Below are 49,634 nucleotides of genomic sequence, written 5' to 3' on the forward strand. Positions count from 1 at the left end.
CGATCACGGGCCACCCGCACAACGTCATCGCGGAACTCACGGGGGTAGGGCTTGGGCACAGCAACATCCTTCCAGCCCGCCACCAGGGCAAGCCAACTCAGATGTCACCTATCGGTGCAGCAGACCCATGCGCCGGCCCCTTGGTCGGTGCACCACGATGATCGCCGGTTCGCGTAAGGTCCTTGCATGCAGCCGAGGGCGTTCGAGCAGCACATTGCGGTGTTTGGGGAGAGTGGTAGCGGAAAGACCGTTCTGCTCTCGTCGTTCTACGGTGGCACGCAGGAGCCGAAGTATCTGAAGAGGAGCCTCTTCCACGTCCTGGCGGAAGACATCGGCCAAGGTAACCGGCTGCACAAGAACTACCTCGGCATGAAGGACGAGGGAACGCTGCCGCTCACCACACGCTTTGCAGCCACGTCGTACGCCTTCAAGGTGCAGATGAAGGACGGGTCAGATCCCGCGGCGGCGAAGTCCCGGCCGTTCGACGTGCTGCGGGTGGTCTGGCACGACTATCCGGGGGAGTGGTTCGAGCAGTCCGTGCAGAGCCCGGAGGAGGCCCAGCGTCGCGCCGACACCTTCCGGTCCTTGCTGAGCTCGGATGTCGCCCTGCTGCTGGTGGACGGCCAGCGGCTGCTCGACAACGCGGGCGAGGAGGATCGGTACCTCAAGTCTCTGTTTGGCAATCTTCGTAACGGCGTGTTGTCGCTACGGGACGAGTTGCTGGAGGACGGCAAGCCGCTCGCCCAGTTCCCTCGGATTTGGGTGATGGCGCTGTCGAAGGCGGACCTCTTGCCGGACATGGACGTGTACAGGTTCCGTGATCTGCTCGTCGCCAAGGCATGCGAGGACCTCGAGCAGTTGCGCGAGGCGATCGCCGGGTTGGTGGAGGGCCGCGAGGCGCTGTCGGTGGGCGAGGACTTCGTGCTGCTCTCGTCGGCGAAGTTCGAGCCAGGCAGGATCTCGGTTGCCGAGCGCGTCGGGTTGGATCTGGTCCTGCCGCTGGCCGCCGTCCTGCCGTTCGAGCGTCATCACCGGTGGCACGAGTTGACACAGCTCCCAACACGCTTGTTCGAGGGCCTGCTCGGTCGTGCCGACGATCTGGCACTCGCGCTGCTGGCCAAGACCAAACTGCCCGGCCCGCTGGGTCTGCTGATGAATCTCGTCGGTCCGGACCTCATCAGCAACGCGGCGAAACTGGCCGGGGACAAGCTCCGGGCGGTCAATGCCGAGGCGCTGTCCAAGAAAGAGTTTCTCTCGGCCACACTGACCGGCTTCCGCATAGACCTGGAGAAGGGAGAGGAGAACCAGATCCTGCTCCGGAGCGTGCGATGAGCCTCATCTGGGCCACTCGCGGCCGAGCGTGGGGCTTCCGTTTCCTGCTCACCGGCGGGTTCCCGGACCCTCTTCCGGAGTACGAAGGCGCTTTCGCGGGTGCCGGCGACGCGCCGGAGATCTGCCACCCTGTCGGGGACAGGGTGGCGTTACGCATCCGGGATCCGCTGGGCCGTAAGGACCAGTCGGGCCGACTGATCCCGCACGAGTTCGTCATCTGCGGCCCGCAGGCCGCAGAGATCCGTTCGGTAGCGGACGGTCTTGCGCTGGTGTGGCCGCAGGTGGCCGGGGAGTTCGAGCGAGTCTGGGAGATGCCTCGGCCGCCTGTCTGAAGCCGATCGTCCCAGGCTGCCGAGGTGGCATGGCCCGGAGCAGTACCCGGTCTGAGCGGTGTGCCGACGTGGGGCGAGGTGTAGTGGCGGCAGGCGGGACGGCTATGAGCTGATCGCCCGAGCCCTGAAGGCGCCAAGACAATGATTGACGGGGCGCCTGTGCGGCTGCAACTTATCCACGGACGTCAGCGGCCCCGTCTGGCGCGAGCACGGGATGCGTCAGCGCCTCGCTTCTTCCAAGGCATTGGGCCGGCGGTTAGCGTGGAACTCGATGCCCGCCAGCGCTGACGGACTGATCGCCCTGCCTGCGGGCTGACGCCAGCGCCCCGGGCGTCGGACATAGGGCGCGACAGCGCGCCGAGTGTCAGTTCGAGACACCATACGAGAGCACCACCGGCGATTCCGGCGAGGGCACCGGCTAGGAACAAGTCCCGCTGGGCCGCTGCATGCCGGTCGACAAGGTCACCACTGAGCCGGTACGCGTTGCGCGCGTCGGCGAAGGAGTCAAGCGCGGCACCCCACCGAAGGACACCGGAGTCGGGTAGTTCCGGGCTGGCGAAGGTTGGCAGCAGGTCCGATGGCGGGTTGACCAACTGGACCTCGCCCTCGGAGCCTTTGGGTAACTGCGACAGTTGGAGGCCATTCACGGAGAAGACGCGGGGCCAGGGGACGACTGCGGGCAGCGCGTAGATTACTTTCGAGGCAGCGGTGTTGCTGGTGTGCGCCGCTGTTTCGCCGGTCAGGATCTCCTGTCGGAAGGGCGCGGCTCCGTCGAGGAACACGGGGCTGTAGACGCATTCCGAGAGGCTCCCCAGGATGCTGGCGTAGATGCCGTCAAGCAGCGTCCGTTGCCACAGCACCTTCCGGCCGTTCTTGTCCTGAAGGTCAACGGCCTCCGCGATGCTTCCGCACAGAAAGACGAGTAGGCGTGAAGGAGCGGTGGACTCCGCGTGCGGATCTCGCTCCTGGTCTATCACGATCGTCATCCTCGTGTGCCGTACACCGACCGACCCGTCAAACTCGACGTGGACGGAGATCGGCTCTTGTGCGTTGGCCGTCACCGCGGCGATGGCGATTGTCCCGGGATGCTGGATCCGTGGTGTGGGAACAGACTCGTTCGCGGCCATCCGCCATGCGGCCGTGCCAGTTCCGCTCGCCACCAGGAGAGCTGCAATCGCGAGTGCATACCTGCGCGAGGCCTTCCGGAAGGTCGACACAGAACTCAAGGTAACTCTGCCGCACCCGCCGCCTGCGGTGCCGACCGATAGCCGGCAGCGGCGCTGTCGGCTCCGCCTGAATAGTTCAGCCGGCATTGACAGGCGCCGGGATCAGGTGCCCCGCCAGATAGTCACGAGAGTCGGACTCGCCGGAGTCGAAAACAATGCGTCTCGTTCCGCAAAGTGGGCGACCCCCGCCCGACCGTCTGGCGGCCGTACGAGCTGTCAGGTTCTGCTTAACATCGAGGGCCGTCGGCAGCCTGCTTACCAAGAGTCAAGTCGATGGTCTGCTCGGCTTAGCTTAGCGGAGGCATGCGGGGTGTCTGATCCCCGGCGCGATGACTGCACGCGTCCCTGGCACCTATTCACTCAGGACCGCTGCCGGGCCGGCTGCCCTGACGCCATGCCCCGCGCGTCATTTCCTCCGCAAGCGCTGCCGTCTGCTCGGCTGGCGGCGGGTAGGTCTCGCAGTCCTCAGGTCTCACAGACGGTGACGGGGCGGCGAACCGGTCCGCGATGTCCACCCGGGCAGGGTCGGTGGTGACGCCTGAACACGCTCCGGGAAGGCTTTGCCCTGCCGCATCGGGTAATCGGGTTCTCCGGCCTGAGGGCCGTGCCATAAACTCCGCCGATGCTTGAGATGTCGGGGGACTTCGAGATCCACATTACGGCTCACGCTTCTCAGGCCGAGAAGCTGCGCGCGTTCGCCAACGACCATGGCGTGAAGTTCGTCCATATTGTGCTCGACCGTGGCGCGTACGTCTCTCAACCGATGCTGACCCTGAGCGGGCGAGGCACGCTGACCGAGCAGCAGGACGCGGTGCGGCATTGGCGACGCGGACTGGGCCGAGGCGGGGATACACCCGTACCGTGCAAAGATCGAGGCGGCGCCCTGGTGTACCGGCGTACCGCAGTCGGACGAGCAGGCAGCGGCCGAGCCGGGCGGCCGGTACTTCGAGCATCACATCAAACTGCTGCTACCCAGCACGGCGGTGGCGGATCTGGTGGCTCTCACCGATTTGGTCGCGCCGCACGGGGCGCGGCTGTCCCGCAACGCCCGCCGGGAGTTTGCTGACGGTGCGCAGGAGCGGTTCGTCAACCAGCGCTGTCACGGTGTCGGGCTCGGCACGGCCAGGCAGCGGCTTGACGAGCTCGTCGAGACCCTCCGCGCCGCGGGCCACGAGCCCACAACCGTGGAGCAGGAGTACGTCGTCCTCGACAGCAATCTCGACCACGACCACGGCTGGCTGGACTCGCCCACACCGAGCGCGAGCGGTTGGGCACGGGCGCGCGAGAACAGAATGAGGTCCGCGCCGGCCGAATCCCGGGCGGGCTACCCGCCGACCTACCAGCCCCTACCCGCCGGCCCGACGGTGCGCGGGAGGCACCGGGCGGCCACGTCCAGATCGACGTCGTCTTCGGCGAACGACTTCCTCTTCCACCAGAGGTGCTGATCCTGCCGGACGTCGACAAGCCGTTACTGGCCGCGCCTGCCCCGCTGGCGCTGGCGTGGAAGCTGCTGTGGCTGGCCACCGACCGGTACCCGCAAGGCAAGGACCTCTACGACGCGGTCCTGCTCGCGGAACACACCGCCGTTGACCAATCCCTCGTCCGCCAGCTCATGCGACCGGAACTCGGCGCTGAAGCCGATACTTTCAGGGCCGAGACCGCACTGTCCTGGGATGTCGACTGGTCCAACTTCACCGACGAGTACTCCGGAATCACAGGCACCGCCGAGCAGTGGGCCAGACGGCTCGCACTGGCCCTCGACCACGCCTGGACCTGACCAAGCATGAACAGGTCGGCAGGACTGGCACTCGCTTCACCCGGCTGTCGTAATAGTTGGAAGCGCGCGACAAGCGGCAGATCCGGATGGTCGCGAGGGCTCTCGGCCCGAGAAGATCGAGGTCATGGGGCATAGCTACCGCGCTGGCGGCGGTCCCTATGCTGACCCCCCGCCCGGTGGGTCACAGGCCGGTTCGCCCGTCGATGCACTCGCGCAGGAGGTCGGCGTGGCCGGCGTGCCGCGCATACTCCTCGATCACGTGGACAAGCACGTCGCGCGTGGCGTGGCTGCCACCGTCGGCCGGCACCTCGCGGCCCAGGTCGGCCTCCTCGAGGGCGTCGAGCCATTCGTCGGTCTTGGCGATCTCGGCCTTCCAGGTTGCGAAGGCGTCCTTCACCACCGCTGGGTCGGGGACCGCGCTCCCGAAGTCCCAATCCGGGTCGTCCTCGTGCTTGTAAAGGCGCGGTGCGTCGGTCCGCCCTTGCAGCACACGCTGGAACCAGTGGTTCTCCATCTGAGTTAAATGGCGGACCAGGCCGAGCAGGCTCAGGGTGCTGGGCGGTACCGAGCGTCGGCCGAGCTGCTCGGCGTCCAGTCCGTCGCACTTCATCTCTATGGTCAGACGGTAGTTGCCGAGGTACTCCCGGTAGGTGGCCTTTTCGCCGACGGGCTGACCGAAGGTCCTGGGGTCGTCCTCGGGGGCGGTCCACAGTTTGCTCACGGCGCCACCCAATCGCGGGCGGACCGCACCAGTCAACTGGTTGCGGTGCCCCAACTACGACGGCCGCCAGGAGGAATTCGAACTCCGCTCACTCATCGACACAACCGCGCGGTCGGCGGCAGAAGAGCGTACGCATGAAGGTGCCGGCTGTGCCGGTCTGTGATGGCGGCTTCGATACGAGAGGCGCCTGGCGACCGACCGGGGTCAGATCCAGTCGGGTAGCGTCTCACCGTGTATCAGGCGATCTTGCTGGACCTGTGCGGCACGCTCGTACACGATGATGAGAGCGCGGTCAATGATGTCTGCGTGCAGGTAGCAGATTTGATCGCAGTCGATCCGTCTGCTATCGCGGCAGAGTGGTCCCGACGGCTGGAGGCCAGCGCCGAAATGGCGTACGGGGCCGGTTTTCGTACGCTCGCAGACCTGACGCTCGACAGCCTCACCGAGGCTGTGGCGAACTTCGGGGCATCCGTGGAGCTTGAGCCGATCTGCCGCAAGCAGCTGCACTCCTGGCGTCATCCACCGCTGTACGACGACAGCCGGCCGTTCCTCGATGCTGTGAAGGTGCCGGTGTGCCTGGTCTCCGACGTCGACCAGGACGACCTGACGGCGGTGCTGCGGTGGCACGGCATCGCCGTCGCCGCAACGGTGACCAGCGAAGAAGCCCGCGCATACAAGCCCCGCCCCGAACCGTTCCAGCTCGCGCTGGCCCGCCTCGGCCTGGGCCCCGGCGACGTGATCCACATCGGTAACTCCGCATCGTCCGATGTCGCCGGAGCCGCCGCTCTGGGTATCGACACGGCATTCCTCGACCGTACTGGAGACGGCCTGCCGCCGGGGGTCACGGCAACCTACACCGCGGCGACGCTGACGGCGCTGCTGCCCCAGGTGATGCCATGCTGAAAATCCTGGTCAGCGGCTGCCTGGGCGGCGCACCGATCCGGTTCAACGAGACCGGCGTGCCGGTCGCCTCTCCGATCTGGCAGCGCTGGGCTTCTGAAGGGCGCCTCGTGTCGCTGTGTCCAGAACTGGCCGTCGGATTCCCGGTGCCGCGCCCACCAGCCGAGATCGTCGGCGGCAGCGCGGCCGACGTCCTCGACGGCCACGCCCAAGTACACGAAGCATCGGGCCGTGACGTCACCGAACTGTTCCAGGCGGCGGCGCAGCGGGCGGTCGACAAGGCACTGCAGGCCGGCGTCGGGCTCGCCATCCTGGTCGAGGGCAGCCCTACCTGCGGTAGCACCTACGTTCACGACGGAACCTTCACCGGCGTCACCGTCGCTGGGCGTGGCGTCGCGGCCGAGGCGTTGCGCCGCCGGGGCATCCCTGTGTTTCCTCACCACGACCTGGACAGGGCAGCGGCTGCTCTGGCGGAGCAGGAACGGCAGCACGGCAACGGCTGACGCCCGCTCGTCGCAGCGTGCGGTATCACCTAACGCACTCACATCGGCATGTGCGGACGCCGCCCTACCGCCTTCGCAGGGCGCCGACGCCTTCGGATCGCCGAAGAGGTCATCACAGAGGATGCGCTGGTCGCGCGCCGCTACTGGGACTGGCGTTTCAGGCGACGGGACCAGCTACTGGTTCGGCGCGGCGGGAGTGTGCGCCCGGACATCCATGTAGGGCAGACCGTCGTGCCGGCTCAACGTCAGATAGACTCAGGTGGCGTAGCCCCGAGGGATCAAGGGCCGCGCGGTGGCTACCGTAGCGAGAATGTCGATCACGACCCGTACGGTGCGTCGGCTCATGGCCCTGGCCGCGCTACTGTTCCTGGGCATCGCACTGCTCATTCGCGCCTTCGACGACGGGGCGCTGCGTCAGTACTCCGGCACCGCTCTGTACGCATCGATGGTCTGGGCCGCGGTGCTGTTCATGTGGCCACGGATGGCACCGGCGCCCGCCGGGACCGTTGCCACGGTCTTCTGCTGGGTTGTGGAACTCGCACAGCTGACCGGGTTGCCAGCTGAACTGTCGTCGCGGAGCCTGGCCGCGAGGCTGGCGCTGGGCGTGCAATTCGACCCCGTCGACCTGGCCTGGTACCCGGCGGGCGTGGCTCCCCTGATGGTGCTGCACCACCTGGTACGCGCCCGGCACCGCGCTACCGCCGCGCCACATCGTCCCCCATCGGCCCTCCGACATGAAGCAAGCGCTGGTAACTGACATGGAAACAGCAGGAGCTGGCCACTTCGGATCTCGCTGACAGTTGGCTCGCGCGGACGCGCTGACCGATCATCCATCACGTGCCGTCCGAATCAACAGCGTCGGCATCGGTTCCAACCTCAACGAAACCCGCCACACAGATGCATCGCGGCAGACCGGACCCGCACAGCTTCTTGTTTTCCGGGAGTCGCTACAGCAGGTCCAGCGCCGTCTCGATCCGCGTAGCCAACACCAGATCCATGGTGCCCTCCACGCGGACATTGACCACTGCGCTACCCGGTGACAGCGCCAGCCGGACTACCAGCGTAGGCGTGCCTGCCAGCGGATACTCGAACCAGCCGTCGACTACCTCGTCGCTGGTGTCATCCAGCGCGCCGACCAATGCCGCCTCGTCCAGATCGTCGTACGCGTAGCCAACGTAGGCGCTGATCTGCCGAAACAACCGCACGACATGATCCTCGGTCACCCATCCCTCGACCCGCGCCACGTCGTCGCGGACCGCCCTGTCCTGCGGCAGCGAGGCGGGCGGCACCAACTGCTCCGATTGCGGATCGTACAGATCGAGGCCGTACGAGCCGGCCAGAACAGGGAGTGCACTCATGGCTTCCCAGCCGTAGGGCAGGGCCAGAGCGACGAATCGATCGACGAGTCCGCCCTCGCCCCATGGCTGCCGCCAACCTAAGTCGTGGTGCCACGGCGCAATCATGTCGTCGAGGTCCGGCCACCGGCGTAACAGCTCAGCGCGAAAAGCTAGAACGCGCTCATCCGGCACCAGACCATCGGCCTTCTCATCCGCGAGCCGATCTGCCAGCCGGCGAGGGTCCTCAGCCGCCCCGGACCGCCAGAAGTACAGGTCGTAGCTCACACGAGCAGAGTAAACAACTTCTTGGTCGGCGCGCTCTCCTCAACAGATGAACACATCACCGGCTCAACAGCGACAACTGCCAACGCTGACACCTTCGCTGCCGCTGACCACTTCGCCAACCTGCACCCAATCTGCTCCCAGTTGGATCGACGCCGCCGCGGCCGCGTGGACCGGACGGGTCAACACCTCGCTGCCCGCACGGACCCGGTGGACGTCGACGCGTTGCTCATCCGGGCCCGACGGCTGTGTTGCCTGGGCCTTGCCTACCGGGCAGGACCTCGACGCCACCACGGTGGTGCGTGCGCTGGGCACCTGGTTCGGCCAACCGGCCTGAGCGCTGTTTTAACAGTCGTCTCAGATTCGCTCGGTATGAAGTCGGCATCAGATAAGCGATGTGACCCGTCTGTAGGAGGCTAGTGATGGCAGTCAACGCAGCGCCGTCCGGGGAAGCGCCGGCCGGTCGGTTGGCAGGCCGGTGGGTGCCGTGGTTGGTGATTGGCCTATGGGTGGCGCTGGCGGCGGTGATGGTGCCGTTGAGCGGAAAGCTGAGCTCGGTCACTACCGACAGAGCTGTGGACACCCTGCCGGCCGGTGCCGAGTCGACCAAGGTGGCGGTGCTGGAGGACAGTCTCCCCGGCGGTGAGGGCAACACGTTCGTGTTCGTGTACCACCGCGCCGGCGGCATGACCGACGCCGACCGCGCGACGGCCGAGCGCCACTACAACACCCTTGCCAAGCGGTACCCGCCGAAGGTGGCGGCCCCGGCCGGCGAGGACGACGAGGGCCCACCGACAAGACTCTCCACCAACGGCAAGGCGATGATGTTCACCCTCGACGTGAGCACGACCTACGGCGCACCGGAGGCCATCGTCGGGCCGTTGCGTGACGCCGTGAAGGACCGCCCCGCCGGCCTGGAACTCGACGTGACCGGCCCGGCCGCGGTCGACGGCGACATGGACGCCGTCTTCGACGGCATCGACCTGCAAGTCTTCCTCACCACCGTCGTCGTCGTAACGCTCCTACTCATCCTCACCTACCGCAGCCCGGTGTTGTGGTTCATCCCGCTGGTGGTCGTAAGCGCGGCCGCACTGACCGCGATGGCCACCGTCTACCTGCTCGTCAAAGGCTTCGGGATCGTGGTCAACGACCAGAACTCGGCGCTGCTAACGATCCTGGTATTCGGCGTCGGCACGGACTACGCGCTGTTGCTCATCGCTCGATACCGGGAGGCACTGCACCACCACGAGAATATCCGGGTTGCGATGGTCCACGCGTTGCGCGGCGCGGCGCCGGCGATCGCCGCGTCTGCGGCCACCGTGGTCGCCGGCCTGCTCTGCCTGCTCGTCGCGGACCTGAACAGCACCAGCGGGTTGGGCCCGATCGGTGCGGCCGGCATTCTGTGCGCGCTGGTGGCCATGCTGACGCTGTTCCCGGCGGTGCTCGTGGTGCTCGGCAGGCGGATCTTCTGGCCGGCCATCCCGCGGTTCAGCACGACCGTGGAGCAGAAGCCGGGGCTGTGGGGACGGCTTGGCACCGCCATCAGCCGCCGCCGCTGGGTGGCGACGCTCGGCTCGCTCGGAGTCCTCGGCGTGCTCGCCCTCGGGCTGGCGGGCAATACCGGCGCCCTGCGGGAGCAGGACCAGTTCCTGTCCGCGCCGGAGTCGGTCACCGGCTTCACCGTTCTCCGCCAGCACTTCCCGGAGCTCGGCGGCCAGCCGATGACGATCTTCACGCGGCCGGCGTACCAGGAGCGGGTGCTCGACATCGCCAAGGGCACCCGAGGTGTGGCCACCGCCATCCCGGGTCAGACCAAGGGTGGCTGGGCCGACATCTCCGTGTTCCCGACGGACGCGCCAGACACCGTCGCAGAGTACGACACGATCAAGCGGGTGCGCACCGCCGTGCACGCGGTGAGCGGGGCGGAGGCGATCGTCGGCGGGCCGAGCGCGGAGAACCTCGACACCGAGGTGACCACCAGCCGCGACGAGAAGCTGGTGATCCCGCTGGTGCTCGCCGTCGTCCTGATCGTGCTCGGGCTGCTGCTGCGCGCGGTCGTGGCCCCGTTGGTCCTGATGGCCACCGTGGTCGTCTCATTCGCCGCAGCCTTCGGCGGCAGCGTGTTCGTCTTCGACACGATCCTCGGGTTCAAGGGCATCGACTATTCGGTGCCGCTGCTGGCATTCCTGTTCCTGGTGGCGCTCGGCGTCGACTACAACATCTTCCTGGCCAGCCGTGCCCGGGAGGAGGCCGTGCGTCTCGGCACCAGAGACGGCATGCTCAAAGCCCTCTCCGCCACCGGCGGCGTCATCACCTCGGCAGGCCTGGTCCTGGCGGCCACGTTCGCTGTCCTCGCCTCACTTCCGCTGGTGATGCTGATCGAGGTCGGGTTCCTGGTCGCCTTCGGCGTGCTGCTCGACGCCCTGCTGGTGCGATCGGTCCTGGTGCCCGCCCTCACCCTGCTGATCGGCCGGCGGATGTGGTGGCCGAGCCGGCTGTCCCGACCGGTGGAGCCGCCGGACGGGCGACAGCCGCTCGCCGACGACGAGGAGCCCGCGCTGCATCGGTGAGCGCGGCGGCACGGGCGAGATCCGGGACGGAGCCTCAGGCCCGTCCCGGATCTTTTTCATGACCCGGCGGTGGGCCGCGTGATTCGACCGGGCAGGGCCGCGGCCGGAAGGTCAACCCGAAGCAGCGCGCCACCGCGTGCGGAGCGGGCGACGGTGGCCCGGCCGCCGTGGGCGTCGACGACCCGCTGAACGATCGACAACCCCAGACCGGATCCTGGCAACGCCCGGGCGCTGTCGGCACGGTAGAACCGATCGAAAACCCGCGGTACGTCGGCGGCGTCGATGCCCGGCCCGGCGTCGTCGACCTCGAGGACCGCCGACGCGCCCTCGGCACGGAGCCGGACCTGGACCGGCTGGTCCGCGGGGGACCACTTGCCGGCGTTGTCGATGAGGTTGAGCACCGCCCGTTGGAGCGCAGCGGGACGCCCGCTCACCCACACGGAGGTGACGTCGAGCGCGACCTCGATGTCGGGCACGCGGGAACGCACCCGGGTCGCGGCGGCCACCACCACGTCGGCGAGGTCGAGCAGGTCGGTGCTCTCGTCGGTGACGTCACCGCGCGCCAAGTCGGTCAGTTCGGCGGCGAGGGTGCTCAACTCGGCTACCTGGGCGCCGAGGTCGTTGAGCAGCCGGGTCCGGCTCTCCGCCGGCAGTGCGCTGTCCAGGGTGCCGCGCCGATCGAGCCGGATCAGCAGTTCGACGTTGAGGCGCAGGCTGGTGAGCGGGGTCTTGAGCTCGTGGGCGGCGTCTTCGGCGAGCAGCCGCTGGGCCCGCCGGGAGTCCCGGAGCGCGGCGAGCATGTCGTTGATCGACTGGATCAGCCGCCGGATCTCCCCGCCGCCTTCATCCGGGATGTCGGCGTCGAGATCCTGGGTGTGCGCGACGCGTACCGCGGCGGCGGTCAGCCGGTCGATCGGTGCCAGGCCGGCCCGCGCCACGGTCCGCCCGACAAGGGCGCCGCCGACCACGCAGAGCAGCCCGATCAGCAGCATGCCGAACCCGAACCGGTTGATCGGGCTGTCGTTGGCGACGCGGGCCACCTGGACCGCGCCGTCGCCCGCCCGCAGCGTGTAGATGAGGTAGCCGTCCTCGTCGATGTCGTTCGACTCCATCAGGTCGGCCGACGCGCCCTGCGCCACGCGCCCGGCGTGCTCGCTGACCGAGGGCAGCGCGGGTTGGCCAGCCGGCGTCCGGGTCGAGCCGTCGGGCAGGATGACCCGCACCAGTCGACCGGATCCGGGATACGGCGGTAGCTGGACCTGCGCCAGACCTGCGCGCTCCGCGTCCGTCGCCAGGACGCGGGAGTCGGCGCGCAGCTGATCCTCGGCGGTGTCCCGCAGCTCCCAGTCCAGCAGCTCGCTGGCCACCTGAAAGGCCATGAACACGCTGACCGCGATCGCCGTCGCCGCGATCACCGTCACCCTGGTCCGCAGTGACCTCCGGCGCCACCATCGGGTCAGCCGACGCGGTTCCCGGCCTGCGGGCCTGCTCACAGAGGACTCTCCCGCAACGTGTATCCCAGGCCGCGCAGCGTGTAAATCAATCGCGGCTCACCCTCGGCCTCCATCTTGCGGCGCAGGTAGCTCACATACACCTGGAGGTTGTTGGCGGTGGCGCTCATGTCGAAGCCCCAGATCGCCTCGAACAGCGCGTCGCGGGTCAACACCCGGGTCGCGTTACGCACGAGGACCTCCAGGAGGGAGAACTCGGTCCGGGTCAGGCGCAGCGGCCGCCCGCCCCGCCACGCCTCGAACCTGTCGGGATCGAGCCGGACGTCGGCGAACGACAGGACCTTCGACTCCCCGTCGCCCGGCGTGCGCCGGCGCAGCAAGGCCCGCACCCGGGCGAGCAACTCCTCGGTGGCGAACGGCTTGGGCAGGTAGTCGTCGGCGCCCGCGTCCAGCCCTGCGACCCGGTCCGAGACCTGGTCACGAGCGGTCAGCATCAGCACCGGCAGATCCCGACCCGCCGCCCGCAACCGCCGGCAGGTCTCCAACCCGCCGAGGCGGGGCATCATCACGTCGAGGATCAGCAGATCCAGCGTGTCACCGCCGGCCCCACCGACCCCGTCGAGCACGGCGAGACCGTTGGCGACGGTGCTGGTGTCGTAACCCTCGACCTGGAGAACCCGCTCCAGCGACTCACGGATGGCCGCGTCATCATCCGCGATCATGATCCGCACGCCGACCGCCCCCTTCCAGTCGATGCTTTTGCCGCTCATGGTCCCCGATCAACCTGAGGCCAGGATTAAAAGGTCGGGCGCACGGTGGACCGCAGCATCCCATCGCCATGATCAGGTGCACTGTTCTCGGCATGAGCGAGCGTGCATCCCGGGGTGATGACCTGAAACTTCGAAGGTCGATGCCTTCGGGTGTGCCGAAGAGGTCGCCACAGAGGATGCGCTGGTCACGGCATCGCGAGTGGGATCGACGTCTCAGCCAACGGGACCAGCTACTGGTCCAGCACGGCGGAGGCGGGCGACGGGACATCGATGTACAGCAGACCGGCCACTATGAGCCAGTACTCCGTCTCGACCTCGAACCGGCGTTTGCGTCCTCGTCGTCCCATCAACACGCCTCACATGATCAGCTGTGTTGCGACAAGTACTGGAACCCACCCGGAACCACGTGGTCAGTTTTCAGGCGGCGCCGACAGCCGCTGCTCCCAACCTGCTTTCCCCAATCGGGCTGGCACCGGGCCGCCCACCGATCGTGAGCTGCCAGCCCGGTGCCTTGGTTGGCACCAGCGCTGACTCCCGTAGTCGCATCGGTCGACCGGGGAGCCACGCCCGCGGTCACCGCGCCTTGTCAGCGGCAGATCTTCGCATCAGGTTGCGTGTACTAGAAGCCGCGGAAGATTCCTTCGCCGTTCGCATTATCGGCAAACTCTTCCCAGTCCATGTTCGAAATCGTGAGGTTGTTCTGAACCGACCACATCTCGGACGGCAGGACTCGGAACGTGGCACCGTACTGCGGCCCCTTGCCCTGGTCTTCTAGATCTTCCACGTAGTCGTAGAGGTTGACTACCAGGATCGGCCGATCAGGGTGGGTCAGCGCCTTCGTGTCGACGAGGAAGGCAACGGCATGATTGAAATCCGCGGGCACCACCTCCAGGAGCTGCGACGGCGTGATTCCCTCGAAGGCACGATCATCTACGAATGCAACGAAAGCGGTGAACCCGTCTTCTGTCTGGGGTTCAGCGATCGCCGCCTGAATCGCTGTCCATTCCTGCGGATGGGCAAAATCGGTACGGATGACAAGGGATACGTCGGAACTCTGGTGCCACATGCGCTCATCCACGCACGGGAGGATAGGCCACCGGCAGCATCGAACGCACTCTCATCGACATGAGCGCGCACCGCCTCGGGTCGTGGAGGCGCGTCCGGCTGAGAGGGCTCGTGCACAAAGACGAATCCCGAAGGCCTGACTCGGGATCCGTCAAGATGGGCTGATCTTCAGCTGAGCGCGATGGTGCCGATAAGGCGTATCCCACGTCGGGCATCGGTCCGTGGCGGTCCACCGACCGAACCCCTTGCCCGGGTAGGCGAGTCGCGACGAGCAGGCGCACGCTGTTTTTTGGTGACGGCACGTCCCCGATGGCGGGGGAGTGGGGCGCGGTGGGACCCAGCACTGCCATGTCTGCCGGCCTCCCCCGTTTACCCCCCGAAAACCCCCGTCCGCCGTTGACAATCAGTGACAAGAAGCGACCAGTGTTTGATCGTGTCTGTGCAGCTCAACGCCCATTTCTGGCAATCAATGACAAGCTCGATTTGATTACGGATGGTAACAAGGGGTCGTCGGTTCGAATCCGGCCGTCCCGACGCATCTGACCAGGGGATATGCCGACGGAGGCATATCCCCTGTGGTCGTTTCAGGGCTGTGTTGTCGCGTTGCTGTCGCACCCACGCACGGATCTTGCAACGGAGCTCAGGCGGCCCGGGCGTCGGCTGCGTCGAGGGCCGCGCAGGTGGCGCTCACGCCGTCGGCGGCGGCCTCGCGGGTGAGATGGCCGTAGATGTCGACGGTGGTGGCCACGTTCCTGTGGCGCAGCGTCTTGGACACCACGGCCATCGGCACCCCTTGGTTGATCATTATCGTGGCGGCGATGTGTCGCAGGTCGTGCACCCGAATTGCCGGAAGCCCGGCGTCGGCGGTGAGGCGGCGCAGGTGGTCGAGCACGTACTGCGGCCGCACGGGTTGCCCATCGGGCCTGGCGAACACGAGGTCGAGGTTGTCGTGGTGGCGGGCGGTCACCTGTTGCCGGCATTGGCGGCGGCGTTGCCGCTGCAACGCCTCGACGGCCCGGGCGGACAGGGCGACCCAGGCCCGGCTGCCGTGGGTCTTGGGCGCGTTCAACATGCTGCGGCTGTTGTCGACGCTGACCAACGTCCAGCGCACGAACAGTGCCCGCGCCTTGAGGTCCACATCGGCCCAGTGCAGACCCAGAGTCTCACCTTTGCGCATCCCGGTGCAGATCATCAACTCGAACAGGTCCGCTAGGGGATCCTCAACGGCGTGGCAGTGCCGCAGGAACGCGCTTGTCTGGCTGGTGCTCCAGCAGGTGAGCTCGGGTTCCGGCGGTCGGGGGATCGTGGCGAAGCGGGCGGCGTTGTGGGGCAGCCGGTGGTTGCGGCGGGCGTCGTTGAGCGCGCTCGACAGGGTCGTGACGCAGCGGCGCAGGGTGACCGGGCCGCGGCCGGCGGCGAGTTCACGCTGGATGAACTGGGTGACGTGGTCGTGAGTGAGCCGTTCCAAGGGCACGGCGCCGAGCGCGGGGATGAGGTCGTTGTGGATGTAGGCGGTGTAGCGGTTCACGGTGTTTGTCTTGAGGGCCGGTGACTTGGCCTCAAGCCAGCAGGTGAGGTAGCTGGCCACCGTTTCGCTGTCGTCGAGGCTGACGCCGGCGCGCTCGCACTCGAGCACATGGGCGCGGGCCGCCGAGGCTGCCGCCTTGGTGGCGAAACCGGTACGGCGCATGGTGCTGCGCTTGTTCAGGCTCGGCAGGTCGACGGCGAACGCCCAGCCGCCGTGCCGGGCATTGGACAGCTTGGGGCAGCGGGGGCCGAGTAGTCGGCCGGTGCTGTCACGACAAGCGCAGCAGCGGTAGACGCGGCCCCGGTTCGGGTTCTGTCTCATGATGTCCTCCTCGGTAGAGGTGAGCTTTTGCCACCTCTACCGTCGCCCCGTTCGGCTGCGACAGCATCGCGACAACCCCGTATGTCCTCCCTGCGTGTGACGCTCCTACTTGTCGTCTCGTCAAGGGTGAAACACCTCGCGTTCCTCCCGGCCTGGAGGCCGGTGGCGTTCGAGTTCGGAGAAGGCTGCCGTGGTAGAGAAGATTTTGCCTTCGCCGGTGGGGTGGTAGCTGCCGGCCAGGGTGCGCAGGCCGATACCGCTTTCGTGGAGGTCTTCGGCGGTGGTGAGGACGTCTTTGAGGGAACGGCCGAGGCGGTCGAGTTTCCAGACGCACAGCGTGTCGCCGAGTCGGAGGTAGGCCAGGGCGGCGGCAGCCCAGGGCGTTCAGTGGAGCGGGTGGATAGGCGACTCGGTGGACTCATTCATGAATGTGCCGAGACCGCGTGACGTTGACCCGGTTTCGACACCATCGGCTCAGGCCGCTGCCCCCCAGGTGAGGGCGATCCACAGGTCGGTAATCGTCGAATCATCGAGGTAGAGCGTGAGCGGCCCGAGCGCCGGCGGTAGGGGCTCGACGAGCAGCCCGCTGCGCAGGTCGCCGACGCTCGGATCGGCGCGCAGCAGGGTCTCGTGCCGAGACCCCGGTGGGTTGTCGGCTGCCGCGTCGTACACCGTCACGTCTGCGTCGCCGGCCGAGGCGAAGAGTTCCAGCGCGTGCAACACCCGGTCGGTGGTGAGCCGGGACCAGTAGGGGTAGTGCTCCTCTCGCAGCGTGAGCGTCAGCGGTGCGGTCGGTGGTAGGCCGGTAGGGGCCGTCGCGACGAAGCGGGCCCACTCGGTCGGGAACTCGTGCCGTACGGACAGCAGCCTGGTCGAGCCGACCGCCGCCGCCGCGGCGATCCGCCCCTGCAACGCCGCCACGGCGGCCGATCGCAGCGCGGCCCCGCCCTCTCGCGCGGTGTAGTGCAGGTGCAGCACCACGTCGGAGATCGTGTCGTGGTCGAACTGCGGGACGTCACTCGGCAGCTCCAGCCGCCACTGGCTGACCGCTCCGGAGCCCTCGAACGGCAGGTACCGATCGTCGCCGCCACCACTGTCGAACAGTCCGCTGTCGCTCGCCGAGCTGGTCACGATGGACTGCACGCCGAAGTAGTCGCTGAACCGGCTGTCGTCGGCGGTCGCCCGGTCGTAGCCGGCATCGGAACCGGAGTCGACCGCCGGACTGGTCCGCACCGAGCTGGACAGCAGGGTGAGGGTGCAGTTCACTGAGGCGTATGGTCCGGCGACGCACGGAATGGTGACCGCCGCGCCGCGCAGCCGCCGGAAGTAGTGCCCCGGCGCGTCCAGGTCGAAGGCGGCCTCGCCGACGTCGATCGTGCACTGGCCGGTGGTGCGCAGCTCGATCAGCGCCCGCGGGTCGAGCTGGCGCAGCGAGACGTGCTTGGTCAGCTCGTACTCGCGGCGGTTCAGGTCCGCGTACGCCAGCTCCATGCGAGTCACGTCCAGGTACAGCTTCTCCCCGGCGAGTAGTTCCTCCTTGCCGCCGCGGTAGTCGTAGCGCAGGAAGGTGCGGTTGGGGTCGCCGAGTTCGTGCTGCAAAGCCCGCTCGGCTTTGCGCGCGGTGTCGTACGCCAGCTGGAAGCAGCGCTGGTAGAGGCCCCGGGTCTCGCGCTTGAGCCACAGGTAGAACGCCTCGTTGGTGATCTTTCCGGTACGGGAATCGGTAAGGAACCGCTCGATGTCGGCGGCATTGCGGATCGCCTGCTGGTGGTTGGTGTAGTCGCGGTGCGCCATGTCTTCCCGGATCTGCGCGGCCCGCAGCTGCTTGAGGGTCGCGTTCAGCTCTCCGGCGGCAATGGTGCTCTGCAGTGTCCAGTCCTGCTCCCGCCGGTCGTACCCGGCGATTCGGGCCGACTGCCCGGCCAGGTAGCCCTCTTTGCCGCTGGCCGACCGATCCATCGACGCCTTGAGGTTGGACAGCCGGGTCAGCGCGGTGCCGCCGAAGGAGATGGCCATGCCGACCCCGAACGGAGTGATGTGGGTCTTGAAGTCCGGGATGAGGCTGGTGAAGGTCGCCGCCCGATCGAACCACTCGGCGCTGTTCTGCTTGGCCTGCGCCGACTGCAGGTGGAGCATCTCGGCGGCCTCGTCGGGGGTCAGCTGGTGGCCGGCCGCGACCAACGGCGACAGCGGACTGATGGTGACCGAGGCGTCGGCGACCTCGTTCGCAGGTTCCTGGGAGCTGAACCGGGCCCTGTCCATGGCGTCGGTGTCGAGGGCGTCCAGCTCCGGCTCGGTCAGCGCCGACCCGTTGACGCCGAGCAGCCGCTGGTAGTGCCGGTACCGCTGGTACGCGTTCGACAGCGACGCCTCCAGCGCCTCCCGGGACTTGACCGCCTCCTGCCATGCCTCGTACTTCACCGTCTCGGCAAGCTCGAGCAGCTGCCGTTCCTGCCGGGCGCGGAGCACCCCGAGCGTCTCGGCGTCCTTCTTCTCGATCGCCGACAGCAACTGTGCGCCAAGGCCGCGGACCTCCTGGCAGAGCTGACCGGCCTTGGCCACCAGCGACCGGAACCGCACCAGCGGCAACGGCTGATTCAGGCCGCTCAGCACGGCGGCGACGTTCAGCCCGGCGGCTGTCGCCCGGGCGAGCATGCCCGGGTCGATGGGCGGGTCGAACAGCGGCAGCTGCCGGAACACCCCCTCGATGGTCAAGGAGTTGCGGATCTTGAAAAGCCGGTCGGCGACGGTGTCCCAGTAACCGAGCAGCGTGTCGTTGCGCGGCACGCAGAAGTACAGCGTGGAACCGATGCCGGTAACGGTGGACAGCGGTGCCTCGTCCGACACGGGGGTGGGCGCGGGCGCCAGGTCGAACGGCAGGTCCGCCTCGATCTCCCGGACCGCATTTGAGAACACGTCGAGGTCGCCGCGTAGGCTGCGGTAGGTCTGCGTCACCCGTAAACCCTTCGGCGGGACCTTCTCCGGGCGTGGCCCGAGCAGGTTTGCGGCCAGGACGTACAGCTGGGTGGCCTCGTTGATCGCCTCACCGGTGTCCTGCCGGAACAGCGAGTCGCCCCAGGCGACGAGGTTGTCCAGGTACGCCATGACCGTCTTGAGCATGTACGCGGTCGGCCGGTACCGGGCCACCACGTGCGGCGAGAACGGCTGGTCCGCCCAGGACGAGATCGCCGAAACGGTGTCGGCGAGCAGTTGCTGATCCGCGCCGGTGGACAGGTTCGTCAGGATCTCGGTGATCGACTCGACGTCGGTGGTCCGGAACGGCTGGACCTTCCAGAACCGCTCCGGTGCCGGGTCGTCGCTGTCGTCGGTGGGGTCGAAGATGTAGTGGAACCAGCGCTGCGCCTCCTCGTACCGGCCGTTGCGGCTCAGGTGCATCGCCGCCGTCAGCGGCAGGTGGAAGAACAGCTCCCAGTTGTAGACGGCGTACCCGCCGGAGATCGTGAAGTCCAGCTCGGCGACCGGGTACGGCTCGGCGACCAGTTCCGTCGGCTCGTACCTGTGATCGGTCATCAGCGTCCGGCGCAGCGGCGGCTGCGCGGTGTCGGCATCCTGCAACTCGTCGATCGAGCCGGTCACCAACCGGTGTGTCAGCTCGGTGACGTACGGGTGGAAGTGGGTGCGGAACGTGTACGACAGGGTACGTTCGCGGATCCGCTCGGTCGGGAAGTTGAGCGGTTCGTACGCGGTGGAGGCCAGGTCCGCGCCGTTGTGGAAGGCGGTCATCGCCGTGCTCCCGTCCGGGTGCCGGCGGCAGGCCCAGTGACTGGACCTTCGACCGATGCGCCCTGGTAGCGGATCGTGGTGGCGGGCGCGGTCACCCAGTCGGCGCGTGGCACGAGCCCGAACCGCGCCGCCGGGCTGAGCTCGACCGCCGTCGCGCCGGCCGTGGCGGTCTGGCCGAGCAGGTCGAGCCTGGTCCAGTACTGGTCGAGGTCGAAGTGCAGCTGCCCGGTGATCGCGGGGATCACCCAGCCGTCGCTGGTGAGCAGCGATGTCTCGGTCAGCGCCGGCTCGACGTAGAACGTGTTCTTTTCGTCGGCGTAGAAGAACGGCGCGCCGATGACACTCAGGTCTGGGTCGAGGTCGCCGCCGGACGGGTTGTCGATCGTCCGCACCGTCCAGCGAGCGCCGTCGCCCAGCACGGTCACCGTGACGGTGTGTTCGACCGGCGTCGCAGCCACCGGGTCGACCTGGTCGGCGTACTCGATCTGCATCGGACCGTCGACGGGTTTGCCGGCAAAGATCACCAGGCTGCCGAACAGCGTGCCCTCCGTGCGGAACGGCCACGGCGGGGGCAGTCGGTACGTCCCGAGAACCGGCGGGCTGTTCTTGTTCTCCAGCCGGAACGCCGTCTCGAGGGTGTCGATGTGCACCAGCAGGGCGTCGCCGTCGACACTGACGTGCAGGAGTTGCTGGTCGGTCGACCAGTCCGCGTCGACGGTGACGCTGATCGGGGTGTCCAGCCCCCCAGAGCTGGGATCGGTCCAGGTGCCCTGATGATATTCGGTCCAGTGCAGGTGCACGTCGATTCTTCGCGGGCTGCGAACGGCGCCGACAGGCACATCGGCGAGCTCGGTGATCGTGCTGCTGTCGTTGGCGGTGGTGTCGGCCTGCTCCAGGAAGGTCACCCAGAACAGGTGCAGCCGGTCCTGCCAGACGGCCGCGGTCAAGTGGTCGCCGTCGATCTGCGCGGTCACCGGCAGCCACGGCGTCCACACCCCGTAGCGGTACGTCCGGCAGAAGTACGAATACGGGGCGGCGAAGGTGCGAGCGACGACGTGCAGCGTGTTCCCGGCCGGGCCACCGTCGACCTCGTCGACCCGCTCGAGGTGGATCGAGCGGATGTCCAGCCGGGCCAGCGGCTCGAGACCGCGCAGGTAGGCGAACAGGGCCTCCTCGACCAGTTCCTCGGTGACGTCGCCGGCCAGCAGGGTGCTCTCCAGCGCCTGGAAGAGATGACTCTTGTCGTCGCGGAACTCCGGTTCGAGCCAGTTCTCCGGCCAGAGAAAGATTTTCCGGTTCGCCTCCCACAACCGGTAGCGCTTCATCCACTGCCACTGCTCGGCGTCGATCAGCGACGCGGGCACACGGGGCTCCAGGTTGAGCAGGCAGCGCTGCACGAACAGCTGCACGGCGGAGATCGCCAGCCGCAGCCGGGACGTCTGCACGACCGGTTCGGTGGCCGGATCGATCAGGAAGAACTCGTACAGCTGGTCTGGCGTGGTGAAGCCTTCGCGCTGCACGATCCAGGCGACCAGGGCGTCGCGGCGGCGTTGCCGCAGCGTGTCGAAGATCGGCTGGGCGACCCGCCGCCAGCCGGCCGCGTCGTAGCCGGCTCGCACCGCGTCCCGCAACCGCCGCGCGATCACCGCGTCGGGCTCCGGGGTGGCCGAATCGGCGAGCGCGCCGGGGGAGATGCCGATCCGGGTCGCGGTGGCGAGCACCGACCACACCCGGCCGAGGCCGATCTCGCTGATCAGCAGGGGAACGGTCGCGCTGATCACCCGCTCGCCGCGATCGCCGGTGACGGTGGCGTCGGCGTCGATGCCCAGCCGGCCGAACGCCTCGGCGACGATCACCTCGTCCCGGCGGGTGAGGACGGCGACCCGGGTACGCAGGTCGGCGAGCAGCGCATCTCGGGCGGCGGACCGGCCGTGGTCGGCTGCCGCCGGGTCGAGTGCGTACGTCTGCCGGGCATGTGCGAACAGATCGGTGAGCTCCCCGGGCACCGCGCTCAGCTCGGCCTGCAGCACGGCCAGGTCGAGCAGCCGCCGCAGCCAGCCGAACACCACCGTCGCCTGCGCCGGGTCGTCCTCTTCGGCGGTCAACGGCAGCGCGGCGAGGGTGAAGCCGCCGAAGTCCGCCGGATGGGTGAGCAGCTGGCGCAGCTCCGCCTCGGCCGACTCGGTCGCCACCACCAGGCGCAGCGACTTGTCGAGCAGCACGTGCGCGCGGCGTACCCGCTCCACCGCCTCGACGGGGTGGCTGACCAGCCGGTCGAGCGGACCTTCGGTCAGGTTCACCCCGAGGACCAGCACCTCGACGGCGCCGCCGGAGGTCGAGGTGGCGTCCATCCGCAGGTGGTAGGTGGTGCCGGGCACGAGGTCGACGGCGGCGCCGGGGGTGTCACCGTCGGCGGCCGCCGACGCCAGCAGCACGGCGTCGGTGAGGTGGTCGAAGCGCAGTTCGACCTCGGTGCCGGCCCGTTCGCAGGAGACCGCGAAGCGGTACGACCCGGCGACGGGCACCTCCAGGTACGCCTCGACCGTCGCGGTGCCGAGGATGCCGGTGCCGGCGGTCGGGTCGGCGGTGGTCGTGACGCCCCGCTCACCCGCGCTCCGGTACGACGCCAGCATCGCCTCGCCGGGCCTGGTGCGGTCGGCCAGCAGCGCCGGCTCGGTGATCAGCGCCGTCAGCAGCACATCGCCGCCGGGTACGTCGGCGACCGCGTCAGCGAACTCCGCGGTGACCGCGGCGAGCACCGCGCCGTCGATGAGCCGATCCCGCAGGAACGGCAGGAATTTCCCGAGCAGCAGTGCGCGCCGGTCGGCGGCTGGGCGCGGCCCCCACAGCTTCTCCAGGTCACCGGCGGCCAGGAAGCCGGTGGGGGCGACCAGGTTGGTGTCGAAGAACTGCTGCCCGGTGGCGACCACCGAGTCGAGCAGCGCGGTATAGAGGGCGGTCGCGTCCGGCGATCCGGTGAAGGCCGCGACCAGTTGGTCCCGCCCGCGCGGCGTCAGCACACCGGTCCGGAGCAGGTGCTGCTCGCTGCGGATCGGGTCGAAGCTGAGCGTGATCGACGGTTCGGCGGCGACCGCGACCGGGTCGAGTGCCTCGTCCGGCGCGATGCCGGTGAGCACGGCGTCGTAGGTGATCGTCTGAGTCCACATCGTGAACACCGTGTCGGCCGCAGGGAGCACCAGTGCCATCTTCTGCTGCAGTTCGTCGTCGCCGAGCGCCGTCGGATCGGCGGGATCGGGGTGCTCGACGCCGACCCGGGCGATCTCGGCGTCCAGCGCCCGGATCAGGTTCAGCGGCGGTCCGGCGACCAAGGCATACGGCCCTTCCGGATCGAACCGGTGCCGCAGCAGGTAGTCCAGCTCGGTCACGTCGATGCCGGCGGCGCGGACGGCGCCAACCGTCGCGGCGAAGTCGATGGTGACCGCGGCGTGGTCGTCCGCGGCCTCGGTGATCGGACCTGGCAGCGGCGCGGCGAACGGGTCGATGCCGGCCAGTTGCCGCAGCGTGATCAGCTCGGGGACGGTTACCTTGAGCCGCCGGGCCAGCACGGCATACCGGTGCAGCAGCGACACCGTCGCCAGGTTCAGCGGGGCGGCGTCCAGACTGGTCCCGGCGTCGGCGAGGATCGCGGTGACGTCGGTGTCGGTGAGCCCGAGCGCGCCCTGCACGGTGCCGGTGTGCGCGGCCAGGCTCACATTGCCGGTGGCCGGATCCTCGGGCTGCGCCGGGTCCCAGCCGAACGGCCGCCAATTGCCGCTGTCCAGGGCTTCGAGGTAGCGGCCGAGTTGCTGGTCGAACACGACGGTGTCCAGCGGCGGGGTGCCCGGGATGAGGAACAGTTCGGCATACCGCTCCGGGGTGAGGTCGGACCACAGCTCCACCAACTCGGTCCGGTCGCCCGGCAACGCCTCGGACAGCGCGGCGAGCCGGGCCGTACCGAGCAGCGCGGTGGCCAGCGCCGGGCCCAGGGTGGCGCCGGCGCGCGGACCCGGTTCGATCGGCAGGAACGCGGTCAGCACCCGGTCGGTCTCGGCGAGCGTCCAGCCGGTCCGCCGCTGTACCCGCACCAGGTGGTCCAGCAGCAGGAACGCCAACGGGTCGGCGGCGCGGCCGTCGGCGTACTGCAGAACGGTGGTCTCGAAGCCGCTGCTGGCGACCGGGTCGGCGAGGACCAGCATCCGGCCGAGGTCGGCCGGGGCGAGGACGGCGGCGAGGGCGTCGGGACCGCCGGCCGGATCGAGGGCGGCCTCGACGGCGGCGCGTTCATCGTCCGTCATCGGTGCGTGGCCGGGCATGTTCTGGTACCGGAGCAGGTCGGTGAGGGTCAGCCCGAGCTTCGGCAAGGCCGCGACGGCGGCCAGTTGCGGGTTCACGAAACGGCTGGTCACCAGCAGCAGCAGATCGGCGTACGAGACGCCGAGCCGGCGGGCGAGCGGCACCGCGTTCGGCAGCTCAGCCAGCACCTGGGTGTCCCGGCTGCGCGGGTAGCCGTACAGCTCGGGCCAGCGGGCCTCCTGGTCGGCGGCCGTCAGCAGCCCGTACTCGGCGGGGGACAGGCCGAGGCGTTCGATCGCGACGGCGGCGCGGCCGTAGCTGCGGCCGTACGCGTGGCCGCCCGGGTACAACTCGTCGCTGCGACGGAAGGTGTCCAGCACCTGCCACAGCGGGACGCCGAAGTGGTCGAGCAGCCGCCGGACGGTCTCCAGCCAGAGGTCGAACGGCAGCGTCGTCGGGTGCACGGCGCCACGCAGCACGTTGTACGCCTCGGGCACGAGGAACTGCGGCTCGGCGATCAGGTCGGCGGACTGCGCGTCGCCGGTGTCCCGAGCCGCGGCCGGGTCGAGATGTCCGTGGGCGACGTAGTACTCCAGGATCTCGTTCACCAGGTCGACGTACGGCAGGACGGTGTTGGTGTTCTCGCAGGTCAGCGGAAGCTCGGCGAGGTCCGGGCGACGCTGGTCGAGGATCTCGAAGGCAGCGGTGGCGTCGGCCGGCAGGGCGTCGGCGGGCGGGTCGAGGAAGTGCAGTAGGTCGACCAGGTAGGCAGCCGGGCCGAGGACGGAGCGGCAGTGGTCGCACTCGCAGAAGTCCTGGTTGCCGAACAGTTGCTCCAGCGTCGGGAAGGTCTTGACCAGCGCATCCCGGTGCTGTTGCCGGGCCTCGCCGGGGCCGGAGAGCACGTGGACGGCCGGGGTCGCGTCGAGCTGGCGGGCTGCGGTGACAGTCGTCAGGGCGGCGCTGCTGACCTGCTGCGCCTTCGCGTAGACCTGGATGGCCTCGGCCGGGGAGGCGAACCGGTCGCCGTGCCGGGCCAGGAAGGTCCGCAGCGGCATCGCGGTGACGTCATACGCGGAGGTCAGGCCGGCGTCGAGCAGCGCCGCCATCGACTCGTCGGTGGGTGAGATCTGGTAGACGCGGTGCAGGGCACGGACGGTCGTCGTGACCGCGGCGTGCTGGACGGCGGGGATGCCGTCAAGGAGTTCCTCGCCATGGTCGGTGAGCATCGCGGTGACGGAGACACGGCCGAGTTGGAGGCCGAGCGCGGCGGCGCGGTCGAGGACGGTGGCGGTGTGCTCGCGGATTGCGTCGTCCGCGCCGGGCAGTGGCAGGCTGCCGGTGGCGACCTCGTGCGCCGCGACGTTGGTGGGGAAGCTGATCCGGACCTTGCGCGCCAGGTCGGTGGCGTAGGCGTCGAGCCTCGTCGTGGTGTCGTCGCCAAGGAAGGCCGGCGGGATCAGGTCGTCGACGGCGACCTCGGCGACCTCGGCGGCGGCGCGGACGAGTTTCGCCCAGGCGCGTGGCCGGTGCAGTCTGCGGGTGACCAGCGCCGGACCGAGGTCGTTGCCTTTCAGCGCGGGAACGAGGTGCCTGGTCAGCGTCGCGTTGTTCAGGGTGAGCCGGCCGAGCTTGCCGACCAGCTTGAGGGCGTCAACGGGGAGATTCGCCCGATCCGCCGCAGCCCAGAGGTCGTCGGTGCTGCCGCCGGTGTGCGCGACCGTGGCCTCGATGTCGTCGAAGGCGGCCGCCTGGTTGTCGGAGAGCCCCGCCGCGGCGAGCATGTCGCGCTGCGTGGAGAGTGCGCCGGGTGCGATGGCGGCGAGCCGGTGGTCCCGGGCGAACCCGGTGAAGGTGGCGACGGCGTCCTGCCGGTCGGTGTCGTCGAGGTCGACGATCCCGGCGACGGACGCCTTCTTGAGCGCACGGTCGACGGCGGCCGGGCTCACCCCGGCCAGTCCGGCCGGGTCGCCCGGCAGACCAGCGCGGACCAGGGCGTATGCGGCTGGGGTGGCAAGTCCGGTGGCGGCGGTGACCTGCTCGGCGGTGGCGGCGAGGGCGATCAGGCGGGCATCCCAGCTGGTGTTCTCCTGGAGCAGCGTGAGGTCCGGCTGGTCGGCGGTCTGCTTGGCGATGCCCAGCCGCTTGCCGCCCAGGTGCCGCTCGGTGTCGGTGAGCAGTTGAGCGTGCTCGGTGGCCGGGGGCTGGACCGAGGTGGGAGCGACGACGTTGACGACGTCGCCGGGCTGCACGCCGAACAGCGTGTCGGTGACCGTCACCTCGGTGCGGTCGGCCTGGAGTATGCGCAGTTCAAGGTTGAGCGGGGTGGAGTCCGCCCCCTCGTCGGCCGGGTCGTCGTCGGAGGTCAGCGAGATCTCGAACCGGCCAGTTTGATCCGTCCGTGTCTGACCGTAGGGCGCTGTGACACCCCCGAACCCCTTCCGGTACGCCCGCACCACCCGGTCCACGGCCGGCTCGCCGTACTCGAGGTACAAGACCCCATGAAGCAGGTGCTCCATCTCTGGCTCCCCTTGGATGTGCTGCACTGGCGGCTGCGGGCAATGACTCGCTGTGCATTCGAAAGTGCTCAGTCCTCGATCAGATTGAAAGGATCGTCAATCAGGCAGTCACCGAGTTCGACCAACTCCTTGACGTCCTTGAACTCACCCCATCGAACCAAGGGTGTATCGACGATGCTCACCAGACTCCGCAGCTGCGAGCCGGGAGTCAGCAGTTCTTGTTTCATTGCGGCCAACGCCTCCCGGACCCGCTGGGCATACTCGGTCGAATTCGGCGCGGCATCGCCGATGGTGTCCGTGAGGCGCCGATGGACCGCGCGGTGATAGGCGTCGATGTGCGGGCCCCGATGAACCTCTCCTGGAAGTGTCACAATATTTTCGGAAGCATTTATGCTGAGGTTTGCCTGCTTGAAAATCTCCTTGAACTTCGGCGTCCACGAACTCTTACGGGTGGCGGTCGCAATATGGTGATCCTCCGTCTTGTGCCGCCTGCTCCGAGATGCCTCCGACTCATTGGCCTGGGCGATCTGGCGCGGCGTCAGCCCCGACATCAGTTCAGCCATGAATTCGATCTCCGCCGGGCTCGCCTTTGACGGTGGATCGTTGTCGATGCCAGCGAGCCAAGGGTCCTGCTGCATCATCTCGACGGCCGGCGCAACGAGCATTCCGCCGATTGCCGCGGCCGTCAGCGCGCCACCGATGATTGCTTCGGGTGCCAATGCGCCGACGACTGGTGCCGGTGGCTCGGGCCGCACGGGCGCGGCTGGAAGCCTTGGAGGTTCCGGCGGAGTGAATACTCTCGGCGGAGCAGGCGCAGGCGTGGCAGGTGCCGCATTCGGGCTGGGAATGGGACCCATCGGCCTGGTGATCACAGCTCCGGTCATGGCGGCCGATGCGCTCCCAGCCGACCCCGGGGCGGCTGCGCCAGCGGTGGCCACCGGTGATGCGGCTGTACCGGCGGGTTCGGAACTCGAATCTCCGGTGAGCCAGAGCAGCATCAGCATCAACGACGAGGTGCCGGTGAGGTCGGCGCTGGTCACTGGATTTCCGAGCACGTAGCAGTAGAGGTTCGCGCCGTCGATCAGGCCGGAAGGGTCGCACGCGGTCCAGCGGGCGAGCCAGGGGGCGTAGTAGCGGGCGGTGTGGTATTCCAGGCCGGTGGCTTCGTCGCGTTCCATTCCGGTGAAGCGATAACGCTTGGTGGCGGCCCGGATCGAGCGGTCGACGGCCTGATAGGACGTCGAGCCGTACGGGTAATACTCCTCGTAGCCGATGATCGCACCGGCCAGATCGAGCTCGAGGCACGCCGAGTCGAGCTGATTGCCGAGCTGGAACCGCACGAGCAGATCGGTCGTGCCGTCGTCACCGATGGTTCGCCGTTCGGCGAGGGCGATCCGCCGCGTCCCGTCCAGCACCGACAGCGACGTCCGCTCCAGCGTCACCGCCGACCCGGACCCGTCGTACTCCCGGTAGACCTCGAAGCCGCCAACGTAGATCCGCTCGCACTTGCGGGTGGGCTCCTGACCGGGCGCCGCCGAGCGCAGCGTCATCCAGCGCACCCGCTGCCCGGCGCCGTCGTAGCCGTACCAGGTCGTCTCCGGCAGGCCGGAGTTCACCACCTGCTGCGCCGTCGCCTGCAACCGGTCGGCGTGTTCCCATTGCATCAGCGGGAGGTGCGGCATGGACGTCATCGAGCCATGCGCGTCGTATTCGTACAGCTCGGCCGTGCCGGACCCGACGATCGTCGACGCCAGCCGGTTCCCTGAGCCGTACGCGTAGGTCCGGGTCCACCCTGGATGCGCTCCGCCGGACCCGATGTGCCGGACGCTGAGCACGTTGCCGGCCTCGTCATAGACGTACGCCTCGGTGTAGCGCCCCATCGCCAGGCCGTCACCGGGCTGGTCTTGGCCGACCGTGCCGCTGTCGTACGGGTCCGGTGGCACCGGGCCGCCGGCCTGTCCGAGATGCTCCCGCCCGGCAGCCGAGATGAGTTGATACGTCGCGTCGTAGCTGTAGTCGGCGCTCGGCTCGACGACCGTGTTCCGGAAGAACAGCGTCTGCTGCGCCGCATCGGCGACCCGCACCACGTTGCCGACCGCGTCGTAGGAGTACACCAGATCCTGCAGGATATCGCCGCCGCGGGCGGTCACCAGCGACACCAGTCGTTGGGAGAGCGGATCGTAGGAGCAGGACGTCACTGCGCCGTTGCCGTACGAGATCTGCTCCCGCTGGCCCTTGGCGGTGTAGGTGATGCCGGTGACGTACGGCTGCCAGTCCGGTCCGCCGCCGCCCGCGAGTGTCACGTCCACACCGGCGAGCAGCCCGCCGTCGTCGAGGACCGGCCGCACGAGCGACCCGTCCGGCGCCTTCGTCAGTACCGGCCGGTCCAGCGCGTCATGGGCCGTCGTCGTCGCGAACGACTCACCCTCCAGCGGCACCTCGCCGGACCAGTCCGGTACCGCCAACGGGTCAATGACCAGCCGCCGCACCACCGTCACCGGGTTACCGGCGAAGTCGTACAACTCGGTGGTGACGGTCCCGGCGCCGTCGAACACCCGGTGCGGCCGCCCGCGCAGATACGCGGCCTCGGCCGCCGCCCGGTCCAGCGACTCGCCGTACCCGGTCTGCCCGATGAGAGCTTCGGCCCCGCCGTCGTCGCTGCTCAGGTAGGTCGCGACGGGCCGGAGCAGCGCATCGTACGTCATCCGGTACCGGAAACCGCGGCTGTTCCACGCGTAGCGCGGGTGCCCGCCGGCATCGCCGAGCATCCACCTCTCACCCTGGTCCTGGCTCGCCGAGTGCAGCACCTGACCAGCCAGATCGTGGTCGTACGTCATCGCGGTCCGGCCGAGCGCGTCGATCACCTCACGCTGGTCGCCCTGGACGTCAAGGCGCACGAACGTCGCCTGCAGCACGTCGTCCGCCGCGCCCTGCACCCGGTTGTGCGCCACTGCGAGCACCGTCCGGCCCATCGGGTCCAGATACGCCTGCGCGGGAGTGGCGGCATGAGCAGCGGCCGCCGCGTCCGAGACGTGCGAGGCGTACCAGGTCGGCAGCACGTCCGGCTCCGGCAGCCGGGCCAGGTGATCACCCACGTCCGGATCGGTGCGCGGGTCGGCGATCAGCGCGGTGTCCGCCCCGTCCCACGAATCCAGCCGCCACGGGTCGATGACGACCTTCGCCCAGCTGCGGTCCGGCAGCACCGTCGCCACCGCCCGTCCGACCGGGTCGTGGCAGAAGATCGGGCTCACCCCGGCCCGTACCGCCGGCTCGAAGAGGTGCGTCGTGGAGAAGAACGGCTCGTACAGCCGGACCGGCAGGCCCTTGTTGTTCACGACCGTCCAGCCGGACGCCAACCAGCGGCCGCCGGCCGCCGGCGTCTTCGCCTGCAGAGCGCGGCCGAACCCGTCGGAGTACGCCAGCGACTGACTGACCCGCGTCGTCGCGCCGGGGTCGAGGTCGGCGTCGTACGACTCGCGGACTAGCGTCGCGGCCATCGGTGCCTGCGGCTGCTCGTCGCCGCTGGTCCGGGCATAGGCGAACAGGTCATACACGATGCGGCTGCCCGCCCCGCCAAGCAGCGCCGGCGCCGCACCCCGTGGATCAGTCAGGTACGCCGCGACCGTGGAGTCGTCCAGGTCCGCCTCGGCGCCGTCGAGAGTGCAGCGCCGCGGGTCGCCCGGCCGGCCGCGACGCGCGGCGACCGCGACCTGGCCGAGCGCGTCGAAGGCCACTTCGGACACCGCGCCGTTCGGGTCGGTGAGCTGCCGCGGTGCCAGCACCCGGTAGTCGTTGACCGCCGCGACGTCATTGCCGAGTGGGTCGATGACCTCGACGGACAACAACCGGTACGGGTCGTACCGGACCGTCGTGGTGTTCCCGAACGGGTCGGTGAAGCCGGCCGGCAGGTAGAAGTCGGCGACGGCGCCGGGGGAGTAGACAGCGACGCCGGCCGGCGCCCACCACTCGGATCCGTCGGACAGGTAGCCGCACTCGCCACCGAGCACCGCCGCCATGTCGGCCGGTAGGCCGGCCGGCGCGGTCCCGTCTCCGCGGAACACCGAGTCGACCAGCTCCTCGGTGAGGACCAGTTGCTCGGTGCGATACGGCACCGCCAGCGGCCCCGCGGAGCCCAGCGGCAACGGCCCGGACAGGTCGTCGGCCAGGTAGATCACCCGGGACCGGCGGATCGTCCGCCGCCCCGTCCCGGCCGATCCGGTGCCGGCCGGCGCGTCGGCCAGCAGGCGCAACTCGTCCGGTCGCAGCAGCACCGGGGAGATGACCACCACCCCGGTCAGTTCCTCGGCGTGCGACTCGACCGGGACCGGCCCGCGATAGGTGGCGCCGACGTCCGACGCCTCCGCGAACCGGTTCGTCGTCAGCACGACCGCTGGTGCGCGCTGCGCGGCGGTGATCGCGTCGGCCGCCCAGGACGGCAGCCGCGGGTCGAGGCCGGCGCCCGGATACCGCCGTGGATAGACGATCGACACGCCGCGCAGCACTCCGCCGAACCCGTCGACGTCGAGGACGACCTCGTGCCCGACCCGCGGATCGCACCGCCCGGTCACCGAACCGTCCGCAGCCTCGACGTCGTACGTGGTCCGCTCGTAGGACGCCGTGACCGTCTCGGCCGGACGGCGCAGGCACACCGCGTGCCGCTGCTCACTCCCGGGCGCCGACATCGGCTGCAGCAGCTCGATCGTGTACGACGAGGTCGTCACCGTGTACGGCCGGTCCTGCTCGGGCGAGCCGTCGAGGGCGTACACCTCCTGCCGCAGTGGAGCGCCGCGCAGCGCCCGGTACGCCTCCCGAAGCTCCTCGGTCGCCGAGTGCCACGGCAGCCGCGAGCCGTCGGCGAGCAGCACCGTTTCCGGCATCACCGACGGCAACGGCGCTGCGGCGACCTCCTCGGCGTCACCGGGACCAGCGCCGCCGCCGTCCGGGCCGGGTTCTCGCCAGAACTCCGCGGCGTACCCGGCCTCCAAACCCGGCCCGACGTCCAGGAACGCCCCGGTGTGCGACCAGGTCCGGGTCAGCACCGGCGGCACGTGCGAGGCCGCGTCGATGTTCGGCGCCGCCAGGTCGAGCGGGGACAGCGCGGAGATTTCCTCGGTGTCCCACTGCTCGGTCATCCCGAAGCCGCGGAACTCCCGCTCCACGCCGTCGTAGAATCCGTGGTGGTAGGCGAAGCGCCGGGTGAACCGGTTCCCGCTGATCCGGTCGAGCGTCTCCACCCGCTCGACCACCTGCACCGGGAACGGCAGCCGGGTCAGCCACGGCCGCCCGGCCGCCCGATCGGCGAGGTAGAAGCGGGTCGACGGGGCGTATCGGATCACGGTCTCCGCGCCGAGGTTGTTGACCATCCGCGCCAGCAGATGCGGTTTGACGCCGCCCATCAGGTCGACGAAGCGCATCGAACGAGCCGATGAACCGGGGTCGCCGCTGGACCACACGAGGCAGGCGGTGCCGGAGCCGAGCAGGTCGACGGTGTCGACGCTCTCCATTGCGTCGGCGGGCGGCAGTCCGGGCAACGTCACGGCAGGGTCGAATCCGTTGCCGGACCGGTTGAAGTGCACCCGGACTCCGTCCGGGGCCAGGTAGATCACGTCGGTGAGACCGGATCCGTCGACGTCGGCCAACCGCAGGTTCGCCGGGCGGAATAGCTCCTCGGTGTCGAACCACGGCGCGCCGTCCATGCTGACCTTCGCGCCGAACCGCCCGTACCCCAGGTTGGGGTGGTAACTCACCTCGCCGTTGCCGATCCGGACCAGATCCGCCAGCCCATCGCCCGACATGTCCGCCAGATGCACCGAGTAGCTGGCGTCGGAGAACAGCAGCCGCGGCCCGTCGTCGCCGTCGGCACCGGTCGACAGGGTGATGCCGGCGCCGAAACCGTCGGCCCCATCGACGGGTACCAGGTCAACGAGTCACCCTCGGCTGCCAGCAGGTCGGCGTGGCCGTCCCCGTCGAGGTCGACCAGCCGTACGTCGGGGTCGTCGACGTCAACCGCCGGCAGGGAGGCGAACGGCTGCCATGGTTCCCAGCCTCCATCAGCCGTACGGGCCAGTCGCCCGGCGGTGGGGCCGGAGAAGGTGACTGCCTCCAGCCGCCCGTCCCCGTCGAGGTCCAGCAGCCGGGTGCGGGCCGAGCCACCGAGCGCCGGCGACGGCATCCCCGGCACGGTCCGCACGCCGCCCAGTTCGGCGTCGCCTAGGTTCGGCTTGTAATACCAGGCGTCCGCTGCGGTCATCAGGATCCCGGCGATGCCCTCGCCGTCGAGATCCACCCAGCTCGCGTCGGCCGTGCCGAGTCCGGCGGGCAGGTTGGCCAGGCTGTCCGCGTCGATCTCCTGGACCTCGCCGATCAGCCCGGCCGGGGTGTAGGAGAACTCCACCGGCGGCATCGCCCGGACCAGGTACCCGCCGTCGCCGGTGCGTCGGTAGCCGCGTTGCGTCACGGCAGTGAGCACCTCGCCGACGGCGCCCTGGGGCACATGGGTGAAATCGGTCGAGCGGACCAGGCAGTCCGAGCCGACGCCCAGCTCGCCGGGAAAGTGGTGGAACGTCAGCACCCGCCGGCACAGGCGGTAGGTGCGGACCTCGAAGCCGGCCCGGTACACCGAAAACGGGTCGGACCGGACCGGGAGCGGGCCGGTCGCGGCCGGGGTGGGCGCCGCCGGGTCGTGCTCGCCGTAGTCCAGCACGACCTCGAACAGCCAGCCGTCCTCGGCCGGCACCGGTTCGACCAGCGTGGACACCCGGTTCCCGTACCGGATCCGCTTCAGGTAGCGGTTGGCGGTGCGTAGCTCCTCGGTACGGTGCCGCTCATGGGCCTGGCCGAGGTCCACGCCCACCCCGCTGTCGGCTAGGTACTCGTAGCTGATCGCGTTGCCGCGCAGGTCCTCGCTGCGACACAACAGCCAGCTGAAGACGCGGCGCAGGTCGGCCGGGTCGGTGATCCGCGCCGCAGGGTCCTCGCCGTACCGGTGGGTGACTCCGTCGCGGGCGGTCGACCGCCAGTGCACGTCACCGTCGGCGAGCCGGGTCCACCGCTCGATCCGGGCGAACAGTCCTTCTGTACGTGGGCGGAACCGCTCGATCCGGTACCCGGCGGCATGCGGCGGGTCGACGTCGATGACCGGCTCCCATCGGCCCGAGCCGGTCGGTGTGAGCGCGGGCACCAGGTCCTCGGCGCCGGAGAGCAGGAATGTGTCGGTGTCGTCGTACCGCGGGAGCCCCTTGTCGGTCCGCCTGGTGAGCGCCGGCACCGACAGTGACCAGCCCAACCCGAACGGGCCGTTGCCCCGACCCGAGTCGTATCCGAGGGACAGTGACGGCCCGAACCCGGATCGACCCTGGCTGCTCGCGATCGGAACGGACAGCGAACCGGTGCCGGTGGCCGGGTCGGCGCTGAACGTCTCGCCGATGCCGCGGATCGCGCCGCCGGCGACCGGCAGGCTAACCGTCGGCGCCTCGAGTCGCGGTGCGGCCGGGGCGAAGGCGGCGCCGATCGTGACGCCCTGTTCGGTTCCTTCGGTTCCGGTCGCGGCGCCCGGCCGGCCGCCTGGGCCCTGGTGCCGATCCGCGATCGGCTGGCCGGCGCGGATCGACTGCCGACCGCGGCCGCCAACGCTGTCTGGGCTGGTCATTCATCCACCCCTCACACGGCGTATAGCAGTGATGATGGACCTGCCAAGGGGTGGCCGGCCACGCATTTCGACGTCGGGAAAGCGACATCTCACGCTGAGGTGACCCCCTGAGACCAGACACGCTGGACACCCCGCTGCACCTGCTGGTGGAATCCGCCGTCGGACTGGAGTCGGCGCAACCGATTGCCGCCACGTATTCGGTGATGGCCCTGCTCGGCCTCGGCGAGTCCGACCTCCGCTCCGATGTGGGCGTCGCCGACGACGGCCTGTTCTGGGCGCGCGGCCGGATCGTGGTCGCGGCCCGCGCGGCCGCCCTGCAGCCGCCGGCCATGTCGGTGTACACCGACGTGACCGACCGGGACGCTCTGGCGACCTCGTGTGCCACCGGCCGCCGGCTCGGCTTACTGGGTCGGGCCGCCATCCACCCCCCGCCAGTTCCCGGTGATCGTGGACGCGTTCCGCGCGGCCGACCGGGAGGCGGGCCGGGCCCGCAGCTGCTTGCCGCGGTCGCCGTCGCGCAGGCCCGCAGCTCCGGCAAGTGGTGCTGCCGGACGTGCGGTTCACCGATCGGGCGATGGTCGCCGCCGCCCGCCGGGTCGTCGACCTCACCGCCCGTTACGCCGCCTGAGCTCCGACACAATCGCCTCACCCGATCGTCGCCGGGAAGATCGTCGACGAGGTCGTTGGGGCGGTGCCGTTCCGCACCGCCCCGCCGTGATATCTCACACGCATCTCACGGACGGTCCGGAAGGGCCCGGCAGTGCCTGGCGTGCCTCGGACCGCCGCTGGCCATTGACCTGTGTTTCCGGCACGAGGCAGTGTCGTTCGATACCCGCCGGTAGACCTGCTAGTTCCTGGGGGTCAAGGGGTCGTCGGTTCGAATCCGGCCGTCCCGACCGATTGACCTGGGGAGATGAAGATCTTCTCAGGTAACGGCGGTAACATCCGGTAACGGATGATCTTTGTGGGCGGTAACCGCGTGGATGGTTGGCCATTGACGCGCCCGCTGCACAACGCTCTGACCTGCCGCTTCATCTGCGTACTGGATGGAGCGGCAGTTTTGCTCTTGATTCCGCGTCAAGCGCCAAGGGGCCAGGCATGGCCTGCTGACACCGGAGGGTTCGGTGGCCGTATAGGACACGACCCTGCCGTAGTGCGCGTGGTCGAGGTGATGTCCAGCTGTTGGTCTGGGATGACGCCTCGCCGCGACGGGCCGACGAGTCCAGTGTGGCGTGCCGCCGCAGGCAACTTCCCCAGCTGTCCGATCAAGGTGCCGGACGGCAGCTCGGTCAGCCGGCGCCGCGCGTCTGGCCGGGTGCAGGTTGCTGATCGAAGGCGGGCAGGTGCCGCTCCCGTGCCGCGGTGAGGTGGGCGCGCATCGCGGCGGTGGCGGCGGCGGGCTCGCCGGCGACGATGGCCGCGGCGACGCGCTGGTGCTCGGCATGGGTCTGTGCGGCGGTGGCTGCCGGGAAGTAGAGCCGGTGCAGGTGCAGGTGTGAGTGCAGCCGGGTGATCGATTCGCTTCACCGATGTGAGGGCGGTCGCCGTTCTGGCTGCCTCCGGGGTTCTGGCGGGGCAGTTGCCATCAGCTCATGGCTCCTGGGCCAAAGCCGTCCTGCTCGACGCCAGCGTCCGCCGGCGACGGCGGGAACGCTGTCGCCGATGGACGCCTGCGCTGTCCGGTAGGCGACCGGGGTGGCGGCGGCTGCCACCCCGGTCCCGATCGGGTCACGCGCTGGTGCGCGGCTCCCGCCGGTCGCCGGCCGGCAGGCCGGGGGCCAGGTAGATCTTCGGCAGGATCACGCCGTTGACCGAGACCCGCAGCGTCGGCTTGGTGCCGCGCTTGAAGATCACCGTGCGGGTGTACGTACCGTCGGCGTTGACCGGCGGCGGCTGCTGGTCGCGGACGTGCGCGAAGACGCCCTCCCCGCTGATCGCCCAGATGACCGTGTCGTCGAAGCCGGGGCCGAGCAGCTCCTTGAAGTCGTCCTGCGGGGCGATCGTCACCTTGACCGCGGTCAGCGACGGCTGGGCGACCTTCAGGGTCTCCCGCCGGATCGTGGTGGCCTTGCCGCTCACGCTGATCGCCGCCAGCGTGGACCGGTCCAGCCGGTGGCTGAACGGGTTGCCGTCGTCGTCCACGCCGTTGACAAAGAGCGTCCAGTTGTAGACGCCCTCGACGTGCACCTTGGCGAAGGTGTTGGTGTAGATGCCGTCGCCGTCGACGTCGTGCAGCAGGTCGGTGCCGTCGACGAAGAGGCCGCCCGGGTCGGGGTTGCAGCGCGGCAGCCCGTCCCAGTCGTACTTCTCCAGGATTGCGTCGATCAGCGCGCCCCGGCCGCGCGGGCGGTCCTTGCCGTCGCCCTTGCGCCGCTGCTGGCGGGCGACGTCGTCCGGGTTGAGGCCGGCCAGCAGCGAGCCGATCCCCTCGGCGGGCGCGTCCAGCACCGCCCGGACGGTGGCCCCGCGCACCGGCGCGAAGTCCTTGCGGATCTCCACCGCCAGCTGCATCTCGTCGCCGGTGAGGTAGTCCTTGCGGTCCAGCGCCAGCGCCGACTTCACGTGCAGGTCCTCGAAGGCGAAGACGTCCTCCAGGGCGATCGGCTTGACCGCCGCGCCGTGGAAGCGCCGCACCCGCCAGGTCGCGGTGCCGCCGTTGAAGGCGCTCGCGTCGGGTACGCCCAGATAGAAGTGCCCCTCGAAGTCCGCCGGGACGATCTTCTCGACCACGAACGTGGTGCCGTCCCAGCGGGCGATCTCCACGGTGTCGATCACGTCGGCCGGGGTGGGCGGGTCGAGGGTCTTGAGGATGGCCACGCCGAACTTCTGCGCGTTGCTGGTGTCGAAGAAGACCTCGGTGAGCGGGGCCGGCGGCACCGGGTCGCCGACCACCCGGGTGAACCGGGTGAGCAGCTTGTTGGCCTCCTGCGACAGGGAGAACATGGTGGCGAACTGGTCGATCAGCGTACCGACGGTGAAGGCGGCCGCGAAGTGCCCGGCGGCGGCCAGGTTGTTCAGCACGGTGAAGTTCGGCGCCGAACCCAGCCCGATGGTGAACAGGTTCAGGTCGGTGGTCGGGCCGGTGATCTGGTCGATGGCCGGGTCCAGTTTGGCCGCCGCCCAGGTCTTCGGGTTGCCCGGGTCCGCGCCCGGCCCGATCTTGATGGTGCCGGCGTTCTCGTCGCCGTCGGTGAGCAGCACCACCGTGTAGCGCACGTTGGGCGGGAAGCCCGCCGCCTCCAGCTTCTGCAGGCCGAAGAAGAGGCCGTCCCCGATCGGGGTGCAGCCGCCGGGGTTGCCGAAGACCGGGCCGCTGAGGTCGGCGGCGGCGACCGCGGCGGGGGTGCCCAGCGGCACCACGTCGGTGATGAACGGCGGCCCTGCCGGCCCGGAGCTGCGGAACGAGCAGTCGTTGTCCTCGAACACGGTGATGCCGATCCGGTCGTCGGCGTTGACCCCGTCGCGGAACTCGCCGAAGAAGTTGACGAAGATCCGGGCGGCCGTCTTCGCGTTGTCCCACCGGTGCTCGGCGCCCATGCTGCCGGAGCGGTCGAGGATCAATTGGACCCGCTGCGGGCGGGGGGTGATCGACGCGGCGCCGGTGCCGTGGCCGGTGAGGAAGGCCGGGCCGCCGACGCCCGGGTAGACCACGTCCACGGTGAACGTCACCGGGGTCGGCGCGTACACGCCGGGCAGCGGCACCGGGTTGAGGAACGCGTCGGTGAGCTGGTACGTCTGGCTGGTGCCGACCGGCGACGGCAGCCCCTGGATGGCGATCGTGCCCTGGTGGCCGAACTGGTACGTCGGCACCGGGGCCGGCAGCACCAGACCGTTGGCCGGGTTGGTGTTGCGCACCACCGTCGGGGTCAGCGCCGGGCCGGCCGCGCCCTGTGCGGTCACCGTCAGCAGTTGCTTCTCCAGCAGCGTCGCCGGCAGCCCGTTGTACGCGGCCACCGGGTCGCAGACCAGCCGGATCACGTTCGAGTTGAACGCGTTGTCGACCGCGTAGCCCCAGGTGACGGCGGCGGTCGCGGAGACCCGTACCTCGTAGTGCTCGTCCAGGACGCCGGCCTCCGACGGGTCCTGGATGTTGCAGGTGAGCTGCGTGACGCCGCCGCCGCTGCTGCGGGTGGCGCTGACGTCGCGCCCGGCGATGCTCGCGCTGTCCACGGTGCCGGCGGTGGCCAGCGCGTCCAGGTCGACCGACCCGCCGGGCGCGGTGATTCGGACCAGGGTGACGGTCAGCCCGGCCGGCGCCGGGTACGGGTAGGACACCGTGAACGAGCGCGGGACGTTGTTGAAGTCGAGTTGGGAGTTGGCCACGAACGCCCTGGAGTTCGAGACGGTGTAGCTCGACGCGGCAGGGGTGTTCGGTGAGATGGCGGGCATGCTGCCTCTTTTCCGGTGCGTCAGATGGCGGTGACGATTCGCTTGGCGTACAGGTCGAAGTTGCCGGCGCCGGGCCGGTCGCTGCGCCACAGCACCCAGATCCCCTGGCCGGGTACGAGGACCGGGTGCGGGTTCTGGTCGTTGGACGGGCTGGAGATCACCTGCTGCGCCGAGCCCCACACCCCGGTGGCGGGGTCCCGGCGGCGCAGGAACACCTCGTTGCCGGCCCCGGTGACCGGCCGGGTGGCCAGCAGGAAGCAGGTGCCGTTGGCGTCCCGGGCGGCGGCCGGCTGGGTGTCCGCGTCGCTGCCCGGCACGGTCACGATCGCCCCGGTCTGCCAGCTGCCGCTCTGCGCGCTGACCACCTTCACCTGGGTGTCCTTGTAGAAGACCATCGCCTCGGTCGCGCTGACCCCGACCACGAACGGGTCGGTGCCGGCCAGCGGGGCCGGGATGACGTGGTCCACCGCCGAGGCGGCCGGCGCGGTGGGGGTGAGCCGGCCCAGCGTCATCGTGTTGCCGGCGGTGGTCACGTACCCGAACCAGACGACGCCCCCGGCGGCGGTGGCGTGCAGGCCCCCGGCGACACCGGCGGCGGCCGGGGCCGGCAGCGCCACCGGGGTGGCGTCCAGGAAGGTGCTGTCGGTGTGCCGGTAGCGGCGGAAGAACCAGGTGTTGGTGGCCGCCTGCCGGACGAAGAAGGTGACGATGTCGGCGGCCAGCACGCCGAACGGGGTCTCGTCGGCGGTGCCGGCGGTCGCCGACAGCGCCTGCTCGGGAGCGGCGGCCAACCCGGCGAGGGTGGCCCGCTTGAACACCACGTCGGTGCTGGCGCTGCTGAGCAACCCGTTCTGGTACGCCACCAGGAACTCGCCGTTGGGCAGCGGCACCGCGGTCGGCTCGACGTGGGTGGTGCCGCTGGTCACGGCGGCGGCCGGGGCGAAGCCCCCGTCCGGGGCGGCCAGGTCGATCCGGGTGGCGAAGATCTGGTTGACGCTGCCGACCCGCGGCGAGATCCAGAACGCGGCCAGCCCGTTCTGCGAGTCCAGCACGAAGGCCCGGCGGATGGTGTCCGAACCCGGACCGGGCGACACCGACAGGTCGGCGGTGGTGGGCAGCTGCCCGGCCAGCAGCGCGTTGATCGCCTCCCGCAGGCTGATCGGCGGGCGGCCCTGCCCGGCCCGGTAGTCGTACGGGTCGACGCCGAGCAAGTCGGTGACCAGGTTCGCCGGGGGCAGCAGCAGCCGCCGCTGCCGGCGGTCGATGATCTGCCCGTCGGCCACCACGTCCTGTCCGGTGAAGCGTTGCAGCACCGCCAGGGTGGCGTACGAGTGCCCCGGCAGGTGCGGGCCGGGCGCCGTCTCCGGGTACGCCCGGACCACCCACTCGCGGCGGGTCCGCGCGCAGGTCTCCACCCCGAGCCCGGTGTGGATCAGCCCCGGGTCCTCGTCGGGGGTGAGCAGCCGCTCCCAGACGTCCAACTCCACCAGCACCCGGTGGTCGGTGGCCGGGGTGTCCAGCTTCGCCACCACCGGCACCCCGAGCCGGGCGGCCAGCGCCGCCGCGCCCGGCTGGCTCTCGTGCAGCGGCTGCTGGTCGAACTTCACGTCCGAGCGCAGGAACACGTCCAGGCCGTCCACGATGAACCGGCCGACCTGCCGCAGCGCGGCCTCGGCGTTGGGCAGGCTGCCGCCGGGGCCCTGCACGCCGGCCCGGATGGTGAAGCTGTTCGCGGGCCCGGTGCCGATCCGGAACCCGTCGTTGCCCTCCGGCACGCCGTCGCCGACGTACCACTTGAGGAAGGCGCGCAACTCGAACTTGCGGATGTCGTCCTGGGTGTTCCAGTCGGCGTCCACGATGGGGACACCCTGCTGGAGCCGGACGTTGACGTGTGCGAGCAGCGGATCGAAGGTGCTCGCCGTGATGACGGCCATCTGGTCGCCTCCTTCGCGGATCGTCAGAACACCAGCCAGATGGTCCGCTCGAGCGTGCTCGCGGGGTCCTTGGCGATGGCGGGATGGGTGCGGTAGTTCAGCAGCACCTGGGTGCCGTCGAGGCGGGCCACCAGCCCGAACTCGCGTAGCGTGCTGGTGGCGTGGTTGCCGTCCGGCCAGGCCGGCACGCCCGGCCCGAGCAGCGCCTTGAGCTGGAGGGTGCCGGTGGGCGTGGCCGAGATGGTGCCGGTGGCGGGGTCGATGTAGTCCAGTTGCAGTTGCGCCCGGGGCACCAGGTGCGGGTGCGGGTCGACCAGCGCGGCCTGGGTGGGGGAGGGCTGCGGCGGGCCGCTCGCGTCCCAGGCGGGCAGCCCGGCGCCGACGGCGAGGCCGAGCACCGACTCCGCGGTGGTGGGGGTGCCCCGGACGAATCCGGCCAGCAGCCGCCGGAAGTCCGTCACGATCGTGTTGCGCACCCAGCCGCGGTCCCACCGCGGTTCGCCGTCGGCGTCGTGCAGGACGTCCCGGAACTGGCCGTACAGGCCCGCCGCCGGGCGTTCAATGCGGTCGTCGGAAGTCATCTCAGGTCCCCTGTCACTGCAGCGGTGGGTGGTGGGTGCGCCAGCGCAGGCTGGTCAGGTCGGTCGGGTCCGCGGTGATCCCGCGGGCCTCCGGATCGGCCGGCGGGGGAGTGGACAGCTGGGCGCTGCCGAGCACGCCCCAGCCGGGCAGCAGCATCGAGACCGGCCCCTCCCCGACGCTCAGGTGGTCGATGTCGGGATGCTTGTCCAGGTACGTGTCGAGCAGGTCCGCCCCGGCCGGGTAGACGTACTCGACCTCGGCGCGGGGGGCCAGCCAGACCACGGCCCGCAGGTTGATCGGCAGGAAGCGGCGCAGCACCGCGCGCAGCCGTTCGGCCATGCTCTCGTCGAGCAGCCCGGAGACGGCCTGGGTGAGGTAGAGCCCGACGGTGCCCCGGGTGTAGATCTCGTCCTCGCGCAGCGGCTGCGCCGTGCTCGCCCCGTCCGGCCGGTGCGGGGTGTACGCGACCAGGTCGTCCCAGGCACGCCGGCGGCGCAGCCGGTCGACGTCGCCGAGCACCACGGTCGTCGAGCCCGCGTACCGGTGCAGGGTGCCGGTGTGCTGTCCGGCCGCGCCGCCCACCGTGTCGTGCCCGACGGAACGGTCGGTGCGGTGCAGCAGCCAGCGGGCCCCGCCGACGTCGACCGGGGCCGGCCAGGTGTCCGCGGGTGCCCCGGCGGTGATCCGGGCCGCGCTGCCGCCCACCGGCACCGACCACAGGTCCGCGCCGCCACCCCGGTCGGAGCGGAAGAACACCAACGGCGGCAGGCCCGGGCGTACGGTCAGCCCCGGCTCGCGGTCCCCGGCGGTGTCCGGCGCGGGCGGTGCGGTCAACGCCGCCTCGGCGCCCCACGCCCCGCTGGACGGGCGGCTGCGCTGCCGCAGCGACCAGCCGGCCGCCCCGACCGCGCCCTGCCGGGACCACACCGCCCAGACCCGGCCGTCCGGGTCCCGCCCGAGGGTCGGTTCCCGGCTGGTCAGCGGGCCGGCGGTGAGCGCCTCGTCGGCGCCCCACGCGGTGCCGTCGAAGCGCGCGGTACGCACCTGCCAGGCGGTGCCGTCGTGCCGGGCGTACGCCAGGCGCACCGTGCCGGCCGCGTCGTCCGGGCAGGCGGCCAGGTCGGCGAGGCGCCCGGCCGGTACGACGGGCAGCGGCTGCGGGTCGCGCCAGTCGATCCGGTCGCCCCAGTCACCGGTGGCCCGGCAGTTGTCCGGGCCGAAGCCGAGCGCGGCGGCGGCCGTGGAGTTGGCCAGGTCCACCTCGAGCCGGGCGTCCCCGCCGGTGAGCACCGAGGTCAGTCGCAGCGCGCCGCCGGGCGCCGCCGACGCGGTCAGCAGCCCGGCGAGCCGGCTGTTGAGCACGGCGACCACGTCGCCGATGCCGGGGGCGGCCGGGTCGGCGAAGTCGGTGGCCGCGAACTGGGCGGCCCGAGCCCGGCCGGCGGCGTCGCGGACCAGCAGGAACGAGCCGTGCGGGATCGGGAACGGGGTGCCGGCCCGGCCGGTCAGCACGGCCGGGGCCGGGTCGGCGGTGGCGCCGACGCTGAACAGGATCCGGGCGTCCGGCGTCCCGGGCCGGTCGACCCAGGCCAGCAGGATCCGCGCCGGCTGCCCGGGCCCGGCCGGCGGCAGCGCGGCGGCGGCCGGCTCGCCACCGGGGAAGAGCGGCGTCGAGCTGCCCCACTGCCCGTCCCGGTACGGCTTGACCTGGATCTGGCCGACCGGCTCGGCCGGCACGAACGGCGCGGGGGCCGGCCCGTCGACGGGGCCCCCGGTCGCCGGCCACCGCCCGGCGGGCGGCCCGGTTGTCGACCGGGCCGAGCGGGTCGGCGACGGCGTGGAACAGCCGGAACGCCGACGACCCGGCCGGCACCACCGACAGCCGCCCGCGGGGCGCGCCGTCCAGGGTGACCAGGCTCGACTCGGGGGCCTCGACCCGCAGCGTGCCCCCGTGCGCGTCCAGTCGCAGCCGCCCGCCCGGCAGGGCGGTGGCGGTCAGGTGGTCGAACTGCCGGTTCAGCGCGGCGGCGACCTCGGCGGTGGTGGCCGCGCCGAGGTTCACCGCGTCGCCCCGGGCGAAGCGGGCGGTGACCGGTCCCGCCCCGTCGGTGCTGACCGTCAGTTCCATGCCGGCGCGCAGCGCGAACGGCCCGCTGGTCGTGCCGGTCACCGTCGCCGACCCGGCGCCGGTGTTCGGTGGCGCGAAACCCAGCAGGTCGGCGGCGTCACCGGCGGCGACCCAGCCAGTGCCGGTCTCGCGCAGCGCGAAGACGTTCTGCTGTGGGGCGTGATGGGCGCGGGTGATGTGCTGGGCGTACTCGGCGACCTGGATCTGCCAGCCGGTGTACCGGGTGACGATGGAGCGCAGGTTCGGCACGGTGCCCACGCCGCGGTAGAGGTGCGGGGCGGCGCGTACCTCGTTGCGTTGGGAGTAGACCGGCAGGGTCCGGTCGGTGCGCCAGTCCAGGAACGCCGCCAGCAGGGGCAGGTACTCCGGGGCGACCCGGTCGACGTCGTGGAGCTGGCGCAGCGCCTCGGCGGTGCTGCGCATCAGGCCCAGCGGCGCGGTCGCCGCGGTGAGGAAGCGGCGCAGCTGCCCGGCCCCGCGCAGCTGCGGCGGCAGTACCCGCAGCGCCTCCTGCACCTCCGGGGCGAGGGCGTGCACCTCGTCCGGCCGCAACGGGCGGTCCTCCCGCTGGTGCACCGCCGGCAGCAGCCGGTAGAGGCGTTCGCCCAGGCCGTGCTCGTCGGTGGCCAGCGCGCTGGCGCGGGCCCCGTCCCCGGCGTGGAAGTCGGTGCCGTCGTAGCTGAAGACCGTGTAGTAGTAGCGGGTCAGCGGGGTCAGGCCGGCGTCGACCAGCCGGTCGACGACCGGCGCGCTCTCGTCGTGCACCACCACGCCGTCGTCCGGATCGAGCGGGAAGGTGCGCTCGCGGCGGACCACCCGCACGCCGAGCAGGAAGCCGCCGCCGAACGCCGACACCGGCGGGTTGGTCCAGCTCAGCTCGACCTCCCGGCCGAGCAGCCGGGGCACCGCCCGGACCCGGGTGGGGCTGCGGTCCAGGGTGGTCGGGCTCATCGCGCCACCCCACCGGTGACCACCAGCCGGATCGTCTCGGCATACCCGGCCCGGGCCAGCTCGAACGGCTCCAGCTCGATCACCCCGTCGGCGTCCACCCCGCCGTCGGGGGAGCGGCTGAACTGGGTGACCGTCAACGACGCCACCTGGGGCAGGCTCTGCAGCGCGTCGTAGAGGCGGCTCAGGTAGATCGGCTCGCCGAAGTCGACCCGGTCGAACGCGATCAGGTCCGCCGCCGCGCCGGTCACCGCCGCCCGGACGTCCTCCTGCAGGAAGTACGGCTCGGCCCGGACGGTGGCCGCGAAGTAGACGTCGACCGGCTCGGGGCCGAGCACCCGCAGCACCGTGCCGGCCATCCGGGACTGCTCGAAGGCCGACAGCAGGTCCCGCCGCAGCAGCTCCGAGGGCTGCTCGACCCGGCCGCTGGGCGCCACGTACAGCAGCACGTCGTTCCAGTTCAGCGCGACCGCGCGGGCCTTGCCGACGCCCGGCGTACGCAACGCCAGCTCGACGTGGTCGTCGGCGGTGACCGCCCGGTCCTGGGCCCGGTACAGCCGGGGCGCCAGGTCCCGGGCGCCGGTGATGCTCTCCGCGGCCGCGCCGCCCGTGCCGCCGGCCGGCGCGACGATCCGGCGCAGCGCGCCCACCGGCGAGGTGAACGTGGTGCCCGGCGGCACGTTGCCCTGCGGCCCGCCACCGACCCGGTACGTCGCGAGCAGCTCCACCGGGTCCAGCGCGCTGCCCCGGGGTGGGACCGCGCCGTTGACGCCGTCGCCGAAGAGCAGCGTCACCCGGCCGTCGGCGGCCCGCTGGGTGGCGAAGCAGCGCTGGGCGGGACTGGCGGTGGCCAGGGAGCGCACCTCCTGCCACCGGGTGGGGCCGCCGGGGCCGGCCACGGTGACGGTGGCCGAGCCGCCGATGACCGGGCCCTCGCCGAGGGTGTAGAGCTGGTTGGGGGCGCCGTCGGAGACGCCCAGCAGCTCGTCGGTGACCGTGCGCCCCTCGACCGCGGTGACCGGGAGGAACCAGCGCAGGTTCTCCTCCACCACCGGTCCGAGACCGGCGCCGGTGATGGTGGTGTCGCGGACCGCCTCGAACTGCTGCCGCTCGCCGGTGGGGGTCTGCGCGAGGAAGGCGGTGCCGGCCGGCACGGTGACCGGCAGCGGCTGCGCGGCGTCCACCGCCACGGCGAGCTCCACCGTGGCCGGCGGGGCGGAACGCAGCTCGTAGCCGAGCAGCCGCAGCAGCTGCACCAGCGACTCCGGTTCGTCGCTGGTCTCCGGGAAGAGCTGCGCCGCGATCCGGGACTGGTAGTAGAGCGTGACGTCGGCGGCATACGCGAACAACTCGATGAGCAGGACGCCCAGGTCGTTCTCCGAGTGGTCGGTCCACTCCGGCAGCGTCTGTCGGGCGATGGCCAGCATCGACTCCCGCAGCGCCTCGTACCCGAGGTTGGTGTAGTCGATGGGCAGTCCGCGTACCTCGCTCATGACGACCTCGGCAGCTTCAGTGCCACCCGCTGCGCCACCTCGGTGGAGTCGATGGCGTAGTCGAAGGTGACGGTGAGTTCGGACTCGTCGTGCGCCAGCCGGACCGGGCTGGTCAGCCGCGCCTGGGGCAGGTGGTTGCGCAGCGCCTGCTCGATCTCGTGCCGGATCAGGGTGCGCAGGGTGTGGTCGTTGGGCTGCTGGAGCCGGTGCTGCACGCCGCCGCCGTAGCCGCGCCGCAGCAGCCGCTCGCCGAGCCGGGTGGAGAGCAGGTGGCGCAGGTCGTCGGCGATCTTCTGCGGTCCCTCGCTGCACCGCACGCCCCCGGCGGAGATCCGGAACGGCATCGACATGCCGCGCAGCGTGGTCACCGGATCCTCCCGCTCAGGCTGGTCGGCGCGGTCGGGGTGGCGGCGGGCACGGTCAGCGCGGCGATCGCCGCCTTGAGCGTGGCGCCACTGGCCGGCAGGGTCGGGTCCCAGGCGGCGAAGGCGCTGCGCAGCCCCGCGTCGAAGGCTCGCAACTGCTCGATCTCGGTGCGCAGCGCGGCGAGGAAGGCCCAGAAGGTGGCGTCCTGCGCGGCGGCGCTGATCGTCTCGGCGTCCTGGGTGAGGATCCGCCACACCCCGTCGCCGAGGGCGTCGAAGTTCGGTTTCACCTGGGGGTTGTCGACGTTGCCGCCCTGCGGCGGGTCCATCGTGTCGAGCTGCGCGCGCATCGCCTCGCGCAGTTCGGTGGCGCAGGTGGTCTTGTCCGGCCCGAGAGTCATCGCCCACCCCTCACGCGATCACTTTGGTCTGGGTGGTGATGGTGATCGGGACGGGCGCGCCCAGGTTGCCGATGCCCTGGTCGCCGAGGCGCAGCAGCGGCAGGCTGGCCCCGGCGCCGAGCATGATGACCGGCCCGTCGACGGTCGCGCCGGACGGCCCCAGCTCGACCTTGGCCGCCCCCGCCTCGGCCTTGGCCGACGCCGCCTCCAGGGTCACCTTCGCCACCCCGGCGCCGTGCTTCACCGTCACCGCGCTGGAACCCAACTCGATCTCGTGGTGGTTGACGCCGTCGGTGACCTTGATCCCGTTGGCGTCCAGCGTGATCGCGTGGCTGTTCTTCCCGTCGGTGAGCACCACCCCGTCCGCGTCGAAGGTGAGCCGGTGGGCGTTGACGCCGTCGGTGAGCACGATCGACTCGCTGCCGTCGGTGTCGTCGAAGATCAGCAGGTGACCGGCCGCGGTCTTGAAGGCCCGCACGGTCGGCGGGTTCTTCGCCGCCTCCGGGGCCCAGCTGCCGGGGACGTGCTGCACCCCGGTCCAGAGCGGACTGTTGCTGTCGCCGCCCTCGAACTCGACCCAGATGTTGGTCTCCTTCTCCGGCACGAAGAACATCCCGTACGGCAGCGCGGCCCGCGCCGGCACCTGCTCCTCGGCGGGGAAGACGGTCGGCACGCTGACCTGCACGATGCCGAGCTTGTCGGCGTCCCGGTTGTCCTTGACGACGCCGCTGTACTTGCCGAAGTACTGGTCAGCCACGGTCCCCCCTCACCGGACGGCCTTGAAGTCGGTCTTGTAGCCGCTGCTGTCGATCGTGTGGGTGACTCCGGTGACGTACCAGTCGCCGGCGAACCGCTCGTGCACCCCGGTGATCGAGACGTTGCACTTGGCCCGCATCCAGATCGAGCCGAGGGTGGTGCCGGTGGCGGACATGCCGAGGCGCCGGGACCCCAGCGCGCCGGTCTCGTCGTCGAGCTTCTGCTGGTTCGCCGCGACCGCCCCGGTCGTCGGGCGGGGCTTCGCCAGCTCCTGCTGGAGCTTCTCCCGGGCCTGCACGCCGACCTCGTACAACGCGTCGATCCGGTCGAGGTCGACCCGGCTGGCCCGGCTGCCCAGGTCGGCGGCGAGCGGCCAGATGAACACCTCCACCGGCGGCTGCGGCGGGGTGTTGACCGCCCGGCCGCCGTCGTCGATGTCGTTGACCTCCTTGACCCGGTCGATGTAGCTGGCGTCGAAGGCCGGGCTGAAGGACATCAGGTTGCTGCCCGGCCCCTGCCGGTAGCGCAGCACCAGCTTGTCGGCCCGGTTCAGGTGCAGGATCCGCCGGTCCGGGATGAAGTAGAGGACCTCCCGCTCGTTCTCGTCGAGTTCGACGAAGCACTTCGCGGTGTACTTCTTCGCCAGGTCCTGCAGGAACGCCAGGTCGGTCTTGGCGTCCTGGTTCTCCCGGGTGACCCGGGGGTCGGGGCTCAGCCCGGCCACCACGTCGGCGAACCGGTACGGCTGGGCGATCTTGCGGACGATGGCGTTGACCGTGGTGCTGGTCCAGTTCTTCTTCTTCTCGACCAGGCCCATCTCGATGGACTTGTCCTCGCCCTTGATCTTCACCTGCGGCACGCCGTTCTCCGGGTAGGTCAGCTCGACCTTGGTGATCAGCGCACGCAGCAGCAGGGCGTGCTGGTCCGGCTCGGCGTACCCGAGGTCGATCTCGGCCACGCAGCCCTCCATCAGCGCGTCCGCGTAGATCATCCGGGGGTCGTTGACCGTGATCGTGGTGCTGTCGGCGAGCCGGTCGTCCTCGATGACCTGCACCGAGGTCACCCACGGCGTGATGTCCTGCCCCTCGATCACCACCGAGAGGTACGGCACCCGGGCCGGCAGTCCCGGCGCGGTCACTAGAAGCTCCTCGCCCGGTTGGCCCGGGTGGCCTGGCCCGGGTCGGGCAGCCGCAGCTGCTCGCCCGGCGTCAGGTCCAGCGGGTAGCGGACCGGGTTCACGTCGAGCACCCGCCACCAGAGCTGCTCGTCGCCGAGGCGGCGGCGGGCGATCAGGTCGATCTGCTCACCCTGGCGGACCCGGTGCGTCTCTGTGCCGGCCGTGCCGGTGGTGTGCAGCCGCAGGCCCAGCACGTGCCGGCGGCTGCCGTCGGGCGCGACGACCTCCAGCACGGGCAGGCCGGCGAAGCGGGAACTCGGCGGGATCGGCATCAGATCGCTCCTCCGGCGGCGGGATCGGGGTTGTACGGCGTCAGCTCGGCCAGGGTCACCTGCACCTCGGCCCGGATCGGGTCGAGGTCGGGGTTGTAGAGCTGTTCGGTGATGCTGACCTCGGTGACCACGCAGTCGACGACCCGCTCGCCGAAGCCGAACCGGCAGGTGGGCGGGGCCGCGAAGACGGTCTCCGCGCCGGCGTACAGGCCGGTGAAGCCGTCCGGGGCGCCGTTGGCGTCCTGCCAGCGTTCGGTGCGCGGGTGCACGAACGCGCGGTACTTGTTGAGTTCCGGGCCGATCCCGCCGCGCTCGTCGCGGGCGACGTCGATCTCGTCGTCCGCGGGCCCCTTGAACAGGCCGTCGACCACCACCGTGAACGACAGGGTCCGCTCACCGCCGGCGCTGTACTGCCGGACCGGCATGAGCATGCCGGGCGCGTTGAGGGTGGCGTAGCTGACCGACCGCTTGTCGGTGACCTTGTCCGGGTTGTACTGGAACTGGACCAGGATCTCCGGGTCGAGGCCGACGCTGACGAGGAAGCCGCGGACCGGGTTGCGCAGGTGCAGGTTGCTCATCTGTCCCTCCTCACGCCGTCGCCGGGCGCGCGCCGGCCTGGAAGTCCTGGGTGGACCGCAGCGCGCCGAGGCGGGCCTGGAGCTGGGCCACGATGTCGTCGGTGAGCAGCTGGGCGGAGTCGGCCTCCAGCCGGTCGGCGGTGATGCTGATGTTGATGCCGCCCGCGTTGACGGTCTGGTCGACGCTGGTGGCGCCTCCGACGGGAGCCGCGGCGAGCGCACCCCCGGGGGCGAGCGCGCCCAGCCCGGCGCCGGCCCCGGCGGCGCGCTCGCCGCGGCTCCCGTCGGAGGC

Annotated in this window: 33 protein-coding genes and 1 pseudogene; 9 read left to right on the plus strand and 25 right to left on the minus strand. The window is 70.3% G+C overall.

Annotated features, from left to right (window positions below; genetic code table 11):
- The first annotated feature begins 186 nt into the window (after window positions 1–186).
- Window positions 187–1,332: a TRAFAC clade GTPase domain-containing protein gene (locus tag FHG89_RS16940; RefSeq protein WP_139585357.1), complete on the plus strand. Its 1,146-nt coding sequence runs from the start codon at window positions 187–189 to the stop codon at window positions 1,330–1,332.
- Window positions 1,329–1,664 (plus strand): hypothetical protein, encoded by a 336-nt coding sequence (locus FHG89_RS16945; protein WP_139585358.1) that lies wholly within the window; start codon window positions 1,329–1,331, stop codon window positions 1,662–1,664. Before FHG89_RS16940 ends, FHG89_RS16945 begins: the two co-directional genes overlap by 4 nt.
- Before the next feature lie 185 nt (window positions 1,665–1,849).
- On the opposite strand, the gene FHG89_RS16950 is transcribed toward FHG89_RS16945, so the two are convergent.
- Complete coding sequence (locus tag FHG89_RS16950; RefSeq protein WP_139585359.1) at window positions 1,850–2,881, minus strand: hypothetical protein; 1,032 nt, start codon at window positions 2,879–2,881, stop codon at window positions 1,850–1,852.
- Window positions 2,882–3,873: 992 nt separating this feature from the next.
- Here FHG89_RS16950 and FHG89_RS34535 point away from each other — a divergent pair.
- Window positions 3,874–4,335 carry a hypothetical protein gene (locus tag FHG89_RS34535; protein WP_244295558.1) on the plus strand — a complete coding sequence of 154 codons (462 nt, stop codon included), beginning with the start codon at window positions 3,874–3,876 and terminating at the stop codon, window positions 4,333–4,335.
- Complete coding sequence (locus FHG89_RS33820; protein ID WP_244295553.1) at window positions 4,287–4,667, plus strand: nucleotidyl transferase AbiEii/AbiGii toxin family protein; 381 nt, start codon at window positions 4,287–4,289, stop codon at window positions 4,665–4,667. Before FHG89_RS34535 ends, FHG89_RS33820 begins: the two co-directional genes overlap by 49 nt.
- A gap of 181 nt (window positions 4,668–4,848) precedes the next feature.
- On the opposite strand, the gene FHG89_RS16965 is transcribed toward FHG89_RS33820, so the two are convergent.
- Entirely contained in the window at window positions 4,849–5,388 is a 540-nt protein-coding gene (locus FHG89_RS16965; RefSeq protein WP_244295551.1) for a DinB family protein, read from the minus strand.
- Window positions 5,389–5,619: 231 nt separating this feature from the next.
- Here FHG89_RS16965 and FHG89_RS16970 point away from each other — a divergent pair, with 231 nt between their 5' ends.
- The 3 genes from FHG89_RS16970 to FHG89_RS16980 all read left to right on the plus strand — a co-directional run bounded on the left by FHG89_RS16970 (window position 5,620) and on the right by FHG89_RS16980 (window position 7,548).
- Window positions 5,620–6,291, plus strand: a complete 672-nt coding sequence (locus FHG89_RS16970) for an HAD family hydrolase (RefSeq protein ID WP_139585360.1) — start codon at window positions 5,620–5,622, stop codon at window positions 6,289–6,291.
- A complete protein-coding gene (locus FHG89_RS16975; protein WP_139585361.1) occupies window positions 6,285–6,791 on the plus strand; it encodes a 2-thiouracil desulfurase family protein in 507 nt (168 codons plus the stop codon). The genes FHG89_RS16970 and FHG89_RS16975 overlap by 7 nt, the downstream gene beginning before the upstream one ends.
- A gap of 310 nt (window positions 6,792–7,101) precedes the next feature.
- Window positions 7,102–7,548, plus strand: coding sequence for a ribosomal maturation YjgA family protein (locus FHG89_RS16980; RefSeq protein WP_139585362.1), 447 nt, complete (start codon window positions 7,102–7,104; stop codon window positions 7,546–7,548).
- 190 nt (window positions 7,549–7,738) lie between these two features.
- On the opposite strand, the gene FHG89_RS16985 is transcribed toward FHG89_RS16980, so the two are convergent.
- Window positions 7,739–8,413 (minus strand): hypothetical protein, encoded by a 675-nt coding sequence (locus FHG89_RS16985; protein ID WP_139585363.1) that lies wholly within the window; start codon window positions 8,411–8,413, stop codon window positions 7,739–7,741.
- A gap of 419 nt (window positions 8,414–8,832) precedes the next feature.
- Here FHG89_RS16985 and FHG89_RS16990 point away from each other — a divergent pair, with 419 nt between their 5' ends.
- On the plus strand, window positions 8,833–10,980 hold the full coding sequence (locus FHG89_RS16990; protein ID WP_139585364.1) for an MMPL family transporter: 2,148 nt from the start codon (window positions 8,833–8,835) through the stop codon (window positions 10,978–10,980).
- 56 nt (window positions 10,981–11,036) lie between these two features.
- Here the strand turns inward: FHG89_RS16990 and FHG89_RS16995 are convergent, their stop codons facing one another.
- From FHG89_RS16995 to FHG89_RS17035, 9 genes are all read right to left on the minus strand, one after another.
- Entirely contained in the window at window positions 11,037–12,473 is a 1,437-nt protein-coding gene (locus FHG89_RS16995) for a HAMP domain-containing sensor histidine kinase (RefSeq protein WP_139585365.1), read from the minus strand.
- Window positions 12,470–13,201 (minus strand): response regulator transcription factor, encoded by a 732-nt coding sequence (locus tag FHG89_RS17000; RefSeq protein ID WP_208761001.1) that lies wholly within the window; start codon window positions 13,199–13,201, stop codon window positions 12,470–12,472. The genes FHG89_RS16995 and FHG89_RS17000 overlap by 4 nt, the downstream gene beginning before the upstream one ends.
- A gap of 619 nt (window positions 13,202–13,820) precedes the next feature.
- On the minus strand, window positions 13,821–14,279 hold the full coding sequence (locus FHG89_RS17005) for a DUF6924 domain-containing protein (protein WP_139585366.1): 459 nt from the start codon (window positions 14,277–14,279) through the stop codon (window positions 13,821–13,823).
- A 627-nt stretch (window positions 14,280–14,906) separates the two neighbouring features.
- Window positions 14,907–16,115 (minus strand): tyrosine-type recombinase/integrase, encoded by a 1,209-nt coding sequence (locus FHG89_RS17010; protein ID WP_139585367.1) that lies wholly within the window; start codon window positions 16,113–16,115, stop codon window positions 14,907–14,909.
- Between the two features lie 120 nt (window positions 16,116–16,235).
- Complete coding sequence (locus tag FHG89_RS17015; protein WP_139585383.1) at window positions 16,236–16,478, minus strand: recombinase family protein; 243 nt, start codon at window positions 16,476–16,478, stop codon at window positions 16,236–16,238.
- A gap of 111 nt (window positions 16,479–16,589) precedes the next feature.
- Window positions 16,590–19,859, minus strand: a complete 3,270-nt coding sequence (locus FHG89_RS17020; protein ID WP_139585368.1) for a Tc toxin subunit A-related protein — start codon at window positions 19,857–19,859, stop codon at window positions 16,590–16,592.
- Window positions 19,856–26,671, minus strand: coding sequence for a neuraminidase-like domain-containing protein (locus FHG89_RS17025; protein ID WP_139585369.1), 6,816 nt, complete (start codon window positions 26,669–26,671; stop codon window positions 19,856–19,858). Before FHG89_RS17025 ends, FHG89_RS17020 begins: the two co-directional genes overlap by 4 nt.
- Before the next feature lie 68 nt (window positions 26,672–26,739).
- Window positions 26,740–32,466 (minus strand): toxin TcdB middle/N-terminal domain-containing protein, encoded by a 5,727-nt coding sequence (locus FHG89_RS17030; protein WP_139585370.1) that lies wholly within the window; start codon window positions 32,464–32,466, stop codon window positions 26,740–26,742.
- Complete coding sequence (locus FHG89_RS17035; RefSeq protein ID WP_139585371.1) at window positions 32,415–34,319, minus strand: SpvB/TcaC N-terminal domain-containing protein; 1,905 nt, start codon at window positions 34,317–34,319, stop codon at window positions 32,415–32,417. Before FHG89_RS17035 ends, FHG89_RS17030 begins: the two co-directional genes overlap by 52 nt.
- A gap of 134 nt (window positions 34,320–34,453) precedes the next feature.
- On the opposite strand from FHG89_RS17035, the pseudogene FHG89_RS34310 reads away from it, so the two are divergent.
- Window positions 34,454–34,735: pseudogene (locus FHG89_RS34310) on the plus strand (aldolase/citrate lyase family protein); the annotation flags it as partial.
- Window positions 34,736–35,608: 873 nt separating this feature from the next.
- Here the strand turns inward: FHG89_RS34310 and FHG89_RS17045 are convergent.
- The 13 genes from FHG89_RS17045 to FHG89_RS33010 all read right to left on the minus strand — a co-directional run.
- The gene (locus FHG89_RS17045) at window positions 35,609–35,833 is read right to left on the minus strand and encodes an FCD domain-containing protein (RefSeq protein WP_139585384.1); all 225 of its coding nucleotides are present in this window, start codon (window positions 35,831–35,833) and stop codon (window positions 35,609–35,611) included.
- A gap of 214 nt (window positions 35,834–36,047) precedes the next feature.
- The gene (locus FHG89_RS17050; RefSeq protein ID WP_139585372.1) at window positions 36,048–38,708 is read right to left on the minus strand and encodes a vWA domain-containing protein; all 2,661 of its coding nucleotides are present in this window, start codon (window positions 38,706–38,708) and stop codon (window positions 36,048–36,050) included.
- A 20-nt stretch (window positions 38,709–38,728) separates the two neighbouring features.
- The gene (locus tag FHG89_RS17055) at window positions 38,729–40,642 is read right to left on the minus strand and encodes a DUF6519 domain-containing protein (protein WP_139585373.1); all 1,914 of its coding nucleotides are present in this window, start codon (window positions 40,640–40,642) and stop codon (window positions 38,729–38,731) included.
- Between the two features lie 23 nt (window positions 40,643–40,665).
- Window positions 40,666–41,223 (minus strand): hypothetical protein, encoded by a 558-nt coding sequence (locus tag FHG89_RS17060; protein WP_139585374.1) that lies wholly within the window; start codon window positions 41,221–41,223, stop codon window positions 40,666–40,668.
- 1,190 nt (window positions 41,224–42,413) lie between these two features.
- The gene (locus FHG89_RS17065; RefSeq protein ID WP_139585375.1) at window positions 42,414–44,303 is read right to left on the minus strand and encodes a phage tail protein; all 1,890 of its coding nucleotides are present in this window, start codon (window positions 44,301–44,303) and stop codon (window positions 42,414–42,416) included.
- Window positions 44,300–45,793, minus strand: coding sequence for a baseplate J/gp47 family protein (locus tag FHG89_RS17070; RefSeq protein ID WP_139585376.1), 1,494 nt, complete (start codon window positions 45,791–45,793; stop codon window positions 44,300–44,302). The genes FHG89_RS17065 and FHG89_RS17070 overlap by 4 nt, the downstream gene beginning before the upstream one ends.
- Entirely contained in the window at window positions 45,790–46,161 is a 372-nt protein-coding gene (locus FHG89_RS17075; RefSeq protein ID WP_139585377.1) for a GPW/gp25 family protein, read from the minus strand. The genes FHG89_RS17070 and FHG89_RS17075 overlap by 4 nt, the downstream gene beginning before the upstream one ends.
- Window positions 46,158–46,559, minus strand: coding sequence for a hypothetical protein (locus FHG89_RS17080; RefSeq protein WP_139585378.1), 402 nt, complete (start codon window positions 46,557–46,559; stop codon window positions 46,158–46,160). The genes FHG89_RS17075 and FHG89_RS17080 overlap by 4 nt, the downstream gene beginning before the upstream one ends.
- Before the next feature lie 10 nt (window positions 46,560–46,569).
- Window positions 46,570–47,316, minus strand: a complete 747-nt coding sequence (locus FHG89_RS17085) for a phage baseplate assembly protein V (protein WP_139585379.1) — start codon at window positions 47,314–47,316, stop codon at window positions 46,570–46,572.
- 9 nt (window positions 47,317–47,325) lie between these two features.
- The gene (locus tag FHG89_RS17090; protein WP_139585380.1) at window positions 47,326–48,453 is read right to left on the minus strand and encodes a phage late control D family protein; all 1,128 of its coding nucleotides are present in this window, start codon (window positions 48,451–48,453) and stop codon (window positions 47,326–47,328) included.
- On the minus strand, window positions 48,453–48,764 hold the full coding sequence (locus tag FHG89_RS17095; RefSeq protein ID WP_091662049.1) for a LysM peptidoglycan-binding domain-containing protein: 312 nt from the start codon (window positions 48,762–48,764) through the stop codon (window positions 48,453–48,455). Before FHG89_RS17095 ends, FHG89_RS17090 begins: the two co-directional genes overlap by 1 nt.
- Window positions 48,764–49,342, minus strand: a complete 579-nt coding sequence (locus FHG89_RS17100) for a CIS tube protein (RefSeq protein ID WP_052744906.1) — start codon at window positions 49,340–49,342, stop codon at window positions 48,764–48,766. The genes FHG89_RS17095 and FHG89_RS17100 overlap by 1 nt, the downstream gene beginning before the upstream one ends.
- 10 nt (window positions 49,343–49,352) lie before the next feature.
- Window positions 49,353–49,634 (minus strand): hypothetical protein (locus FHG89_RS33010; protein WP_167517452.1); only part of this gene is annotated, 282 nt, incomplete at its 5' end.

The organism is Micromonospora orduensis (assembly GCF_006228125.1).
Lineage (GTDB): Bacteria > Actinomycetota > Actinomycetes > Mycobacteriales > Micromonosporaceae > Micromonospora > Micromonospora orduensis.

Bases quoted from the DNA above. Each gene is read 5' to 3' on its own strand.
- FHG89_RS17050 (WP_139585372.1), bottom strand. From the start codon at position 38,708: ATGCCCGCCATCTCACCGAACACCCCTGCCGCGTCGAGCTACACCGTC.
- FHG89_RS17070 (WP_139585376.1), bottom strand. From the start codon at position 45,793: ATGAGCGAGGTACGCGGACTGCCCATCGACTACACCAACCTCGGGTAC.
- FHG89_RS16945 (WP_139585358.1), top strand. From the start codon at position 1,329: ATGAGCCTCATCTGGGCCACTCGCGGCCGAGCGTGGGGCTTCCGTTTC.
- FHG89_RS17000 (WP_208761001.1), bottom strand. From the start codon at position 13,201: ATGAGCGGCAAAAGCATCGACTGGAAGGGGGCGGTCGGCGTGCGGATC.
- FHG89_RS17100 (WP_052744906.1), bottom strand. From the start codon at position 49,342: ATGAGCAACCTGCACCTGCGCAACCCGGTCCGCGGCTTCCTCGTCAGC.
- FHG89_RS16975 (WP_139585361.1), top strand. From the start codon at position 6,285: ATGCTGAAAATCCTGGTCAGCGGCTGCCTGGGCGGCGCACCGATCCGG.
- FHG89_RS17060 (WP_139585374.1), bottom strand. From the start codon at position 41,223: ATGACTTCCGACGACCGCATTGAACGCCCGGCGGCGGGCCTGTACGGC.
- FHG89_RS17010 (WP_139585367.1), bottom strand. From the start codon at position 16,115: ATGAGACAGAACCCGAACCGGGGCCGCGTCTACCGCTGCTGCGCTTGT.
- FHG89_RS16990 (WP_139585364.1), top strand. From the start codon at position 8,833: ATGGCAGTCAACGCAGCGCCGTCCGGGGAAGCGCCGGCCGGTCGGTTG.
- FHG89_RS17095 (WP_091662049.1), bottom strand. From the start codon at position 48,764: ATGCCGATCCCGCCGAGTTCCCGCTTCGCCGGCCTGCCCGTGCTGGAG.
- FHG89_RS17030 (WP_139585370.1), bottom strand. From the start codon at position 32,466: ATGTCGGGCGATGGGCTGGCGGATCTGGTCCGGATCGGCAACGGCGAG.
- FHG89_RS16940 (WP_139585357.1), top strand. From the start codon at position 187: ATGCAGCCGAGGGCGTTCGAGCAGCACATTGCGGTGTTTGGGGAGAGT.
- FHG89_RS17025 (WP_139585369.1), bottom strand. From the start codon at position 26,671: ATGGAGCACCTGCTTCATGGGGTCTTGTACCTCGAGTACGGCGAGCCG.
- FHG89_RS16980 (WP_139585362.1), top strand. From the start codon at position 7,102: ATGTCGATCACGACCCGTACGGTGCGTCGGCTCATGGCCCTGGCCGCG.
- FHG89_RS17065 (WP_139585375.1), bottom strand. From the start codon at position 44,303: ATGAGCCCGACCACCCTGGACCGCAGCCCCACCCGGGTCCGGGCGGTG.
- FHG89_RS17055 (WP_139585373.1), bottom strand. From the start codon at position 40,642: ATGGCCGTCATCACGGCGAGCACCTTCGATCCGCTGCTCGCACACGTC.
- FHG89_RS17020 (WP_139585368.1), bottom strand. From the start codon at position 19,859: ATGACCGCCTTCCACAACGGCGCGGACCTGGCCTCCACCGCGTACGAA.
- FHG89_RS17035 (WP_139585371.1), bottom strand. From the start codon at position 34,319: ATGACCAGCCCAGACAGCGTTGGCGGCCGCGGTCGGCAGTCGATCCGC.
- FHG89_RS17080 (WP_139585378.1), bottom strand. From the start codon at position 46,559: ATGACTCTCGGGCCGGACAAGACCACCTGCGCCACCGAACTGCGCGAG.